The organism is Methylocapsa sp. S129, assembly GCF_009765995.1.
In the GTDB taxonomy this organism is placed as follows: Bacteria; Pseudomonadota; Alphaproteobacteria; order Rhizobiales; family Beijerinckiaceae; genus Roseiarcus.
The window spans coordinates 123360-181030 of record NZ_LMUI01000023.1; the positions used below are offsets into that span (position 1 = coordinate 123360).

Below are 57671 nucleotides of genomic sequence, written 5' to 3' on the forward strand. Positions count from 1 at the left end.
TGATCGACTTCTGGTTGAGAATCGCATCGAGCGCCAAAGCCGTCTTGCCGGTCTGACGATCGCCGATGATCAGTTCGCGCTGGCCGCGGCCGATCGGGATCAAGGCGTCGACGGCCTTGAGGCCTGTCGCCATCGGCTCATGCACGGATTTGCGCGGAATGATGCCGGGCGCCTTGACGTCGACGCGGGCGCGCTTGGCCGAAGTAATCGGGCCCTTGCCGTCGATCGGATTGCCGAGCGCGTCGACGACGCGGCCAAGCAGCTCCTTGCCGATCGGCACGTCGACGATGGCGCCGGTGCGCTTGACCGTCTGGCCTTCCTTGATGTCGCGTTCCGAGCCGAAAATCACGATGCCGACATTGTCGCTCTCGAGATTGAGCGCCATGCCGCGCACGCCGTTTTCGAACTCGACCATTTCGCCGGCCTGGACATTGTCGAGGCCATAGGCTCTGGCGATGCCGTCGCCGACCGACAGCACCTGACCAACTTCGGTCACCTCAGCTTCATTGCCGAAGCTGGCGATTTCGTTCTTGAGAATGGAGGAAATCTCAGCGGCGCGGATATCCATCAGCCGACCTCTTTCATACGGGTGCGAATTGCGTTGAGTTTGGTTTTAAGCGAGCCGTCGACCATGCGCGAGCCAAGCTTGACGATGAGGCCGCCAATGATCGAACGATCGGTTTTCACAGAAATCTCGACATCCTTGCCGCCGGTCACGCCTTTCAGCGCATCCTTCAGCGCCGCGACATGAGCGTCCGAGAGCGGAGCGGCGCTCGTCACTTCGGCGCGGGCGACGCCGCGATAGGAATCGTTGAGCTTGTCATAATCGGCGATCATGTCGCGGATCGCGAACAGCCGCCGTTTGGTTGCGACGAGCTTGATGAAATTGGCGGCGACTCCGGAAATGCCCGCCTTGTCGAGAAGGGCGCCGAGCGCCTTCACCTGATCTTCCGCCGAAAAAATCGGGCTGCGCACGAGGCGCTCAAGATCGGGGCTCTCGGCGATCATTCCGCCGAATGTTTTAAGGGCGGCGGCGACCTGATCGGTCTGCTGCCCTTCTCTCGCCAGCGAGAACAAAGCCGAGGCGTAGCGCCCCGCCATTCCCGAAACGATGTTTTCCTCTTGCGCCAATGTGTTCGGTCTCTCGATGGCTCTGCCGCAGGGCTCGCGCCGCCGTAAAGCGGCCGCCAAACCCTGGGATCGAAGTTGGGAAGCCTCGCGGCGAGGCCCGCGCCCCCCGGACCCCAAGGCGCGGGTTGCCTAACATAGGACTTTTGACCGCGCAACCCGACTGAGGGGCCGCGGGCGCCGGGCGTCATAAATGGACGATTTGCCGCGTGGGCGGGGTATCCGCCGACGCGGCGCCGTTCCCGCCTAATCCTCGTCCCGCCGGTTGGCGAGACGAGCCTCGCGCAGATCGAGCTCCCGCTCGATGCGGCGGCGCGGTTCGTCCTTCAATTTGCCGTCGCGGAAAAGATCGTTGACGAGCTGACGCTCGGCGATAATCAGTTGAAGTTCGATCTCGTCGTGAAGACCCGCGAACGCGCTAGGCGGATCGCCGCCGCCGCCCTTCAGTTCGATATGCTGCAGTCGCGCGCGCTGAACGGCCCGGAGCGGATCGGCGATATCCTCCGACAGGGTCTTTTCCACCGCCAGTTGATCGAAACGCGCGATCGCCATCTCGACCGCCTGCCGCCGCGCCTGGCGCTCCTCGATTCGATCGGCTTGAAGTTCCCGCCGTCCCGCATTGGCCAGGCCAAGCACGCGGATGATCCAGGGCAGCAACAGGCCCTGGCCGACCAGCGTCACCAAAATGACGGAGAATGTCAGGAAAAGAATGAGATCGCGCTCGGGGAACGCCTGACCGCCCTCCGTCACCAGGGGGATCGCCAGCGCCGCCGCGAGCGAGACGACGCCGCGCACCCCCGCGGACGCTAACGCGAACGGCCATTGCCAGGGCGGCGAAGGATCGTTGCGCCGGATCGCGGGAACCAGCCAGCGCGGCAGATAAGTCGCGGGATACAGCCAGACGAAGCGGGCGACGATGACCACGGCGCTGACGAGCGCCGCGGAAGTGGCCAGTTCGGACAGCGAATAGCCGCGAATGCCGGCGACCACAGACCGCGCCTGCAGGCCGGTGATCAGGAACACCATGCCCTCGATCAGATAATTGAGGAAATCCCAGAAGAAGATGCCCTGGAGACGCGTCGCCGCGCTGATCAGCCGGAGCCCGTTCCAACTGATATAGAGCCCGGCTGTGACGGTCGCGAGCACGCCGGACCCGCCCATTTGTTCGGGCGGCCAATAGGCGAGAAACGGCGTCAAGATCGAAAGCGTAATCTCGATGCGCGGATCGCCAACCCACCGCCGCAGGCGCAGCATCAGCCAGCCGACCGCGATCCCCCAGAGGATTTCCCCGACGACGATGACGGCGAACGTCCCCACCGCCTGGCTGAACGAAAATACGCCAACGCTGACGGCGGCGACGGCAAAGCGGTAGAGGACGAGCGCCGTGGCGTCATTGGCGAGGCCTTCGCCTTCGAGAATAACGAGGAGGCGCCGGGGAACCTGCAGTCTGCGCGCGATGGAGAGCGGCGCCAGCGCGTCGGGCGGCGAGACGATCGCCCCCAGAAGAAACCCCAACGGCCAGGACAGGCCCAACAGATAATGCGTCGCCGCGGCCGTGGCGGCGGTCGTGAACAGGACGCAGCCCACCGCGAGCAGCGAAATCGGGCGCAGGTTGAAACGGAACTCGCGCCAGCTCATCGCGACGGCGGAGGAATAGATGATCGGCGGCAGCACCACCAGAAGCACGAATTCGGGGGCGATCTCGACCGTCGGCAGGCCTGGAACGAGGGCGAGCGCCACGCCGGTCAGCACCAGCAGAATGGACGGCGGAATCTTCAATCGCGCCGCGATGAAAGCCGCCGCGGCGATCACCGCCAGGAGAAACACCAGAGTCTGGATCGTGGGAATCATCGGCGCCTCGTCAGCGGTCGCGGCTTCAGGCGAGAGACGAGGGTTGAAAGCATGTCAGAAGCTTGTGCTCCAGCCGCTTGCCGCGTCGCCGCCGAGATAGGCGACGCTGTCGACCCTGAGATTGGCGGCATTGACCAGCGTCAGAATCCCGCCCGCATCGTTCAACAGCCCGGCGGCCAGCGCGACGGAGAGCGGCTGGCCCGGCGCCACGCCCTGGGCCTGGGGCAAGGGGATCATCTTTTTCGCGTCGGCGAGGATCGTCCAGCCCGTGAGATCGATCGGCGCATTCGTCATATTGGCGACGATCAGCGCCCCCGTCCCATCGGGCGCGCGATGGAGCGAGGTCAATTCCGCCACGCGCTGCGGCAGCGGCAAAGGCGCGCCAAGGCCATTGGAAAAATCGTAGAGAGGCGCTTCGGAGCCGGTCGCGCCATAAATGACGTCGCCGTTGTCGTTCGTGTGCCAGGCCTGGGTCTGAAATGCGAGGAAAGCGCCGGTCATGCGCTTGCCCTGTTCGTCCCAGATGAAACAGGCGCCGTCATGCCAGGTTCCATTTTCCCGCACATGCTGGTCGATCGCCTTCGGGTCGCCCTGAACCATGTGAATATTGTCGATTCCGAACGGCGTATCGGGCGTCGAGCCGAACACCGCGTCGGTCTGATGCGGATTGTCCTTGTGAAATTGATTGCCATAGAAAAACACGTCGTCGCCCTGATTTTTGGCGATCTGGAAAATGGCGCTGAGGCGATGCACGAGACTGTCGTCGCCCTCGCCCTCGACGGGCAGCACGCGCATCGCGCGCGGGTCGAACAGCGCGCCGCGCTGGAAGTCGAGCGCGCCCGACGCATAGTCGCGATTGACCGGCGACATGCCTTCCGGGCGCGCCAGGATCGAAGGGATAATCGGATGATGGAAATCGGTGTCGATCAGATAATAAAGATAGGATTTGCCGACGGGATCGCCCGGCTGGCCCTTGTCGGAGCGAACATTGATCGTCGCGAAATATTGCTGGCCGCCCGCTTCGAGGATGACCCAAAGATGCGGGTTCGTCGCCGGCGCCGCGGGCGCGAAAGCGTGGATTTTGCCGCGCAGGCAGATGTAATTGATATGGCCCACAGGCGCCCCCCCGAAGACGCGCAGCCGTGCGCCGACGCGTCCGCTGAGATTAGGCCGGGGCGAAGGAAGCTGGCAAATCGGGTGGCCTACCGACCGAATTTTTGGACGAGAACGTTTAATCGAGCCTCGGCGCCTGTCGCTGGGATACGTCCAGATTGCGCGAGGACGACCAATCCATGCAACGCGCTCCACAGCACTTCGGCCAAAAATTCCGGCTCTTGCCGATCTGGCCCCAGTGCGGCGACCAACTCGGCGAAGGCGGCGCGGAGCGCCGTCGGCGTTTCCTCGCTGGCGAATTTGATCTTTGTCGGCAAGACGAACATCGCCTCATAGATAACCGGCCGCGAACGGGCAAAACCAAGATAGGCGTCGCAGACGTTGCGCAAAACGTCCCGAGCGCCAGTGACGTTCGCCGTTTCCATTCTCAATCGCGCCGCAAGTTCCTCGAAGCCTCTGGTGGCCACTGCGGCCATGATGTCGGCCTTGCCCTTGAAGTGGCTGTAGAGAACCGGCTGGCTATAGTCGATTAGCCCCGCGAGACGGCGCGTGGTGACGGCGTCCCAGCCCTCGGCTTCGGCCAGTTCACGCGCTGCAGCCAGGATGAGATCATAGCGCTCCGCCCGCTGGCGCTCTCTGCGTTCGGCGATCGACATTCAGAGACCCTATCGACGCGCGTATTTGTGTCAATGCTAGATTTTGGTTGACACTGATTCTAGCGTTGCTAGTATCTCTGCAACTGACAGGAGTTCACTATGATCCTCACCGGATATTGGCTCTCCGGCCTGATCGCGGTCGGAATTCTATTCATCGGGTCGCGCTTTCTGTGGGACCCCGCCGCCGCATCACGCGACTTCGGCATCCCCCATTCTCCATCGCCGTCGCCCGGCTTTACCGGATGGCTGGCTGTGAAGGGGACGCGAGACATCGTGTCCGGCCTTTTTGTCTTCCTGCTCATGGCTAACGGATCGCCGCGCTTGCTTGGCGAATTCTTGCTCGTGGCGAGCCTCATCGCATGGGGCGATGCGGCGACAGTCCTTCGATGGGGGGGAAGCAGAACAGCCGCCTTCGGTATTCATGGCCTGACGGCGCTGGTCATCATCGCAGTTGGCGCAAGCCTCATCGGCGCCAATCGATAGGAGCGAGCCATGACGATCCTTCAGATACCCGTAGCAAGCGCGATGGCGTGGCTACTGGCCTTTGCATTTGTCGGCGCCGGTCTATTCAACGCCATCGGCGGCGCGGCCGTGCAGGCGGGGTTTATACGCTGGGGTTATCCGGCGTGGTGGAACTTCGTCACCGCCGCGCTCGAAGTGCTTGGCGCCGCTCTCGTCGTTCTTCCCGCAACGCGGATTTGGGGATTGGCGCTCGTGGCGATGGTGATGATCGCCGCGATTGCCACCGTCATTTGGCGTCGGGAATACAAGCATTTGCCGCCGGGTGTGGCGCTGGCCGCGCTGATCGGCATCGAATTGGCGCTTGTGGTCGCGCATTGAGACATTCGCTATTAAGGCGACGCTGTAATTCACTTTCGTCATGGGCGTCGAAGGAGCCTTTGTGGCCGCCTTCGCTATCGATGACGCTCAGAGATCGCCGCGCGTCCGCAAGTCGTGGCCTCACGCCTCTTCGATCCTCGCCGGCTGCTTCGTCAGTTTCGCGTCCCCATCCGATGGCGTGAGGATGGAGGCGAACAGCACCCGCTTGAACTGCTCGATCGGTAGGGGGGAACGATCGACCTTCATCCGCATCATCGCGCCCTCCCAGGCCGCGAGGAGGAAGGTCGCGACATCGTCGGCGCCAAGATCGCTGCTAATCTCGCCCGCCGCCTGGCCAGCGCGCACGACCTCGGCAAAGGAATGCGTAAGCTTGCCGCAGATCTCGACCAAGTGGTTGCGAAGCAGCTCGCTGTGCTCGGGCGCCTCGAGGCTCATGTTGCCGACAAGGCAACCATAGCGCCAGCCGGCGGCTTCGAGCCATTCGGTGATGGCGTCGAAATAGGCGCGCAAACGCTCGACGGCAGGGCGGGTTTCGTCGCGCAGCGTCCGGTCCATGACGGCCTGGGTGCGCTCGTGGTAGCGATCGAGGATCGCCGCCGCGAAGGCTTCCTTCGACCGGAAATGGTTGGTGAAGCAGCCTTGGGGAACGCCGGCGTCTGCGGTGATCTCGCGGACGCCGGCCCCGGCGAAGCCGCGCTCGTGCAGCGTCTGCACGCCGGACTCGATGATTTTCTCACGGAGGGAAGGTCTGGCCATTGCATATAAATACAGTTGGACGTATTTATATGCAAGAGCAAGCCCGCAATCGTCTCTCCGACCCGTTCCGAGCGCTCGCATGACGAGGGCTGAGAGGCGGCGATCCAAGGAGATAGCTGAAATGACATCCATTGAATGCGCCCGCTCAGCCCTGGAGGCGGCGGGCAGGACGCTTGCCGAAGCAGGTCCGGTCTTCATGGTCAATATGGTGCGCTATCGTGACCAGGCGGCCTATGAGCCAGGAACCCGCCTGCCGCCATGCTCGGGCCGCGAAGCCTATCTCCAGCGCTACGCGCCCGCCTTCAATCAGGTCGCCGAGGGCGAGAACCATGCGGTCTTCTGGGTCGGCAATGTCCGCGGCGTGCTGGTCGGCTTGGACGGCGAGCAGTGGGATGACATTGTCATCGTCCGTTATACGAGCTTTCCCTCGCTGCGCCGGATCCTGGAGAGCCCCTCCTATGAAGAGCAGGCGGCGCCGCATCGGCGCGCGGCGCTGGCCAACTGGAAATTCATCGTCACGACACAACCCGAGATACCGCGATGATCTCGGCCATCCGATCCTGGGGCTAAGGCTGGTCGCATGCACGCAAGCGGTCTGTCTCGTCGAGGGTCGTTCGGCGCATGAGATTTTCGGCAGTCCCGACGATCTGAAATTTCGATCCTCGATGACGCTGTTCGCGGCGGCGGCCGGCGACAATGGGATTTTTGAAGAGGCTTTGCGAAAATATTTCGACGGGCGGGCGGACGATTCGCTGAACGCGCTGCGTTGACGGTTTTGTTCGGGCGGGTGTGCGAGGGCGCCGACGTCCAATCAATTGACGCAATCCATCAATAATATATCATTATTGCATGACAGAGGTTGAGCATTGCATCGTCCGATGACGGAGCCGGATAGGCTGGCGAGCGCAGGCAGGCTTCGCATTGCGGTGGTCGGCGGCGGCTTCACCGGCGTCGCCTTCGTCATCCATGCGACACGCCTGATCCCGGGCCCGCTCGATATCGACATCATCGAGCCTTCGGCGGCCCTTGGCCTCGGCCACGCCTATAGCGCAAGCGACCCGCTTCATCGCATCAATGTGCCGAGCGAGCGCATGAGCCTGTTTGCAGGCGACCTCTCGCATGCCACGGACTGGTTGTTCCAAAAACAGATTCTGCCAGGCGACGGGGCGAGCACGGACGCCATCGGCCATCATTATGTCGCCCGGTCGCATTACGGCGCCTATGTCGCCGATACGCTGGCGAAAACCCTGACCGCCGCCGCCCCACGCGTATCCTTACGCCATCGCCGGGCCCTTGCGACGGCCATCCGTCCGGCGGACGGCGGTTGGTCGATCGCTTTGTCGACCGGCGACGCCGTCGAAGCCGACCGCGTCGCGCTCTGCTTTGGCCATGCGGTCGCGGGTTCGCCCTGCCCCATCAGCGCCGCGGCCGCCGCCGATCCGCGCTTGATCGCTAATCCCTGGCGGGCGGATGGTCTTTCGTCGATCGACAAAGAGGCATCGGTGCTCCTTGTCGGGACGGGCCTCACGATGGCCGATATGGCGGCGAGCCTGTTGGGCCGCGGCCATAAGGGCAAGCTCATTGCGGTATCGCGGCGCGGCCTGATGGCGCAGCCGCATGGGCTGTTCGCCGACGACGTCAATTTTCTGGGCGATTGCGCGCCTCCGCTGACCGCCCTTGGCCTGCTCGACCTCGTGCGCCGTCGCGTTCGCGCGTCAACGGATCAGGGTCGCGGCTGGCATCCGGCCATCGACGCGCTGCGCTACAACCTGCCGCGCGTCTGGGGCGCCCTGCCGCCAGGCGAACGACGAGCGGTGAAACGCCGGCTGCTGGCGTTCTGGGATGTGCATCGTTTCCGTGTCGCGCCCCAGGTGCATGCGGCCCTCGCGGCGGCGATCGGCGATGGACGGCTGGTTGTGGAAAAGGCGGGCGTCGCCGCCATAGATGCGAATCAGGATTCGCTCGTCGCCACGCTGCGCCGGCCCGGCGGCGCACTGCAGGAGCGGCGCTTCGGCGGGATCATCCTATGCGTCGGCCCCGATCGCGACCTCACGCATAATCCGCTGATTAGGGAGATGTTCGCCGTCGGCCTCGCGCGCGCCGACGCGGTGGGTCTGGGGCTTGATGTCGACGCCGGCTCGCATCTGATCGCCCGCGACGGGACGGTCCAACCTAATCTGCTGGCTTTCGGTCCGATGACGCGCGGCACATTCGGCGAGATGACGGGCGCGCCCGATATCGCCCGCCATATCGAGCGTGTGGCTGGTCTGATGGCGGCGGGAGCCGCCTAAAGCTCTTGTCGCGCGCTTCGCCGAAGGCGATGATGGCCTTACATCGCGCCGTTTGGTCGCAACAAGGCTCGCCGAGAGCCGTTCGTCGAGAGCCCATTGGCATGACCAAGTCCTATGAAGGCCTGAACGGCGGACTGACCAATTACGGCGATCCCGATTTTGCGCGCTATCTGCGCCGCTCATTCGCCAAGTCGATGGGCTATTCCGACGCGGCGCTCGACCGGCCGATCGTCGGCATTTGCACTACCGCCAGCGGGTTCAACAATTGCCACCGGCATTTCCCCGAACTGCTGGAGGCGGTCAAGCGCGGCGTGCTCGCGGAAGGCGCGCTGCCTGTCCCCTTCCCCGTCATCTCGCTGGGCGAGGTGTTCCTCAGCCCCACCAGCATGATGTTCCGTAATCTGATGGCGATGGACGTCGAGGAAATGATCCGCGCGCAGCCGATGGATTCGGTCGTGCTGATGGGCGGATGCGACAAGACCGTTCCCGCGCTGCTGATGGGCGCGGCCTCCGCCAATAAGCCCGCCGCGCTTCTGGTCGGCGGCCCGATGATGACCGGTCGCCATAAGGGCGAGCGCCTCGGCGCCTGCACCGACTGCCGCCGCTTCTGGGCGCGCTACCGGGGCGGCGACGTCGACGCCGAGGAGATCGCGCTCGTCGAAGGCCGCCTGGCGGTCACCGCGGGCACCTGCGCCGTCATGGGCACGGCCAGCACGATGGCGCTGCTCGGCGAGGCCCTGGGCATGATGGCGCCCCATAGCGCCGCGATTCCCGCCGTCCACGCCGACCGCCTGCGCGCGGCCGAAGCGACGGGCGCCCTGGCGGCGCGGATGATCGGCGGCGACCGCACGCCGCAAAACATCATGACGCCGTCCGCCTTCGAGAACGCGCTACGCGTTCTGCTGGCGATTTCCGGCTCGACCAACGCCCTCATCCACCTCACCGCCATAGCGGGGCGTCTTGGGATCAAGATCGGCCTCCAGGAATTTAACCGCCTCTCCGACGAAACGCCGGTGCTGGTCAATCTCAAGCCTGTCGGCGACGGCTATATGGAAGATTTTCATTATGCGGGCGGCCTTGAAGGCGTGTTGCGCGCACTGCAACCCAGGCTGAACCTCGAGACAACAGACATTTCCGGGCAGAGCCTCGCCGAGCGTCTCGCCAGGCCTCTGAGCGACGCGATCGACCGGACCTTCATCCGCGCGGTGGACAATCCGATCGAGCCGCAGGGCGGCTTGATCGCGCTACACGGGACGCTGGCGCCCGAAGGCGCGTTGCTCAAGCGCGCCGCGGCGACGCCCGCGCTGCTGGAGCACGAGGGGCGCGCGATCGTATTCTCGTCGCTCGACGATCTCGCCGCGCGCATCGACGATCCCGATCTCGACGTCGCGGCCGACGACATTCTGGTCTTGCAGAACGCGGGCCCCAGGAGCGCATCGGGAATGCCCGAGGCCGGTTACCTGCCGATCCCTAGGAAACTCGCCCGGCAGGGCGTCAAGGACATGGTCCGCATCTCCGACGCTCGTATGAGCGGAACGGCGTTCGGCGCCGTCGTTCTGCATGTCACGCCCGAAGCGGCGGCGGGCGGGCCGCTGGCTCTGGTGCGCAACGGCGACCGCATCCGCCTTTCGGCGCGCGAAAAGCGCCTCGATCTTCTCGTGGACGCCGCGGAAATGGAAAGACGGCGAAGCGCCCATATCGGCGCAGGCGAGGCCCCGAAGCGCGGTTATGCGCGGCTCTATCGCCAAACGGTTCTGACGGCCACGCAAGGATGCGACTTCGATTTCCTGCGCGCCGAAGGCGGCGCGCAAACGTAAGATCGCTCCATTTCGTTTGCGGGCGGAAATTGCCTGGCGCGGCGGCGTTCATGCCGTCGCTGCCTTTTACGCAACCCCGCGCCATTCGAGCCATCGGCCGTGAAAATCAGCGACGGCGAGCAACTCGTCGACAGGCCCCTGCGGCCATAGCGACAAACGCACCCGCGCGCCGCGGCGCTCGTCGGCTTCCGCCTCCATCCGCAGCCAGGCGAACGGGCTCGCTTTTGTCGCGCGGTCAGCCGCTTGCGCGATGGCGGCGCGGATCGCCGCCTTTGTCGCGTCGGGAAGATATTGCCAGAAAATGCTATGCGCGAGGACCAGCGCGCGACCGGGCGCGCCGGCGCTCAGCTCCCGCGCCGCGAACAATGCGGCGTCGATCTGTTCGACTCGAATGTTTTCGTTTGAGGCTAAATCCAAAGCGGCCTGCGCGCGTTCTACGCGCGCCGTTTGATCGGGCCAGATATAGGCGAGCATCCGCGCTCGAGCGGCGGCGTCCCTGGCGTCGATCGGATTGAGATCGCAGCCTTGCCTGTCGGCGATTTCAATCGCGCCAGCGACGGCGGAACGTTCGCCGCGCCATTCGCAAGGGATTGTCACTTTCGCATCAGGCGTCCCCCAGGAGAACGATCCATATCGATAGAAATAACGATCGAACGAAAGGTTCAATCCCGCGCTGGCGCCGATTTCACGAACGGCCAGCGGCAGGCCGGTAAGCCGCGCAATCGTGAGATATCCGGGCAGCAATGCCGCCGATCGCGCAACCTCATTGGTCTGCGGCGCGCTGTCGAGAAAGCGCGTCAGCCTTGCGTCGTCGCTGGCGAACGCGCTTTGCGCGGCGCGCCAGAAAGCCACATCCGAAGGAAGCCGGTTCGGTGGATAAAACGGCGCGAGGGCGGGGTGGCCCTCGCGTGCTAGAGCATTCAACGCGCCGCAGGCGCGCAGAGCGATTGCATCTGCCTCCGGTCGGTCCGGCCAATTCAGCAGCCTGCGGCCGAACGCCGTTTCCTCCGTCAGATAGGCATGCAAGGCACCGCAAACGAGCGCAGTAAAAGGCGAGCCCATCTGCTCGCACCACTCCGCTTGCTGACGAAAATTATTGAGCGCGTCGGGATTCATGCGTGCCGCCGGCTCTCATCTTCGCCACAGCACCTCTCACGCCGCCAATTGCCGCAGCACATATTGCAGGATCCCGCCGTTGCGGAAATATTCCAGCTCGTCGAGCGTATCGATGCGGCAGATCAGCGGGACTTTTGTGCTGGCGCCGTCGGCCGAGACGATTTCGGCCTCCATCTTCTGGCGCGGCTTCAGATCATGCGTCAGCCCGTGGATGGTGACCTTCTCGTCGCCCTTCAGGCCCAGCGTCTGCCAGGAGGTCCCGTCCTCGAACAGGAGGGGCAGCACGCCCATGCCGACGAGATTCGAGCGATGGATGCGCTCAAAGCTCTGGGCGATCACGGCGCGCACGCCGAGCAGCTTGGTGCCCTTCGCCGCCCAGTCGCGCGACGAGCCCGTGCCATATTCGCGCCCGGCGAACACGACCAGCGGCACGCCCTCCTTCTGATAACGCATCGCGGCGTCATAGATCGCCATGCGCTCGCCCGAGGGATGATGGATGGTGTAGCCGCCCTCGACGACATTGCCGGACGAATCTTTGACCATCTGGTTCTTGATGCGGATATTGGCGAACGTGCCGCGCATCATCACTTCATGATTGCCGCGCCGCGTGCCGTATTGGTTGAAATCGACCGGGCGCACCTGATGCTCGATCAGATATTGGCCGGCCGGGCTCTGCTCTCGGATGGAGCCGGCCGGCGAGATGTGGTCGGTGGTGATGGAATCGAGGAATTCGCCAAGAATCCGCGCCCCGACAATGTCGGTCACCGGCGTCGGCTCCATCGTAATGCCCTCGAAATAGGGCGGGTTCTGCACATAGGTCGAGCCCATGTCCCAGGCATAGGTGAGGCCGGCGGGGATCTTGACCTTGCGCCAATTGGCGTCGCCGTCGAAGACGCTCGCATATTTGGTCTTGAACATTTTGGCGGTGATCGTGTTCTCGACGAGATCGGCGATCTCCTGGCTGGTCGGCCAGATGTCGGCGAGATAGATCGGCGCGCCCGATTTGTCGTAGCCGAGCGCATCTTTCGTCAGATCGACCTGCATCGAACCGGCCAGCGCATAAGCGACGACGAGCGGCGGCGAAGCCAGATAATTGGCGCGCGTATCGGGATTGACGCGGCCCTCGAAATTGCGATTGCCCGAGAGAACGGCGGCCGCGACAAGATTGTGTTTGGCGATGACGGACGAAATGGCTTCGGGCAGCGGACCCGAATTGCCGATGCAGGTCGTACAGCCGAAGCCGACGACATTGAAGCCGAGTTTGTCGAGCGACTTTTGCAGCTCGGCGTCCCGCAGATATTCCTCGACGACCTGGCTGCCCGGCGCCAGCGACGTCTTGACCCACGGCTTGACCGTCAGCCCCTTGGCGACGGCATTGCGCGCCAGCAGCCCCGCCGCCATCATCACGCTCGGATTGGACGTGTTGGTGCAGGAGGTGATCGCGGCGATCACGACATCGCCATGACCGAGGTCGAAATTCGTGCCCTCGACCTTGTAGCGGTGGGCGATATCGGCGCCCTGCTTGAATTCCGTCTCCATCGCGCCGGCAAAGCCGGCCTTCGCCGTGGCCAGCAAGACCTTGTCTTGCGGGCGCTTGGGCCCCGCGATGGAGGGCGCGACTTCGCCAAGGTCCAGCGCCAGCGTATCGGTAAAGACCGGGTCGGGCGTCAGGCGCGTGCGATAGAACCCCTGCGCCTTCGCATAGGCCTCGACCAGCGCGATGCGCGGCCCTTTGCGGCCGGACGTCTCGAGATAGCGGATCGCCTGCACGTCGACCGGGAACAGACCGCAGGTCGCGCCATATTCGGGCGCCATATTGGCGATGGTCGCGCGGTCGGCGACCGACATGGCGTTGAGGCCCGGACCGAAGAACTCGACGAATTTGCCGACCACGCCCTTCTTGCGCAGCATTTGCGTCACTGTCAGCACGAGATCGGTGGCGGTGACGCCCTCGCGCAGGTCGCCGGTCAGTTTGAAGCCGATGACTTCGGGCAACAGCATCGACAAGGGCTGGCCAAGCATCGCCGCTTCCGCCTCGATGCCGCCGACGCCCCAGCCGAGCACAGCCAGGCCATTGACCATGGTGGTGTGGCTGTCGGTGCCCACCAGCGTGTCGGGATAGGCGATCTCCGTCGTGACGCGGCCGACCTTCTCTTTGCGCGTCCACACCGTCTGCGCGAGATATTCGAGATTGACCTGATGGCAGATGCCGGTGCCGGGCGGCACGACGGCGAAATTGGAAAAGGCCTGCTGGCCCCATTTCAGGAAGCGGTAGCGCTCCTGGTTTTGCTCGTATTCGCGCTTGACGTTTTGCCCAAGCGCCTTGTTGTTGCCGAAGAAGTCAACCACCACCGAATGGTCGATGACGAGATCGACGGGCACCAGCGGATTGATCTTGTCGGGGTCGCCGCCAAGCGTCACCATCGCGTCGCGCATGGCGGCGAGGTCGACGACCGCCGGCACGCCGGTGAAATCCTGCATCAGCACGCGAGCGGGGCGGAACGCGATCTCATGCTCCACCTTGCCGCGATTGGCGAGCCAGGCCGCGACCGCTTCGATATCGCCCTTCTTGACCGTGCGCCCGTCCTCGTTGCGCAGCAGGTTCTCCAGCACGATTTTCATCGAATAGGGCAGTTGCGAAATGCCGGTCAGGCCGTTTTTTTCAGCGCTTTTGAGCGAAAAATACTCGTAGGTCTTGGCGCCGACGGTGAGCTTTTTGCGACATTTGAAACTGTCGAGACTGGCCATCGGCTGAACTCCGGAGGGGGATGAAGGGGGATTAGAACTCTTATAGATAAGTTCGTCCTGCCGGGCTACACAACAATGTCGCGAAATCGCCCAAAAAGGCGTCGCCGGAGAAGTCTCGATGCGCTTGGTTGGCGCCAACATTGCGATCGAGCGGGGCGGACGGCGGCTATTTTCCGATCTGTCGTTTGCAGCGGCGGCGGGCGAGGCGCTGATCGTCACCGGCCCCAATGGCGCGGGCAAATCGAGCCTGCTGCGCGCCATCGCCGGCCTGCTGCGCGTCGCGGCGGGCGCGGTGGTTCTCGAAGGCGGCGACGATGAGCTGCGCTTGGGCGAACAAGCCCATTATCTCGGTCATGCCGATGCGCTGAAAGGGGCGCTGACGGCGCGCGAGAATCTCGAATTCTGGGCGGCGATGCTGGGCGCCGAAAAAACGCCCGCTGACGCCCGGACTGGCCCAATGCCCATCGGCGCCGCGCTCGATCGTCTGGGCCTCGCCCATGTCGTCGATTTTCCCGTCAATTTTCTCTCGGCGGGTCAGAGGCGGCGGGTCGCCCTGGCGCGGCTTCTTGTCGCATATCGTCCGCTCTGGCTGCTGGACGAGCCGACGAGCGCGCTCGACGCCGCCGCGCAGGCGCGCCTTGGCGAAATCATGCGCGCGCATCTGGCCGGCGGCGGCATGATTGTCGCGGCGACGCACGCGCCGCTCGGTCTAGACGGGCGCGAATTGAAGCTGGGCGCACAGGAGCTCATCGGCTCATGAAAAGCGCTGCGACCGCCCTGTTCATGCGCGAATGGCGGATCGCCCGCCGCATCGGCGGCGGCGCTTCCACCGGCGCGGTGTTTTTCCTGATTCTTGTCGCGCTGATGCCGTTTGCGATCGGCCCGGACCTTAATCTTTTGGCGCGCATCGGCCCGGCGATCCTGTGGATCGCCGCCCTGCTGTCGACGCTGCTCGGCCTCGACCGCCTGTTTCAGGGCGACGAGGAGGATGGCTCGCTCGATCTGCTGGCGCAGGCGCGCCTGCCGCTCGAAGTCGTCGTCCTCGTGAAATGCGCCGCGCATTGGACGGCGGGCGTCTTGCCGCTGATTGTCGTCAGCCCGCTGTTCGGCCTGATGCTGGCGCTGGACGCCCAAGCGCTCGGCCTCGTCGCCGCCAGCCTTCTCGTCGGCACGCCGGCGCTGACGATGATCGGCGCGATCGGCGCCGCGCTGACGGTGTCGCTGCGGCGCGGCGGGCTGCTGATGGCGGTGCTGGTGCTGCCGCTGACGATCCCCGTCCTGATCTTTGGCGTATCGGCCGCTTCGGCGGCCAGCGGCGGCGCGGCGCCGCTCCTGGCGCCCTTCCTCGCTCTCGCCGCGCTCTCGCTCGCCGCTCTCGCAGGCGCGCCATTCGCCGCGGCGGCGGCTTTGCGGCTGGCGGGGGAATAGGCGCCGGCGATTCGTCCCGCTAAGAAGCGACGATGAAGCGGGAAGACAGCGAACAATTCGATTATATCGTCGTCGGCGCCGGCTCGGCCGGATGCGTGCTCGCCGACCGCCTGACCGAAGACGGGCGATCGAGCGTCCTCGTCGTCGAATTTGGCGGCTCCGACCGCTCCGTCTTCATCCAGATGCCCGGCGCACTGTCGATCCCGATGAACACCAGGAAATACAACTGGCGCTATGAGAGCGAGCCGGAGCCGCATATGGACGGCCGCCGCTTTCACATCCCGCGCGGCAAGGTTTTGGGCGGGTCGTCGTCGATCAACGGCCTCGTCTATGTCAGAGGCAATCCGCACGATTTCGATCGCTGGGAGGAAGAAGGCGCATCAGGCTGGGGCTATCGCAACGTGCTGCCCTATTTTAGGCGCGCGGAAGGACGGCGCGACGGCGCCGACGCCTATCGCGGCGGCGAGGGACCGCTCGCGACCCGCTACGGGCCGACCACCAATCCGCTCTATGACGTCTTTGTCGAAGCAGGCCGCCAGGCCGGCTATGGCGTGACGCCCGACATTAACGGCGAGCGGCAGGAAGGTTTCGGCCGGTTCGACATGACGGTGAAGGACGGCGTGCGCTGGTCGGCCGCCAACGCCTATCTCAGGCCCGCCATGAAGCGCGCCAATCTCAAGGTCGTCGCCCATGCGCTGGCGACGCAGGTTCTCTTCGACGGGCGCCGCGCGATCGGCGTGCGCTATGCGCGAGGCGGCCGCGACCATCTGGCGCTGGCGCGGCGCGAAGTGATCCTCAGCGGCGGCCCGATCAATTCGCCGCAGCTTCTCAAATTATCAGGGATCGGGCCGGCGCAGGAACTGCGGGCGCTCGACATTCCTGTCGTGCATGATCTGCCCGGCGTCGGCGAAAATCTGCAGGACCATCTCGAATTCTATTTTCAGGTCGCCTCCAAACAGCCGATCACGCTCTATGGCCAGACTGGCCTGTTCTCGCGCGGCCTGATCGGCCTGCAATGGCTGTTGCGCGGGCGCGGCCATGGTGCGACCAACCATTTCGAGACGGGCGGCTTCATCCGCTCGCGGGCGGGCGTGCGCTACGCCGACATCCAGTATCATTTCCTGCCGCTCGCGGTGAGCTATGACGGCGTCGGCATGGCGAGCGAGCATGGCTTTCAGGCCCATGTCGGCCCGCTGCGCTCCAAGAGCCGGGGCTGGGTGCGCCTGAAATCGCCCAACCCGCGCGATTATCCCCGCATCCAGTTCAACTATATGAGCCATGCCGACGACTGGACCGAGATGCGCGCCTGCGTGCGCCTGACGCGCGAGATTTTCGCGCAAAGCGCCTTCGATCCCTATCGCGGCCGCGAGATCAGGCCGGGCGCCGAAGTCGTCAGCGACGAGGCGATCGACGCCTTCGTGCGCGCCCATGTCGAGAGCGCCTATCATCCCTCGGGCACATGCAAGATGGGCGCGAAAGACGATTCCATGGCGGTGGTCGATTCCGAAGCGCGCGTGTTCGGCATCGACGGCCTGCGCGTCGTCGATAGCGCGATCATGCCGTCGGTCACCTCGGGCAATCTCAACGCGCCGACCATCATGATCGGCGAAAAAACCGCCGACGCCATTCTCGGCCGCCCCCCGCTGGCCGCCTCCAACGCGCCCTATTACCAGGCGCCGGACTGGGAGACGGCGCAAAGGTGAGGCGCGCGGCCGGCAGACTTGCAAAAGCCTTGCAGCACGCGACGACACCAGCTTTCGCGCAAAATGCCTTTCGGCAGACTATAACGATATCAATAGCTTACGTTTCCTCCCCGCAAGCTTTTTTCAGACCACATCGTGGAATTTCAAAGGGTTGCAAGCGAAAAAATTAAAAAAAATGCGTCTCCCGAGATTTCTCCAATGCCGATCCGATCGCCAGCCGGCATGGCGACGGCGCGAAGCAGCCAAGCCCTCCAGACGCGGGCTCCCGTCGCCATCGCCTCAATCGCTTCGCCGCCGCGCGCGATGACCGCGATGCGCTCAGCGAGGATGCGACGGAAATGCTAAAATGTCCAGAAAATTTTTCTTAAAAACAGAAAGAGAGCCCCGGCAGGCTTTGGCGCCCAAGGTCGGCTGACAGCAAGCACCCGCAAAGCGGCGAAAATCTCACACTTTTGCGATCCGAGCGAGCTTAAACGCAGGTTCTGCCCTGCCGGATATACAATGGATATCCATTTTTCCTAAAGCCGCGCGGCCGCAAGATTTGGCGCCCTCTTCCCCTTGGTGGGAAGATGCCCGGCGAAGCCGGGCAGATGAGGGGAGTCGCGCGCAGCGCGACGGCTTTGAGCCTATCCGCGCGGAAACCGAAGGCGGACCGCGGCCCAAAGCTGGCCGCCCCGCGCCCCAGCGCTCATTGACATTTTCCACACGACCGCCTTGGTTGACTGAGGCCATTCGCGCGCGAAAACTGCGAGCCCGCTTTCATGTCGACCGGCAAGCCGATCATCTTCATCAGCTATGCGCATGCGGATGAGCCGGATAAGCTAGGCGAGGGCGAAGTTAAATGGCTTTCTTTCGTGCAAAGCTTCCTGCAGCCGGCCGTAAAGCATGGCGTTTTCGACACTTGGGTCGACCGCCAGATGAACGGCGGCGCCAAGTGGGACACGAAGATCGAAGAATATCTTCGCGGCTGCGATATCTTCGTTTTGCTCGTGTCCCGCCATTCGATGGCGTCCAACTATATCATCGACAAAGAAATCGCGATCATTCGTGAAAGGTTGGCGAATGACGAAAACGTCTACTTCTATCCGCTGCTGCTGACCCCGACTCCCAAGGCGGGACTGGATAAAGTCACGGATATGAATCTTCGGCCGCGCGACGCCAAGCCGTTCTCTAGCTTCCCGTATAATGATCGCCTCCAGCATATGAGCGAGGCGGCTAACGAGATCGCAGAGATCGCGCAGCAGATCATCGAGCGCAAAAGCCCATCACGATCGACTCCCCCTTCCGTCCAACCGGCCTATGTCCATACCGCCCATCTCCCCGAAACCGCCTACGAGCGCCTCGTCGGTCGTGACGCAGAGTTGGGACGCCTCGACGACGCCTGGGCCGATTCGAGAACCAACATCCTCTCGCTCATCGCCGAAGGCGGCGCGGGCAAGTCGGCGCTCGTGAACGAATGGCTCGGGCGATTGCAGGCGGAGAACTATCGCGGCGCCGAGGCGGTGCTCGGGTGGTCGTTTTACAGCCAGGGCACGAAGGAGCGCGCAACGTCGGCGGACGCATTCCTTGATTGGGCGCTCGACAAGCTCGGCGTCAAGCCTGCGACAACCAGCGCGACAGCCAAGGGTGACGCGGTCGCGGAAGCGATGATGCGTCGCCGCGTGCTACTCGTGCTCGATGGCGTCGAGCCGTTGCAGCATGGTCCCGGCCCGCAGCTTGGCCAGTTGAAGGACCAGGGCCTGCGCGCCCTGCTACGGCGCTTCGCTGCGACGCCGCTGGCGCAGGCGCATGGATTGATCGTGCTGACCAGCCGGTTGGCGGTAACCGACATCGCGCGCTGGCGGGATAGCGCCGCGCCGGTCGTCGATGTCGAGAAACTGTCGAACGAAGCCGGCGCAGCGCTGCTGCGCGACAATAGCGTGTGGGGGACCGACAGGGAGTTGAAAGCCGCGGCGCACGACTTCGGCGGCCATCCGCTCGCGCTCGGCCTGCTCGCAAGCTTCCTCAAGGAAACGCAAACCGGCGACCTGCGCCGGCGCGACCACATCCGCGCGCTTATAGCCGATTCCGACAATCCGCGACACGACCACGCCAAGCGCGTGATGGAATCCTATGAGAAGGAGTGGCTCGCCGGACAGCCCGTGCTGCTCGCGATCATGCAGTTGATCGGCCTGTTCGAACGGCCGGCGAGCGGCGATTGTCTCGCGGCGCTGCGCGCCGAGCCCGTGATCGAGGGGCTCAACGAACCGATCGTCGGCATTGATGACGACAAATGGCGCCGCGCCGTCGCACGCTTGCGCGAAGTGCGGCTGCTCGCGCCGCCGGACCCCGCTGCGCCCAACGCGCTCGACGCCCATCCGCTAGTGCGCGAATGGTTCGGCGAGCGGCTGCGAGGGACGAACGAGGCAGCATGGAAAGCCGCCCACGGGCGCCTTTACGAGCACTTGCGCGACACGACGAGGGAAGGCGACGAGCCGACGCTGACCGATCTCGCGCCGCTCTACCAAGCGATCGCCCACGGATGCAGCGCGGGACGGCATCAAGAGGCGCTGAATTACGTATATAAGCAAAGAATTTGTCGATGGATTTACATTGTCGGTTCCCTTGACTCAGTGCTTGAATTCTATTCAAGGCATCGACTAGGGGCATCGGGTAGCGATCTGGCCGCGATCTCCTTTTTTCTTGAGTCGCTCTATACCAAGGCTGTGAAAACTCTCGATGCAATTGATCAGTGGTTTGTCATTGGGGAAGCGGCCTATTGTCTGGAGGCTCAGGGCAGATTGAGCGAGTCCCTGGAGGCCCGACGCGCGTCGGGCAGCGGCATATTGGAATTTCCGGTGGATGCGGTTACCGACGAGATTCTTCTCGGTGAAATCGAGCTGCTCACCGGCGACATTCCGGCAGCCATCGCGAGCGCAAATCGTGCGGTCGCCGCGAGCGGGTATCGGGCGATTAATCACGCGGGCATTTCTGACCGGTACCGCATGATCGGCGCCAGCACGACCCTTGCTGACGCCTTGCTTGCCGCCGGTGATTTCCGGGAGGCGTCGAGTCTGTTTGCCGACGCGGAGAAGCGCCAGCGTCAGATACAAAGCGAAGACCGCAGGATTTATCATCAAGGAGTATCTCATCGCTGCGCGCTATTGCTTGACAAACGCCAATGGGTCTCCGCCTGCGAACGCGCCCATGCCGCCTTCGACGTTTCCGCTTATGATAAATTCCCGCATCATATCGCGGAAGACGTTCTAAACTTGGCCCGCGCCGAGTTGGGGGCGGCGCTCGCGGGCGCCGAGGCCCAACGCCGGGCGTTGTGTTTCCTGTCGTTCGGCGATCAGACTTGGCGCGGGACGAATGGAAGCGTGCAGCGCTGCTTCGACGAGTCCGTGGCGGCTCTGCGCGCCTCGGCGATCAATGCAAACCTCGTCGGTGCGCTCCTCGCCCGCGCCGCCCTCCTTCGCTGCATCGGCGATTGGCCCGGCGCGGCACGCGATCTCGACGAGGTCGAGGAGATCGCCGAGCCGGGGCCGATGCGGCTGTTTCTTTGCGACATGGCGCTTGAACGCGCGCGGCTCGCCTTCGCGCGCATCGAGGCCTTCGCGCCGCTCAACGGGCTCATCGACGATGGGCCGCCGAAGCCCGTTCTTCCGGACGCCGCTGAAGCGGAACGCCTCAAAGAGGAGGCGCGGACGAACCTCGGCATAGCGCGCAAGCTCATCACCGAATGCGGCTACCACCGACGCGATGAGGAATTGGCCGAGCTGGAGGCCGTGCTCGCCGGCCAACGCCGCTTCGCCGAGTTGCCGCCGAGGGTGTGAGGCGCGGCCCGCGAGCCCTTCTCCCGCTGCGCGGGAGAAGGTGACCCGACGAAGTCGGGTCGGATGAGGGCCTGTCGGCGTGATAGCGCGAAAAAGGATGCGGCGGTTTAGGTCGCGACCAGGGCGACCGCCCTCATCCGTCATGCTCCGCATGACACCTTCTCCCGCCAAGCGGGAGAAGGGAGCGCCTGTCCCCGCCTGCCCGCCCCTCCGCTAACCCGATATTCAGCTTTTTGGCCGACAAGCGACGTTTTACGCCTTAAGGAGCGGCCCGTGCCCCCTACCCAATTCCGTTTGGTGACCCGCAGCGATTTCGACGGCCTGGTGTGCGGCGTTCTTCTCAAAGAATTGAACCTGATCGACGAGATCACCTTCGTTCATCCCAAAGACATGCAGGACGGCAAAGTCGCCATTTCGGGGCGCGACATCATCACCAACCTGCCCTATGTCGACGGCTGCCATCTGGCCTTCGACCATCATTCGAGCGAACTCGACCGCGGCGGCGGCGAAATGCCGCCCAATCACATCATCGACCCCGACGCTCTGTCGGCAGCCCGCGTCGTCTACCGCTATTTCGGCGGCCAGCCGCATTTCCCGGGCGTTCGCGAGGATATTATGCGCGCGGTCGACAAGGCCGATTCGGCGCAATTCACAGGCGATGAAATTCTCCGCCCGCAAGGCTGGGCCTTCCTCAGCTTCCTGATGGATTCGCGCACGGGGCTCGGCCGCTTCCGGCAGTTTCGCATCTCCAATTACGAACTGATGATGCAATTGATCGACCGCTGCCGCACCCATACGGTCGAGGAGATTCTCGAATCGCCCGACGTCAAGGAGCGCGTCGATCTCTATCGCCAGCACGACGCGCCTTTTCGCGAGCAGGTGCTGCGTTGCGCGCGCGTTTACCGAGACCTCGTCGTCCTCGATCTTCGCCAGGAGGAGACGATCTACGCCGGCAATCGCTTCATGATCTACGCTTTGTTTCCGCAGTGCCGCGTCTCGATGCATGTGCTGTGGGGCGTCAAGCAGCAAAACACCGTCTTCGCCATCGGCAAGTCGATCATCGACCGCGGCTCGCCCATCGATGTCGGCTCGGTTTGCCTGAGCTATGGCGGGGGCGGCCATGAGGCGGCCGGAACCTGCCAGGTCGACAATGCCCGCGCCGCCGATGTGATGGCGGAACTGATCGGCAAGCTCGCGGTGCGTGCGCACTGACGCGTTCCGAGGCCGCGCCGCCCCTTCTGAAGATTTGTATCGCCGACACGAGACGCAGTCACGCCGAAGGCGCCGTAACGAAGTGAAGGACCGGCGAAGTCGGTTGACGGCGGCTCGGCGGCGTGGCCCTTCTCTCCGCGCGACCCGCGCCCAACCGATCCTAGGCCATCTCCAACATATCCGAAAAAATCGCGACAAGGTCCGTCCCGCCTTCCTCGTCGACGAGCGTCAGCGCCGCCTCGATATGGTCGAGATGGGCCATGGCGAGCGTGGTCGCGCGTTCGGAATCGCCGACCGCCAGGGCTTCGACGATCGGGTCATGCTCGCGCAACGAGCAATCGAGTTGCGTCGTCGTCGCATAGGCGGCCAAGGCGAGCGACATTTGCGCGATGAGGTCGCGCAGCATCGAGACGAAAACGCCGTTTCCCGCCAGTTCCGCGAGCTTCAGGTGGAAATTTCCCGACAGGCGGATTTCCGCGCTGCGGTCCTTGGCGGCGACGGCGTGGTGCTCGGCGATCAGATGCGCCCTGAGCGACGCGGCCGCTTCATGGCGTTCGCCTTCGGGGAGCGCCGCGACGAGACGCACGACCTCCCTTTCGAGCAGCCGGCGCGCCTGGAAGACGTCGCGCGTTTCCTTGGCCGAGGGCCGCGCGACAAAAGCGCCGCGATTGGGTTCGAGTTGCACGATCCGCCGCTGCGACAGGATCAGCAGCACTTTGCGGATGCGCGCGCGGTTGAGCTTAAAGATTTCCGCGAGCTGTTCCTCCACCAGCTTGACGCCAGGCGCCAGCCGGCGCTCGGCGACCGCCTGAATCACGGCGTTGAACATCCGCTCCTCGGCCGCCGACAGGCCGACGATCCGCTGGTCCGTTTCCCTCGCCGGCGCGTTATTAGCGGCGAGCGAAGACTTGCGTCGTGTCATGAATCTTACCGGTTCTCGAAAACGCTCTCGGGCTCAACGCCGAAACGATTCCCTTCATTGTGTCAGTTCGGCCATGCTCCTCGCAAGAACGCCGTCGCCAGCGGCGAGCGTTTCGAGGATCGAAAAATGGTCCGCGCCTTCGACCGGTAGGATACCCGGTCGCCAACCCTGGGCCCTCAAAACCTCGCCGAAATCGCGCGACTGGCGCTGGATTTCGGGACGCTCTTTGTCGCCAAAAGCGAGCACGAGAGGTTTTGGCGCCCCCACCGGCCGGTGCAGCGGAGAAAACTGGCGGGCGTCCTCCGCCGACATGCCGATCGCATCGTTGAGACTCGACAGGCGGATCGGCTCGAGATCGTAGATTCCGCTGATCAGCAAGCCGCCCCTCACCTGCGGCAGGTCCAAGGCATAGGCCATGAGATGGGCCCCTGTCGAGATTCCGCACAGCCATACCTCAGACTTGCCGCTCACGATTGTTAACAATTTCTCGGCGAGCCATTGCGTCATCGCGATCGCTTCCGCGCATATGTCGGCCATGCCTGCGGCCGGCGCCAGCGTATATTCGCCGATCGCGACGTTCAGGCCATGCGCGAGCAGACCTGCCGCGATGAAAGCCTGCCCCTCCTTGTCGTTCCATTGCCAATAGCCGCCGTGCAGGAACAGAATTGTCGGCCGCGAGGGCTGGCCGCAGGGAAAGATGTCGAGGCGCTGGCGAACGCCCTCGCCATAGCGCAGATCGCGCAGGCAAGGCCTGGCGGCGTAAAGAGCGCCGCTTCGGTCCGCCCAGCGCGCGAGATAGCCCTCCCAGCCGGGCACGACAGCGCGATTGTTGTATGCGGCGTCGAGGCCGGCGCGGTCCATTCCCCGATAGAAATTCATGCGTTCTGTCCAAAAAAGCGCCATGGCGTTGCTGATTATTTAATCTTGTATTGTTTACACTATTGTTTACAAAAATTCAACATCGAAAGACGCAGCGAAGGAGGCGCATATGGCCGCGCTCGAACAAGTCCCGATCGTCGATCTCCAGCCATTCCTGGCCGGAACGCCCGAAGAAAAAAAGCGCGTCGCCGGGTTGGTCGACAGGACGAACCGCGAAATCGGCTTTCTCGTCATTACCGGCCATGGCTTCGATCCCGATCTTTTGTCGGGCTGGTTCGACGCGTCGCGCCGGTTCTTCGAGCAATCCGCCGAGGCCAAGCTGAAATATGTCCCGGCGACGCCGGAATCGCATCAAGGCTATCATCGCCTCGCCGCCTCGGGGCTGGCCGCCAAGGAGGGGCGGGAGGCGCCGCCGGATCTGCGCGAATATTTCATGATCGGCCGAATGGATGTCGCCGATCCCTATTTCCACACGGAGGCGGCGCGCCGCTTTTATCGGGAGAATGGCTGGCCGGCCTTCCCGCCCGATTTCCGTCTGTTGGGCGAGAATTATTACCGCGCCGTCGAAAATCTCGGCCGCCAGCTCATGGCCTTGTTCGCGGCGGCGCTGGGCCTCGACGAAGCCTATTTCAAGCCTGCGATCGACAAGCACTTTTCCGTCGTCAGTTCGATCTATTATCCCGCCCAGCGCGAGGCGCCCGCGCCCGGTCAATTGCGCGCGGGCGCGCATACCGATTACGGCGCCCTGACGATCCTCGCCCCGAGCGATTCGCCGGGCGGCCTGCAGGTGCGCATGCCGTCCGGCGAATGGGCCGACGTGCCGTTCGTCCCGGGCGCTTTCGTCATCAACATCGGCGATATGATGCAGCGCTGGACCAACGACCGCTGGCTCTCGAACATGCATCGCGTCGTCAATCCGCCCGCGCAAAGCGCCGCGCCGCCGCGTCCGCGCCAGTCGATCGCTTTCTTCCTGCATCCCAATTACGACGCGGTCGTCGAATGCCTGCCCACCTGCCAGAGCGCGGATCATCCGGCCCAATACGAGCCGATCCGCGCGGGCGATTACATGATGACGAAGGAAGCCGCGATCGCCGCCGCCAAGCCGTCAAAATCGGCGGCCTGAGCGGGACGCGGCGATGCCTGAGCGAGGGTCAGCCCACCGTCTCGATGATGCGCTTCAGATCGACGTCGCGGCGCGGCGGCGGGTAGAAATCGAGTTCCGCCTCCAGCACGAACAGGCACCGCTCGATCTGGCGAGCGGCGAGCAGGCTCTGGCCCGATTCGATCAGCTCCATCAGCAGGCGATATTGCTCCGGCATCGTTGCGAATGCGCGGGGCGTGCCATAGACGCCGAGAATCAGCGAGGTCCGCAGGATCAGTTGTTCGAGCGCGGCGGTCAGCGCCTCGTTATGCGCCAAAGCGGCGAGCGACAGATGGAAGCCGCTGATCCCGCTGATCGCGAGTTTACGGTTGCCGCGATTCCAGTTGAGCTCCTGATCCCTCACTTGGCGCCAGAGGACGCCGATCTGATAGGTCAGGATGGTGCGGGTGACGATTTCCGTCGTGACGCGCTCGATCGCGCGCCGCGCTTCGAACACGTCGCGCGCTTCCTTGACGCCGGGCCAGGCGACGAAGGCGCCGCGATTCTTCTGCAGGTCGACCAGGTTTTCGAAGGCGAGCCGCTGAAAGGCGGCGCGGACGAAGAAGCGCTTGGTGGCGAAGGATTCGGCGATCGTCTCCTCAGGCAGCTTGGTTCCCGGCGGCAGATCGCCGGCCGAGACCGCGGCTCTGATGCGTTCGCAAATCGCGCTCTCGACATCGTCGGATTTGATTCGAGGCCGCAAGCTGCGCTTCGGTTCGACGATTTTCTCGGCCGTTTTGCCCAATGTCTGACCTTCAGCTTGCCAATTTTATCATCGCAGATTGTTAACAATCATGGAAATTTTGTCAATGATTCTCGTCAGCAAGGCCTAATTTCCAACTAAGTAATTGATTTCTATGGGATGGTACGGCGGTTGCTCCGAAACGCGCAGAATTCAAACACGAGAGCCTCCCATGAAGAAAATGACATCCATCCCCGTCATCGACCTTGCCCCCTATCTCGAAGGGACGCCGGAAGGCCGCAAGAAAGTCGCCGCCGAAGTCAACAAGGCTTGCGAGGAGATCGGCTTCTTCCTGATCAAAGGCCATGGCGTCGCCCAGGATATCGTCGATCGCACGTATAATACGGCCGAATCTTTCTTCCGCTTGCCCATCGACGACAAGCTGCCGATCAAAACCCCCTCCGTCGATATCGCCCGGGGCTACACGCCGTTCAAAGGCGAGACGCTGTCGGCGGGCCTCGGCAAGGCGGCCCCGGCCGATCTCAAGGAAATCATCGATATGGGGCCGGTCGACGTGCCCGGCGGCGAATATTACGAGCGCCCGGACGCGAAGAATTTCTTTCACCCCAATCTGTGGCCGGCCAAGCCCGACAATTTCCAGCCGGCGATGGAGACCTATTACCGGCGGATGAACCGCCTCGCCAACGATCTCATGGGCATTTTCGCCCTCGCGCTCGACCTGCCCGACGACTTCTTCTTCGACAAGCTCGACAAGAACATGAGCGCGTTGCGGATCATCTGCTATCCCGAGCAAAAAGAAGCGCCCGAGCCCGGGCAATTGCGCGGCGGCGCCCATACCGATTACGGCACGCTGACGATCCTGATGTCGGACAAGGCGGCCGGCGGCCTCCAGGCGCAGCATCGCGACGGCTATTGGGTCGATGTCGTGACCGAGCCGGGCACTTACGTCATCAATATCGGCGACATCATGCAGATATGGACGAACGACCGCTGGGTTTCGACCATGCATCGGGTCGTCAATCCGCCGGCGGAACTGGCCGACAAATCGCGGCGCCATTCCATCGTGTTCTTCCACCAGCCCAATTACGACGCGCTGATCGATACGCTGCCCTCATGCTTCAGCGCGCAGCGGCCCAAGAAATACGAGCCGCTCACCTACAAAGACCATTGGCTCGGCAAGTGGAACGCGACGCGCAAATGACCCGGCCAACCGCCCGTCACTCCTGAACCATAGGTTGGCCATGCAGCCCATGATCCTGGCTCTCAGCGGCGACATCCTTCCCACGCGCCGTCTCACGGCGCCCGCCCGCGCCGTCGAGGATGTCTATGATCTCATTCGCACGGCCGATCTCGCGATCGGCAATTTCGAGATGCCGCTGACGGATGGCGGCGCGCCCGTCCAGAAGCTCCTGAATATCCGCGCGGCGCCGGAGATCGCCGCCGATGTCCCCGCGCTCGGCTTCGGCGTCCTGACGCTGGCGAATAACCATGCTGTCGATTATGGCTGGACCGGCCTTGAGGACACGCTCTGGCTTCTGCGCGAGCAGAAAATAACAGTCGTCGGCGCGGGGTGGAACGAGGCCGAGGCGGCGGCGCCCGCCACGCTCGATGTGCAAGGGCGACGGATCGCCATCATCGCCTTTTCCTGCCTGACGCCAACGGGCATGAGCGCCGCGCCAGACCGCCCTGGCATAGCCGCCCTGCATGTCGAGACCGCTTACGAGATCGATCCTTGGTATCAGATGGAGGAGCCCGGCGATCCCTCCGTCGTCAAGATCAAGACGCGGATCCGGGATCTCGATCTGGCCAAAGCGACGCGGCTGGTCGCCGAAGCGCGCGCCGCCTGCGACTTCCTCGTCGTCACCATCCATTGGGGTTTCGGCTCCGGCGAAGAGCTCGCCGAATACCAGCTTCCGCTCGGCCAGGCGCTGATCGACGCGGGGGCCGATGTCGTTCACGGCCATCACCCGCATGCGGTGCACGCCATCGGATTTCATCGCGGCAAGCCGATCTTCTTCGGGCCCGGCACTTTCATCGGCCAGCAAGTGTTCCTGGACGCGCCGCCCAACGTGAAGGCCTTGTGGGCGGGCATGTCGCCGGACGGCTACGTCGCGCGCTTAAGTCTCGCGAGCGGCGCCGACCCGACCATTGCACTTCATCCCACCACGCTCGATGCGGATCGGCTGCCGCGACTGGCGCACGGGGATGATTTCGACCGAATCGCGGAGCGGCTGAAACGCCTTTCCGCCCCCTATGGCGCCGTCATCTCTTCGGACGGCGGCGTCCTTCATGCCGCGCCGATTCCCGGCTGCCCGCGGCAATCACACGGCCCATGCATCGGCTCATGCCGGCGCTCATCAACTTAAGGGGGACGACGCATATGCTTAACAGGATGAATATCCCTGCGCCCACGAAACGGAGCCGCACACGACGCGTGGCCGCGATGGCTCTCTCGACTGCCGCTTTGGCGGTCGTCGCTCTCGGCCCATCGTCAGCCGCGCGCGCCGACGAGAAGATCATCGCCATCAGTTTCCCGAACGCGTCGATCATCGGCGCCGTCGTGACCGAGATCGAAGCGGCCAAAGCCAAGGGCGCGGCGATGGGCTACAAAGTCGTGGTCGACGATCCCGGCACCGATCTCAACAAGCAGATCAACACGATCAAGACCTGGACCGAACAGAAAGTCTCGGTGATCGTCTGCAACACGCTACAGCCCGCCGCCTTCGAATCGGTCGCCAAGCAGGCGCGCGCCGCCGGCGTGAAATGGATCACCTACGGACAGAAGATCGACAACCAGGACGCGACCGTCGGCTATGCGCAATATCACGACGGGCGTGCGCTCGGCGAATATGCCGGAAGCTGGATTACCGAGAAACAAGGCGGCAAGGCCAAGGTCGTCATCCTCGGCTATGAAAAGGGCGTCTGGGGCCAGCAGCGCGGCAGCGGCATCAAGGATGGCGTCAAGGCCAAGGCGCCGAACGCCGAGATCGTGGCGGAGCAAGACGCGATCAGCCCGACCGAAGGCTTGAACGTCACGCGCTCGATTCTGGAGGCCCATCCCGACGCCAACGTCATTCTCGGCGTCGAAGATCCGGCGACCGAAGGCGCTTACAAGGCCTGGATCGCGGCCGGCAAGGACAAAGCCGATCCGAACGCGTTCATCGGCGGCATGGACGGCACCGCTCAGGCTCTCAAGCTTCTGAGGGAGGGCGGCACGGTTTATCGCGCATCGATGGCGATCCCGCTCGTCGCGGTCGGCGAGGCGATGGTGACCACCGGCGACGCCCTCCTCAAGGGAACCAACAAGGGCGACGACATAGTTCCCCTGGAGCTCGTGGTCGAAAAATCGCCCAAGGCGGAGGAATATTTGAAGCAGCAGGGCGAGAAATAGGCGGCGGCCGAACGCGTCGACCGCATGCGGCCGGGCGTCTTCCGCCCGGCCGGTTCCTTGCATGCCGCTTCTCGTCGAAAGGAACCCGTCCGCATGGCCTTCGCGGTTTATGGCTTGAAGAAATCCTACGGCGGCGTCGAGGTTCTCAAAGGCGTGGACCTGCAGGTCGCCGACGGCGAGATCCACGCTCTGCTCGGCGCCAACGGCGCCGGCAAGTCGACCCTGATCAAGTGCCTGTCGGGCGCGATCCAGCCCGACGACGGCGTGATTATCGTCGGCGCCGACAAGTTCAACGCCCTGACGCCGCGCGAGGCCCGTCAGGCCGGGATCGCCGTCGTCTACCAGGACCTGTCGCTCGCCGCGACGCTCGACGTCGCCGATAACATGTTCCTCGGTCAGGAATTGCGGTTCGGCCCTTTTGTGCGCAAGCGCGCGCAGCGCAGGGAGGCCGCCCGCTGGCTCGACGAGATGGGGACCGGCATTGCGCCGACGGCGGCGCTGTCCAGCCTCGGCAATGCCGGCCTGCAGGCGGTCGAGATCGCCAAGGCTTTGCGCACGCGGCCCAAGGTCCTCATCCTCGACGAGCCGACCGCCGCTCTGTCCGAACGTGAAGCGGCGACGCTCGGCGCGCATCTTCTCGAATTGAAGAAGCAGAATCTGCCCTTGCTTTATGTGACGCACAGGCTGGGCGAAATCTTCGCCCTCGCCGATCGCGTCACGGTGTTGCGCGGCGGCCGCGTCGCGCTGACCGGCAAAGTGTCGCAATTCGATCGCGACGCTCTGGTCGACGCGATCGTCGGCGAGCGCATCGATCGGGGCCGGCCGGCGCCGTTTGAAGAACAGCCGGACGCAGAGCCCATCCTGCGCGTCGACGGGCTTCTGGCTGCTGGCGTCGGCCCGGTCAGCTTCGCCATCAGGCCTGGCGAAATCGTCGGCGTTTTCGGCCTCGTTGGATCCGGCCGCACCGAACTCCTCGAAACGCTGTTCGGAAGCCGCGTGCGCTACGGCGGGACTGTCGCCGTGGCCGGCAAGCCGCTGAGGGCTGGAGGGCCTGGGGACGCTGTGGCGGCGGGCCTCGCCCTCGTCCCTGCGGACCGATTGCGCAAGAGCATTCTGGGCGCGCTTTCGGCGGGCGAGAACATGCTGCTGTCGTCGTTCGGCCGGCTGGGGCGGATCGGCATGCGCAATCGGCGCGCCGAACGGCGGACATTCGCGCAGGCCGCCGGGCGGCTCGATCTGCGCCCGCCCCGGATGGACCTGGAGGCGCGGCGATTCTCCGGCGGCAATCAGCAAAAGCTTGTCATCGCCCGCTGGCTCAACGACACCCAGAATTGCCGGGTGCTGATGCTTGACGAGCCGACCCAGGGCGTCGATGTCGGCGCGCGCCGCGACATTTATGCGGCGTTGCGCGCGACTGCGGAATCGGGCGCCAGCGTCCTCGTCACTTCGTCGGAGCCGGAGGAGCTGGTGCAGATCGCCCACCGCGTCATCGTTCTCTCAGGCGGCCGCATCGCGGCGATCGTCAGCGCGGCCGACATCGAGGAAAGCCTGCTTCTCTCGCTCGCGCATAAAATCGAGCATCAAGGACATGCCGCATGAGCACGCAATCCATCGCGCCGGCGTCATCGCTGAAACGAAGCCGCGGCGTTCCCGTCGAAATGGTCGTCAACAACATCCTGTTGCTCGCGCTATTCGTGCTGGTCGTCTATTTCGCCACCCATAGCGGCGCCTTCCTGACGATCTCCAACATCAAGGTTCTGCTGACCAATTATGCCGCGATCGGCGTCGTCGCAGCGACCCTCGCGCTGTTGGTCATCGCGGGGCACGTCGATCTGTCGATAGGATCGAACATCGCTTTTTCCGGCATGATCACCGCGATCGCCATGACCTCATGGCAGGCGCCCCCGGCCGCGGGCGTTCTGATCGGCATCGCGTCAGGCGCGGCGATCGGGCTCGTCAACGGCGTGCTCTGCGCCTTTCTCAACTTCAGTCCGATCATCGTGACGCTCGGCATGCTGAGCGTGCTGCGCGGCGCGACATTGCTGATCAATCCCATTGAAATCAGCGGCCTCGGCGACGCCTTCTTCATGATCGGCAACGGCAGCGTGTTCGGCATGCCAATCCTGCTGATCGTCGTGCTCGGCTTCTTTCTGCTGTCGGCCGGTTTCCTGTCGCTGACCGTGTGGGGCCGCTATGTCTTCGCCATTGGCGTGAACCCGCAGGCGGCGTTTTTGGCCGCGCTTCCGGTGCGCTCCGTGCTGCTTGCGCTTTACATCGCGACGGGGGCGGCCGCGGGCGCGTCCGGCGTATTGCTGGTCAGCAGGCTCGACGGCGCCTCGCCAGGTTCTCTCGGGCTGCAGATGGAGCTGCAGGCGCTCACCATCGTCCTGCTCGGCGGCGTCGCCTTCGCTGGCGGACGCGGCCGGATGTTCGGCGTCTTTACGGCCTGGGTGTTCCTGGGCGTTCTCGACAACGGCCTGACGTTGCTCAACGTGCCGCCCTTCGTGCAATTGGTAGCGAGCGGCCTGGCGCTTGTCTTCGCCGCAAGCCTCGACGCGCTCGGCACCTTCCTGGGCCCGCGCCTGGAACAACGGCGCCGGGTCGCCGAACAAATGGCCCAGGAATAAAGCCGGTAAGGTTTGGCAGGGCCGTCATGGCCGCCTCCGGTTATCCCCGGAACGGCCATGACGATCGACAGATCATGAACGGCAAGTCGAGATCATCGGGTCATGGCCTCAATCGCTCTTAGCCGCGACCTTGTCGTCCTTTTGCGCGCCGACGACCACCGGAGGTTTCGCCTCCGCCGTGGCGATCTGCACGACATCGCCCGTTTGCGTCGATTCCGTGGGATTGTCGATCAGCCGGTCGGACAAGGACAGGCCCGATTCGATCTCGACATTATTGCCAAGATTGCGGCCAAGGGTCACCGGCCGCAAAGCCACTTTGTCGTTCGCATCCACCGCGGCCACGCGCATGCCATGGGCGCCGAACACCAAAGCGGTGGTGGGAATGCGCAAAGTGTTCGCATCGGAGGGAATGTGAAAATCGACATCGGCGAAGGCGCCGGGCCAGAGTTTTCCGTCCGGATTATCGGCCTGCAGCTCGATCAGGGCGGTGCGCGAATTTTCCACGAGCGCATTCGATGTCGACACAAGCTCCGCCTCGAACGCCTCCTGCTGGCCAGGCAGACGCAGCGTCGCCTTGATCCCGGGCTTGAGTTCGCCGAGGAAGGCTTGCGGAACATTCACATAGACGCGCATGCGATGGATGTCGGCGACCTGGAACAAGGCGCGCCCCGTCGTGCCGCCCGCATTGACGAGATCGCCGATATCGACATTGCGCGCCGTCACGACGCCGTCGAAGGGCGCCCTGATCTCTTCGAACCGGGCCAGTTCCTGCAATCGGCTCACCGCGGCCTGCTGGGCCGTGACATTGGCCCTGGCGACCGCCAGCGCCGCATTGCGCGAACTCGACGTCAGGCGATCCGTATCGCCCTGTTCCGCGCTCGACCACCCCTGCGCGACAAGCCGCGACGTTCGCTGGTCGGTCACCTTGCCAAGATCGGCGTTCGCCTGCGCCTGTTCGACCGCCGCCTGCAATTGCACGAGTTGGGCCTTGGCCTCTTCGAGCTGTTGATCGAGATCGGGCGCCGAGATCGAAGCGAGCACGTCGCCCTTGGCCACATGCGCGCCGATATCCTTGTTCCAAGCCGTCACATAGCCGCTCGCGCGGGCGAACAGCGAACCGGAATTGAACGCGCTCACATTGCCCGGCAGGACCAATTGCGCTTCGGCGGGTCCGCGTTCGGGCTGCACAAGCCGCACGGTGGGAACCGCCTGTTCATTGGTCCAGGCGCCGATCTCCTGCCGGCTCTTGGCGCGATCCACGACGCCGAAAATGGCGATGCCGATCGCGCCGACAGCGGCGGCGCAGAGAAGGAGCGTAACGCGGCGCGACTTGCGCGGTCGAATGGAGGTTTCAGAGGACATGAGGGCTCCGGGTCAGGCGGGGGATGGCAAACTGGAAAGCGGCTCGGCGGCGCTGGCTTGGCTGGCCTTGCGTCCATGCGCGATGGCGAACATCGTGGGCACGAACAACAGCGTCGCAAACGTAGCAAAAAGCAGGCCGCCGATGACGGCGCGGCCGAGCGGCGAATTCTGTCCCGGCTCGATCGCCATCGGCGCCATGCCGATGATCATCGCGAGCGCGGTCATCAGCACCGGCCTGAAGCGCGTGGCGCCCGCCTCCAGCGCGGCGGCGATCGCGTCCTTGCCTTCGGCGAGCTGTTCGCGCGCGAAACTGACGACGAGAATGCTGTTGGCCGTGGCGACGCCCATGCACATGATGGCCCCGGTCAAAGCGGGCACCGACAGGGTGGTGTAGGTGATGAACAGCATCCACACGATGCCGGCCAAAGCGGCCGGAAGCGCCATGATGATGACGAAAGGATCGAGCCAGGACTGGAAATTGACGACGATCAGCAGGTAGATCAGCACGACCGAAAAGGCGAGGCCGACGATCAATTGCTGATAGGCGCCGGTCATTGTCGCCGCCTGGCCGCGAATGGCGACTGTCGATCCCTTGGGAAGATCGGCGCGCGCATCGTCGACGATCTTCTGGATGTCGGCGGCGACGCCGCCCAGATCGCGCCCCTGCGTCGTTGCGTAGATATTGACAGTGTTGCGGATATTGTAATGCGAGACGATCGCGTCGAGCGGCTCAGGCGAGAGGGTCGCCAGGCCGCCCAGCAATTGCGTCGACTGGGCCGCGGTCAGCGGCAGGTTCTTGAGCTCGCCGAGCGTATCGATGCCATATTGCGGCGTCTGCACGGAAACGGGATAGGACACGCCATTGGCCGGGTTCAACCAATAGGTCGGCGCCGTCTGGGTGCTGCCCGACAGCGTCGCCTGAATGCTTGCGGCGGCGTCGCTTTCCGTTAGTCCGACAACGCCGGCGAGCTCCCGATTGAAATCCACTTTCAGCCCAGGGTCCTGGAATTGTTCCTGGATGCGCGGATCGGCGACGCCTGGGACGCGGCGGATCTTGGCGAGCAGCTTGTTGGCGAAGGCCCGGCTCTCCTCAAGATTGGCGCCGGCGATCTGGACGTCGAGCGGCGCCGGCGAGCCGAAATTGAGGATCTGGCTGACGATATCGGCGGGCAGGAAGGAGAAGGTCGAGCCGGGAAACGCCTTTGGCAATTGCTCGCGCAACGTCTTCACATAGGCGTCCGTCGCGGTCGGCCCTTCGTTCAATGTCACCAATATGTCGGCGTCGAACACGCCGATCGTGCCGGAATTTCCATATGCAATATTGATGCCGCTGTTGGGCAGGCCGATGTTGTCGACGATGCTCGCCACTTGCGCGGGCGGAATCAGCGCGCGAATCTTCTGTTCGACCTGATCGGCTAGGCGCGTCGTTTCCTCGATGCGGGTTCCGGTCGGCGCGCGCATATGCATCCGGATCGCGCCGCTGTCGACCGAAGGGAAGAAATCCTGTCCGAGAAATGGCGCGAGCCCGAGCGACAGCAGGGCGACGGCGAGGAAGCCGCCGGCGAACCAGAAGCGGCGCCCCAGCGCCAATCGCAACAGGCCGAGATAGCCCTGCCGCAGCCGTTCGAAATGATGTTCGAAGCCGCGTTGGAAGCGCGCGAAAAAGCCCGCGGGCGCGGGTTCGTCCGTTTCGACGCGCGTCGAATGATGATGCTGGCCGCGCAGCAGGAAATGCGCCATCGTCGGCACCAGCGTATAGGTCAAGCCATAGGAGGCGATCATCGCGAAGACGACCGCCATCGCCAGCGGCCGGAACAAATAGCCGGCGACGCCGCCGAGCGACAGCAGCGGCACGAAGGCGATGCAGATGCAGAACAAAGCGATCGTCGCCGGCGGCATGATTTCCTGCGCGCCGCGGGTGATCGCGGTCAAAATATCTTCGCCAAACTCCTCCATATGGCGATTGATGTTTTCGATGGTCACTGTCGCGTCGTCGACGAGGATGCCGACCGCCAGCGCCAGACCGCCGAGCGTCATCACATTGATCGTCTGGCCGAGCAGCGAAAGCGCGACCAGCGAGCTGAGCACCGCCAGAGGGATCGAAACGGTGATGATCAGGGTCGAACGCCAGCTTCCCAGAAACACCAGGATCATGAAACCCGTCAGCGCCGCCGCGATCAGGCCCTCGCGCACGACGGCGGCGACGGAGGATTTGACGAAGCCTGATTGATCGCCGACGAATTTCAGGTCGACCCCGGGCGGCAGGGTGGCCTGAACGGCCGGCAGCCGCGCCTTGATGCCGTCGATAATGTCGAGCGTCGACGCCGAGCCGATTTTCAGCACCGACATCAGCACGCCCTTGCGGCCGTCCAGTTGCACCACATTGGTCACCGGCGGCGAGCCATCATGGACGAAGGCGACATCGCGCATGAAGATGACGACGCCGTCGACCACTTTGACCGGCAGATTGTTGAAATCCTCGAGGATTTTTGGCGAGTCGTTGAGATCGATGGTGTATTCGTAGGAGCCGATCTTCTCGGTGCCGACCGGATTGATCAGGTTCTGCCGGGCGAGCGCATTGCCGACGTCGGCCGCCGAAATATTATGGGCGCGCAAAGCCTTCTGATCGAGGTCGATCTGCACTTGCCTGCCGGCGCCGCCATAGGCGTAGGGAATCTGGGCGCCGGGAACCGTCGTGAGCGCCGGCCGGATGAAATTCTGCGCGAGGTCGTTGAGTTGGGTTTGCGAGAGCGTGTCGCTCGACAGCGCGAGCTGGATGATCGGCACGCTCGAGGCATTATAGACCAGGATGATCGGCGGGGTGACCCCCGGAGGAAGCTGCTTCAAAATCGTCTGGGAAATCGAAGCGACCTGCGCCTGCGCGGCGCTGATGTCGACGGTCGGCTGGAAATAGATTTTGACGACGCCGGTGCCGGGCAGCGACTGCGATTCGATATGTTCGATGTCGTTGACCGTCGTCGACAGAATGCGTTCGTAGATCGAGACGATGCGGCCCGACATGTCGTCCGGCGGCAGGCCGGTATAGGTCCAAACGGCTGAGATGACCGGGATGCCGATATTGGGAAAAATATCGGTCGGCGTGCGGATCGCCGAAAGCCCGCCGTAGATAAGGATCAAGATCGCCATGACGACGAACGTGTAGGGACGCGCAAGAGCTAACCGAACGATGGCAGTCATGAATCCGAGCCTGGGATTGAAACGCCGCGCCCTTTTGATTCTTCAGGCCCGGCGTCGAAACACTGTCGCCTGGCAGAGGGTGTCAGCACGCAAACAATATACCCCAAGTATGGTGCGGTGCGTCATAACATTATCTTGATCAATTCCCCCATGAATCGGCCCCCATGTCAGGGCGAGGGGATGGTTACTCTTTAGGCGGAGCAATAACGGCGACAAAGCATGGGCAATGTGGCGGGAAACAGGCGCCGAAAATACTAGCAGAAAGCGGAAATTCAAATTGAGAGGCGCAGGCCTGCGCTTTGTGGCGGCGGTTCGAGAAAAGCCCCGGCGGGCTCTCGCATCTCGCATGAAATGTCCGTGCAGGCAGGATATAGCTGTTGGCGTCGCGTGCCGCGCGGCCAGGCGCAATCTCAAGAACGACGGATGAATCTCATGCGAACGCAGGCTCGGGTGGTGGTGATCGGCGGCGGGGTTGTCGGCGTTTCGACGCTCTATCATCTCGTCAAGAAGGGCCTGACCGACAGCGTTCTGGTCGAGCGCAAGGAATTGACCTCCGGCTCGACATGGCATGCCGCGGGGCTGCTGCCTCTCTTCAACGTCAGCTATTCCGTGGGGCAGATCCACAAATATTCGGTCGCCCTCTACAAGAAGCTCAGCGCCGAGACCGGGCTCGACGCCGGCCTCGCGCAGGTCTCGAACATCCGCCTCGCGCGCACGCAGGACCGCCTCGACGAATATAAATATTACGCCGGCGTCGCGGCGACGATCGGCGGCATCGAGGTGAACTTCCTCACGCCCCAGCAATTGAAGGAAATCTGGCCGCTCTGCGAGACCGACGGCATTCTGGGCGCGATCCAGCACCCGCAGGACGGCTATATTCAACCCGCCGATCTCACCCAGGCTTTGGCGCGCGGCGCGCGCAATGGCGGGGGCGAGATCAACCGCAATACGACCGTCAGCGCGATCGAGCGCACCGCGAGCGGCGAATGGAAGGTCGTCACCGACAAGGGCGACATCATTTGCGAACATGTCGTCTCGGCGACCGGCAATTTCGCGCGGCAGACGGGACGGATGGTTGGCCTCAACGTGCCGGTCATTCCCGTCCAGCACCAATATATCGTCACCGAGCAACATCCCGCGATCATGGCGCGCAAGGCGAAGGGCCTGCCCGAAATGGGCGTTCTGCGCGAATCCGACAGCTCCTGGTATATGCGCGAGGAAGCCGGCGGCCTGCTGCTCGGCCCTTATGAAGTCGGCGCGCCCGCCTGTTATGTCGACGGGCCGTCGGCGCAGAGCGAATATGAATTGTTCCAGGAGGACCTCGATCGCCTGGCGCCTCATATCGAGACGGCGATCGCCCGCGTGCCCGCCTTTGGCGAAGTCGGCATCAAGAAAGTCTATAATGGCGCCATCGCCTATACGCCTGATGGTTCGCCGATCGTCGGTCCGGCGCCGGGGCTGAAGAATTTCTGGCTCAATGAAGGCCATTCCTTCGGCATCACCGCCGCCGGCGGCGCCGGCTGGCAGCTCGCCGAATGGATCGCCGAGGGCGAGCCGACCATCGACATGCTCGGCGTCGATCCCCGTCGCTTCGGCCCCTATGCCCAGACCGGCTTTCTCATCGAGAAGAACGAAGAGGCCTACGCCAAGGTCTTTTCCACCCATTATCCCGACGAGGAGCGCGGCGGGGCGCGCCCATTGCGGCAGACGCCCTGCTATGGCCGCATGCGCGATCTCGGCGCGGTGTTTGGCGCGATCTATGGCTGGGAGCGGCCGAACTGGTTCGCGCCATCAGGCTATGCCTTGAGCGAGGCCGATCTCGCCAAGCCTGACGTCCTCATGAACGAGAACCATCCTCCGGTCGTCGGTGGCGCGAAGCCGCGCGAGAAATGGAGTTTCCGCCGCTCCAATTATTTCGACCATGTCGGCGCCGAATGCCGCAATGTGCATGAGAATGTCGGCCTGCAGGACATGTCGGCCTTCGCCAAATTCGAAGTCTCCGGCCCCGGCGCCGAGGCTTGGCTGGATTCGATCCTGACCAACAAGATTCCCAAAGCGCTCAACCGCGTGACGCTGACCTACCTCCTGACCAGGCGCGGCGGCGTGCGCGCCGAATTCACGCTGACCCGCGTCGGGCCGCAGCGCTTCTATCTCGTCTCCGCCGGCGCGCTTGAGACACATGATTTCGACACGCTGCAAAAACTTCTGCCCGCCGATCATAGCGTGCGCCTCGACAAGGTGACGACGCAATATGGCGTGCTGGTTCTGGCCGGCCCGCGCTCGCGCGAAGTGCTCGCCAAAGTCGCCGACATCGACGTTTCGGCAAAAGCGTTTCCCTGGCTGACGGCGCGGCCTTTGTCGATCGGCGCGGCGGGGCTGCTGGCTTTGCGCGTCAATTTCGTCGGCGAGCTCGGCTTTGAATTCCATCATCCGATCGAGATGCAGAATTACATTTTCGATCGTCTGATGGACGCGGGCGCGGAATTCGGCGTCAAGCCGTTCGGCATTCGCGCGATGGATTCGCTGCGGCTGGAAAAATCCTACAAACTGGTCGGGCGCGAATTGTCGATCGAATATGCCGGGCTCGAATCGGGCCTGGAGCGTTTCATCGATCTCAACAAGGGCGATTTCATCGGCCGCGACGCCCTGACGGCCTGGCGCGGCAAGGGCTTCGCCAATCGTCTCGTCACGATGGAAGTGCATGGCGTGACCGACGCCGACGCGCGCGGCTCCGAACCTGTGCTGCGCAACGGGGCGTCGGTGGGGCGGACGACGTCGGGCGGCTATGGCTGGCGAACGGGCAAATCGCTGGCGCTGGCGATGGTGCTGCCCGAACATGCGCAAGCTGGAACCGAACTCGACATTCAGGTGCTCGGCGAGACGCGGCGCGCCGTTATTGTCGACGACAGTCCGTTCGATCCGGATAATGCGCGGCTAAGGGGATGAAGCGGCGTTGATGCTCGGGGCTCCACCTTAGGTCGGTTGAATGGGGTCGGCAGCGGCTGGCCCTAAGAAAGGGCAACAATCCAAAATACCTCCGGCAATCGCCTCCTTCGTTTGTTCCATGACAGCCGCGCGCCGCTTCACCCGTTCCGCCCATTCCCGCGACGCCGCGCGATATGTGGAACGGTGTTGGCTCTTCCACCCGCGCGACTTCGGATCTCCCTCTGCCATCATCTGTGTTAGATAGACCTTCTTGATCTGGATGTCGTCGAATCGAGCGCGGTGATGCACACCGTTCCGTTCTCTAATTTCGGAACCGTAGGTCTTATCGAAGGACTTCATGAAGCGCCCAACGTCGATCTTGCGATCGGACGCTGTTTTGTTCACCGCGTTCAGCAGGTTCCTCGCGCGCTCCCGGAATTCGTAAAAGCGACTGAAATACATCTCACACACGTTGGTAAGATGCTACTCTTTCGAAACGGGAAGGTCGCTGAAGGGATATCGCCGGAAGTAGAACTCTAGGTTTTTTAATGTGTTTACCGTCGCTGTCAGGCTCAGATAGCCATACGCTACCGCGTGCTGCCCTTCGACCTCGTTCGAAAAGATGAAGTCCCCCAATTCGGCGGTTGGCGATCCAAATTCAGGTTCGCCGAAAAGGATCGTCTTTCCGATCTTTTCGCGGTTCCACTCCCTCCAGCCTGGATAGTTCTCCAGGTCGGTCATCCACTTGGTGATGCCTTTCATTAGACGGTCGTGGAGAGTGGGTTCCGGCATGCTGCAATTCTAAGGTGGGCGCGGCCCTATGGCCAAATATCACGCGTGGCAAAAGCTTCGCCAAGTTCCCGCACCAGCGGCTTCATAAAGTAGGTTTCATTGGCCGGCATCACATCGGCGCGCACGCCGAAGGCGGCAAGCTCGCCCGCAACGACAGGTCCGATCGCGGCGACAAGGATGCGCTCGAGCCCTTCCCGCGCGGCGTCGACGCGCCCGTCTTTGGCGGCGACCTGAAAAAACCGCCGCACCTGCGGCGAGCTGGTGAAGGCGATGGCGTCGATCTCGCCCGCTGCGATCTGCGCGATGATTCCAAGCACGCGCTCGTCATCGGCTTCGGACGCATAGACGTAGGGCAGAACCGCGTCCGCTTGCGCCCCCGCCCCGCTGAGAAAGCCAAGCAGCGGCTGGTGATCGCCGTCGGGATAGAGCTGCACGCCGACGCGGCGGCCGGTCAGATCGAAGGCGGCAAGGGCTTCGACCACCCCGGCGCTGGTGGGAGTCGGCGCGGTGAGATCGGCGTCGAGGCCGATCTCGCGCAAGGCGCGCACGGGCTTGGGGCCTCGCGTGATTTTTCGCGGGGGCCGAAGCGCGGCGACAAAGGAATCTCTGATCCCGGCGCGCTCCGCGACGCCTGCCAATCGGCGCAGCCCCTCGCCGGTCAGCAGGATAAGATCGTCGCCGGGCCGCGCGATGAAACGTCGCAGCCATTCCTCGACAGGCGCCGGATCGGGAGCGTCCCGGATCGCAACAAGCGGACAGGGAATGGGAATCGCGCCGCGCTCACGCAGCATGGTCGTGAACAGATCCAGCTCCCGGGTCTCGGGCACGACAATCCGCCGACCGGTCAATGGTGCGCCCATGGCTGAACCTGAACCCTCAGCTAGACCCCGTAGAATGAAAAGACGCGGCGCGCCTCATCGGCATGAAACGCGCCGGCGTCCGGCCCCCCCGGATCGCCCAAAAAAACGCCCAACGCCTGCGCCTTCAGGAAGAAACCGGGGCCGGGCAGGCCCGGCCGCGTCTTACTCACGCAAAGCGCCGCCAGCATCGGGCGGCCGGCGGCCGCATCCTCTTCCATCAGGCGTTCAAGCGCTTGCGTGAGGCGATGGATCGTCTGCGGCGGCTTCAGGCCAAGGCGCTGCGCCAGGTCCCCGTAGCTGATGGTCTTCCCGGCCTGCGCCTGATCCGTCAAAGCCTTACGAAGATGCTCGTTCAAGCCGGTCAGGCCTTCCGGCGCGACCCGCTTTCATCCTTGTCGTCGCGCTTGCGAAACCGCAACACGGAAGCGGAATGATTGGGACGCGCGGCGATGCGGCGGCGGCCCGTGAGAGTCAGAACATAATGGCCCCGATCGCTGTCCCAACGCATCAGATCGTCCTGAACGGCGATCTGCCGGATAATCATCGTGGTGGGGTCCTGAACATGGGCCGGCGCTATATCGCCAAACGTATCCAGCTTTTTCAGAGCCTCGATGAGTTTATCCCCAAACGAATCTGTCATTTGCACTCTCCAGACCCAAGATGATGCGCCCGCGGACGAACTGCAAGGCCGAAAACCCGGAATCGCCTCCATGATGCAGCCGCGATTGACCGGCCGTCCCAATTTCGGAATCGCAGACTACCCCGTCCTGCCTAGCAAAAAGGGCGCCTCACCGCGGCGATAGCGTCGAAGTCTACTCCCCCTTTCAACGGCCATTGCGAATTTTTTTGGAACTATCCGCGACTGTGTGGATTACCTCGCCAGATACTCGAACATATCGCTCAAGTATCAGGAGCCAATAAGAGGAGATCATTATGGGACTCGGTCGCGGAGCGTTACTCTGGTTGATTGGCGTGCCACTGCCCGTAATCATTCTGATTGCGCTCTTTTGGCACCACTAATCTACATGTTAACTATATAAATAATTAACTATTTGGAGAATTCTCATGAGCGGTACGACAGACAAAATTAAGGGCTTGGGCAATGAGGCTCTCGGCGGCGCCAAGCGCAACCTTGGCGAAGCGGTCGGCTCCGACAAACTCCAGGCGGAGGGCATCGCGCAGGAAATCAAGGGTAAGGCGCAAAAGGCGGTCGGCGACGCGAAGGACGCGGCGAAGGACGCAGCCAAGAAGATCGATGACGCGGCCAATCGCAATTTGTAACCCTCATCATCCCACCGAATATCGCGCCGGCCCCTTCCAAGGGCCGGCGTTTTGTTGCGAGGTCCCCGCAAAACGCCGACCACGAAACTAACGGATCGAGGTGACGACCATGGCGACAATGGTCAGCGCCATGACGATGGTGGCGAGCCAGCCGACCGTCAGAAGCGGGCGCGGCAACGTGAAGCTCCCCATGATGTCGCGGCGCATCGTCAGGATCATCATCATCGTCATGACCGGCGCCGCCACGACGCCATTGACGACCGCGCTCCAGAACAAAGCCTTGATCGGATCGATCGGCGTGAAATTCATGATCGCGCCGATGATCGTCGCCACGGCGATTGCGCCATAGAAGGCCTTGGCCTGCTGCGGCTTGCGGGCGAGCCCGACGGGCCAGCCGCGCGCCTCGCCCAGGGCGTAGGCCGCCGATCCCGCCAGAACCGGCAGCGTCAGGAGCCCCGTCCCGATAATGCCGGCGGCGAATATGGCGAAAGCAAAATTACCCGCGATCGGCCGCAAAGCCTCGGCGGCCTGACTCGACGTTTGAATGTCGGTCATGCCATGCGCGTTGAGCGTCGCCGCCGTCGTGATGATGATGAAGAGGGCGATCAGATTGGACAGAGCCATGCCGAGATAAGTGTCGACGCGGATGCGCGAAAGCTCCGACGGCCCCTGTTCCGGCGCCCGCTTGAGCGGGCTGGCCTCCGGCCGCTCCTGCTCATCCTCGACTTCCTCGCCCGCTTGCCAGAAGAACAGATAGGGGCTGATCGTCGTGCCCAGCACCGCGACAACGGCGACGACGTAATCGGTCTTCCATGACAAGGACGGGACGACGAGCGCATAGCCGACATCGGCCCACGGCACCTGGACCACGAAGACCGTGCCGACATAGGCGAACAACGACAGCGTCAGCCATTTGAGAACCGACACATAGCGCGCATAGCGCACGAATATTTCGAGCAACGCCGACACGATGGCGAAGAGAGCGACGTAAAGCAATTGCGGGCCACCGATCAGCAAGCGCAGCGCCGCCCCCATCGCGCCCAGATCGGCGCCGATATTGATCGTATTGGCCAGCAGAAGCAGCCCGACGACGCCGTTGAGCAGCCAGGCCGGATAATATTTGCGCAAATTTCCCGCAATCCCGGCGCCGGTGACGCGGCCGATGCGCGCGCTGATTTCCTGGATCGCGCACATCAGCGGATAGGTCAGAACGAGCGTCCAGGCGAGGCCATAGCCAAACTGGGCGCCGACCTGCGAATAAGTCGCGATGCCGCTGGGATCGTCGTCGGACGCGCCGGTGATCAGGCCGGGGCCCAGAATTTGGAGAAGCTTCGGGCGTTCGGGTTGTTTCACAACGGCGGGCGCGGCGGTTTGCATCGTTAGATCCTTCGCGGAAATCCTGAACGACGCGCTCAGTCGCAATTTTTATCGAAGACAAGCCGGCTCGCCGGCGGCCGCGCTCAGTGACCCGTGCTGTCGGCGCCTCTGGTCGCCTCAAACAAGAACCATGTTCTGCGCTCCGCATCGTCGATGTAATTCTCCAGCAGGCTCGCCGTCGCGACATCGTTATGATCGTCGCAAAGCGCATGCGCCTTGCGCATGCTCGCCGCCACCGCCTTGTTGTCGGCCATCAGCTCCGCGAGCATATCGAAGGGCGACACGAAGGTCGCGTCATTGTCCTTGATCCGCTGGAGTTTTGAGATATGGCCGATGGAATGGACGGTTCTGCCGCCAAGCTTGCGAACCCGTTCGGCGAGGGGATCGGTGGTCGCGAAAATCTGGTCCGATTGTTCGTCGAGCATGAGATGATAGTCACGAAAATGCGGACCGCTCATGTGCCAGTGAAAGTTCTTGGTTTTGAGGTACAGCGCGAAACTGTCGGCCAGAATGTGATTGAGCTCCGCGACGACGGGATGGGCCTTGGCCGAGATATCGCTTGGCGTGTTCAAGGCGGAAGGCCTGGTGTCCTCAGCGCCTCTCGATTTCGTAATCGTCGACATCGATCAAAACTCCCTGTCCGAAACAGCCGTAAGGCGCATGATATTCGGGGCTAAACGTCGGAGCGCCCGTTTCGTTCCCGCCAGGCGGCGGCGAGGCCGCGCCGATTCCAGCCGCTCAGCGATCGACGGGCCTCATCGCGCCGATCAATTCTCTCAGGAATTCCTCGCAGACCGGCGGCAACGTGCGCTTGCGTCGTTTGACGAGGCTGATGGTTCGTGAAAAGCGCGCATCGTCGATCGGGCGCGCGCGTAAGTCCGGCGCCGCGTCGATTTCTTTCGAGGAAGCCGGCAGGATGGTGATGCCAAGGCCCGCCCGCACGAGGCCGACGGCGGTCATCATATAGGTCGCCTCCGCGGCGGGGCGGATGATGCGCCCCGAAGAGACGAAGGCGGCGTCGACGATCGCGCGAACGCTCGTCTCGGGATCCATCAGCACCAGAGGAAAGTCGGCGAGGTCGGGAAGCGTGATTTTTCGTCGCGAGGCGAGCGGATGACGGCGTGGAAAGACGACGCAAAGCCGATCCTTCGCCTCATGCAGAATCTCGACGTCCGGCGTCAGTTCGACGCCGGCGGTGACGCCCAGATCGACCGCTTCGCTTTGCACGAGCGCGACGACCTTGCTCGCAATAGCGTCGCGAATGACGAAGGCGATCGCCGGATTGGCGGTGCGGAAGCGCGCGACCACATCGGGCAGGCCGGCCGCCGAAAAAGAGGGCAGCGCCGCGATCCTGATCGTGCCGCGCCGTCCCTTGGCGATGTCGCGCGCCTCGCTCATCGCGCCGTCGAGATCGGAAAGCAGTCGGCGCAGCCGCGGCGCCAGTTCGCCGCCGACGCTCGTCAAGGCGACGCCGCGCGGATCGCGATCGAACAATTTCATGCCGAACGAGGATTCAAGATTGCGAATTTGCACCGTCAGCGCGGGCTGCGACAGATGCAGCCTCTTGGCGGCACGCGTAAAGCTGCGCTCGTCCGCCAGCGTGACGAAGGCGCGCAATTGCGGCAGCGAATAGGTCATAATCAAATACTATAATTGTGATCAGAAACATTCAATTGTCTAATGGCGCCTCGCCATCTTATCTGCCCCTTCGGCGCTGAAACTGCGGCGCGGGAGGAAATATGAGGCGAATCAGGTTGGGCGCGGGCGCGGGCTTCTCGGGCGACCGGATCGAGCCGGCCGTCGAACTCGCCGAGCGCGGCGCCCTCGACTATCTCATCTTCGAATGCCTCGCCGAGCGCACGATCGCGCTCGCGCAGCAGGCGCGCCGCGCCGATCCTTCGCTCGGCTACGATCCGCTGCTGGAGGCGCGCATGCGCGCGATCCTGCCGATCTGCGCGGCGAAGGGCGTCAAGATCATCTCCAACATGGGCGCCGCCAATCCGCTCGGCGCCGCGCGGCGCATCGCCGAGATCGCGGCCGAGTGCGGCTGTCGCGGTCTGAGGATCGCCGCCGTCACGGGCGACGACGTGCTCGAACTGATGCGCGCCCGCAATGCGGAAATGGAAGAGACGGGCGGCCGCATCGCCGATCTCGGCGACAGAATCATCTCGGCCAACGCCTATCTCGGCGCCGAGCCGATCGTCTCGGCCCTCGCGCAAGGCGCTGACGTGGTCGTCACCGGACGCTCTTCCGATCCAGCGTTGTTTCTCGCGCCTCTACTGCATGAGTTCGGCTGGCGGCGCGACGATTGGCGCCTGCTCGGCCAAGGCGCGCTCGCGGGTCATTTGCTCGAATGCGCGGGCCAGGTCAGCGGCGGCTATTTCGCCGATCCTGGCTTCAAGGAGACCCCCGATCTCGCACGCCTCGGTTTCCCCATCGGCGAAATAAGCGCCGACGGCGACCTCGTCCTCAGCAAAATCGAAGGCTCGGGCGGCCGCATTACCGAGGCGACGTGCAAGGAGCAATTGCTCTACGAAATCCACGATCCCGCGCGCTACATCCAGCCCGATGTCGTCGCCGATTTCTCGCAAGCGACGGTGCGCGAGATCGGCCCCGATCGCGTGCGGGTCGCGGGCGGGCGCGGCAGTCCGAGGCCGGACGCGCTCAAGGTTTCGATCGGCTATCTCGACGGCTATATCGGCGAAGGGCAAATCTCCTATGCCGGCGCTGGCGCGCTGGCGCGCGGCCGCCTCGCCATCGACATCGTGCGCGAGCGGCTGGCGCAAACGCAGGTCGCCGCCACGGAGCTGCGCTTTGAAATCATCGGCCTGAACGCCTTGCATGGCGACCGGCTTTCGCGCGACGCGCACGAACCTTACGAAGTGCGCGTGCGAGTCGCCGGGCACGCGCTTTCCAGACAGGAAGCCGCGCGCATCGGCGCCGAAGTCGAAACGCTTTACACCAACGGGCCAGCCGCCGGCGGCGGCGTCGTCAAATCGACGCGCGAAGTGATCGCCGTCGCCTCGGCCTACGCGCCGCGCGAGGCGGTTCGGCCCAGCGTCTCGTTCGAGGTCGCCCGATGAAATCGCGCGAGCTCGACCCCGCCGATCAATCGCAGCAACTGGAGACAGGAGACGGATCCATGAGCAAGCAGAGGCGGGACCGATCGGCGCAGAGAAAAAAGGCGCATGGGCTGAGCTTTTTTCATGGCCTGGCCATCGTCTCGGCCGCAGCTTTTTCCTGCCATGCCGCAACGGCCGTCGCGGCCGATTGCCAAAGTCTGGCGGCGCTGTCTTTGCCCAACGCCAAGATCGACGCGGCCCAGGAGATCGACGCCGGCTCCTATACGCCGGCGGGCGCGAAGGCCATTGCCGGCCTGCCGGCGTTTTGCCGCATCCATGGAATCATCGCGCCAGCGCCAGGCTCCCAGATCGGTTTCGAATTGTGGTTGCCGCGCACGAGCTGGAACCACAAATTGGAAATGTTCGGCAATGGCGGGTACAGTTCCGACATCAGCTATGCCGACATGGCCGACCGCTTGCAAACGGGATATGCGAGCGTGGCCACCGACACCGGGCACATCGGATCGGATCCGGCTTTCGCGGCGGGACATCCAGAAAGCATCGTCGATTGGGGCCACCGCGCGGTTCATGAGACGGCGCAAAAGGCCAAATTGCTGGTCGCGGCCTATTACGGCGCGGCGCCCGTCCACGCCTATTTCAAGGGCTGCTCGACCGGCGGACATCAGGCGCTGATGGAGGCGCAGCGTTTCCCTGGCGATTTTGACGGCATCATCGCCGGCGACCCGGGCAACAACCGCACCCATCTCAACGCCGGCTTTCTCTGGCAATATATCGCCAACCACCCGCATGGCGACGACGCGCATCCGATCATCCCGGCCTCCAAGCTTTCGATGATCACCCAAGCCGTCGTGAAAGCCTGCCAGGGGTTGAACGGCTCACAAGATGGCGGTCTGCCGACCGACAATTTCCTCACCGACCCGGGTAGCTGCCATTTCGATCCCGCGACCATCGCATGCAAGGGTGCGGACGCGGCCGATTGCCTGACCGCGCCGCAAGCGCAGGCGCTCAAGGCGATGTATGACGGCGCCCGCGACCCGCAGACGGGCGAGCGCATCTTTTTCGGCTGGCCGCCCGGCAGCGAAGGCTCGAGCGCGGTCGTCGAGCGTCTGCCGGGTTGGAGCCTGTACTGGGCCGATCCTGCGAAAGCCGATCAGCCGGCGCGCCTGACCTATTGGCGCGACTGGGCCTTCGACGATAAGTGGAATTGGTGGAATTTCGATTGGAGCCGCGACATGCGCGCCGCCGACGCCAAGCTCGCCCCCATCATCAACGCCAACAGCCCGGATCTGGAGACTTTCCGCAAGCTCGGCGGCAAATTGCTCGAATACCACGGACTGGCCGACCCGGTCGCGCCGCCACTTGATTCCATCAGCTATTACGAACATGTGGTCGCGGACCAAAAGGAGAAGCACGCGGACCTGTCCGCCGGCGCATTCTATCGCCTGTTCCTCGTGCCCGGCATGGCCCATTGCTCGGGCGGCCCGGGCGCCGATCGGTTCGATGCGCAATCGGCTCTGGAGAATTGGGTGGAGCGCGGCGCGCCGCCCGATTCGATGATCGCCTCGCACGCCGACGGCGAGGGAGCGGCGACGCATGTCGCCTTCTCACGGCCGCTCTGCCCCTATCCGCGGCAGGCGCGTTATGACGGCAAGGGCGATCCGACGCTCGCCGGCAGCTTTGTCTGTCGAGACGATGGGCGTTCTCGCGAGCCCCCCTCCGTCGGGCCGGATTATTCGAAATGAAGCTGCGCGAGATCGCCCATTCGCGCACCGGCGACAAAGGCGACACTTCGAACATCTCGCTGATCGCCTTCGAAGCGAAGAACTATCCGCTCATCGTCGCACAGGTAAGCGCCGCGCGCGTGCGCGAGCATTTCTCGGAGCTCGTCCATGGCGAAGTCGCCCGCTATGAGCTGCCCGCGATCGGCGCGCTCAATTTCGTTTTGCGCAACGCGCTGGGCGGCGGCGTGACGCGCTCGCTCGCACTCGACGCCCATGGCAAGAGTTTGAGTTCGGCGCTGCTCGATCTCGACATCGATCCGGACGTGGCTGAATCCAACGAATCAAAAGAAGGGGAGAAAACGCTATGATCCGATTGGCGAAGGCGGTAAGCGCCGCGGCGCTTCTGGGCAGTCTCAGCCTTCCTACTATGGCCGCCGATCTGCGCATTGCGACGCCGCAATTGCCGGCGGCGCTCGATCCGGTCGTCTCGACGCTGGGCACGAACTGGCTGGTCGCCGCCAATGCCTGCGAAGGCCTCTATGCGCTCGACGACAATTGGCAGCCGCAATTGATGCTCGCCCAATCGGCGGCCTATGACGAAGCGGCGCTCACGCTCACCATCAAGCTGCGGCAGGGAATAAAATTCCACTCCGGCGCTCCGCTCGCCGCCGACGACGTGGTCGCCTCGCTGTCGCGCTATCGCGAGAGCGCGGGCACCGGCGCGGTTCTCAAAGCGCTCGTCGCTTCGATTGTCGCAACCGCGCCCGACACAGTGGTCCTCAAACTGAACGCGCCGACCGGGGTCATTCCCGGCCTGCTCACGCTGACCCCCGCCTCGATCATGTCCAAAGCGTCGGTCGAGGGAAAATCGCCATCGCAGCCTGTCGCCAATCTCGATTGCACCGGGCCGTTCAAAGTGACGGAATTTCAGCCGGACCGGCAGGCGGTCCTCGCGCGCTTCGCCGATTACCAGCCGCGCGGCGAGCCAAGCTCGGGAGCGGCGGGCGAAAAGAAGGCTCTGGCCGATCGGGTCATCTTCCTGCCGCAGCCCGAGCCCTCAGTGCGCCGCGACAGCGTGCTGACCGGCGCGGCCGATATCGCCACGACGCTGCCCTTCGATTTCTACGATGCGGTCAAATCGAGCCCCGCCGCTGTTCCCCTGATCGTCAAGGACAACCAGTCGCTGACCATGGTCTTCAACACCAGGAAGGGGCCGACCGCCAATCCCAAGCTGCGCCAGGCGATCTACGCCGCGCTCGACATGGACCCGATCATGCTCGCGGCGGAAGGCAATCCCGATTTCTATACGCTCGATCCGAGCTGGGCGCCCGATCGCAACAGCGTCTGGCACACCGGGGCCGGCGCCGAGAAGTTCGGAACGGCCAATCCTGAACGCGCCAAGAAGCTGCTCGCCGAGTCCGGCTACAAGGGTGAGACGCTGCGCTGGCTCACCTCCAAGGATTTCTACCAGCAGCATTATCTGCCCGCGCTCACGGCGCAGCAGCAGCTCGAAGACTACGGCATAAAGATCGATCTTCAGGTCATGCCGGCGGCGGCCTTCGTGCAGACTCGCACCGACCCCGACAAGTTCGACATCTTCTCGAGCTTCCTGCCGACCTATGTCGATCCCGTCGTCATCCCCTATCTCAACGCCAGCTATCCCGGCTTCTGGAACGATCCGCGCAAGGAGGAACTGGTCAAGAAATTGGCGACTTCGACCGATCGGAAGGCGCGCATTGACATCTGGAAGCAGATCCAAACCCTCATCTACGAGGAGACGCCCTATATCAAATTTGGCACCGAGGCGTCGTTTGAAGCGCTCCGCAAGGGCGTGACCGGCGTGACCGATAGTCCGGCGATCGGCCAGGCGTTCTTCAATGTCGCCCCGCCTACCAAATGACATGAGCGCTACGACGGCGACGATCGCGCCGGCGGCCAGGCGAGCGGGCCTCGCCCGCCGCCTCGCCGCCAAGCCGACGGCCGCTTTGGCGATTCTGGTCCTCGCCGGACTGATCGCCGCGATCCTCGCCGCGCCGCTTCTGACCCATGCCTCGCCGCTCAAGATCGATCCTGCCCATCGTCTGCTGTCGCCGCGCACCGGCCATCTCATGGGCACCGACCATCTCGGGCGCGACATGTTGGCGATCGTTCTCTACGGCGGGCGCACGTCCCTGATCGTCGGCTTTTTCGTCACCGCCATTGCGATGAGCGTGGCGATCGCCCTCGGGCTTCTCTCAGGATTCTACCGTCGCATCGACGCCGTGCTGATGCGAATCGTTGACGGCCTGATGGCTTTTCCTGGCATCGTGCTCGCCACCGCCGCGGCGGGCTATATCGGGCCGAGCGTGACGACCGTCGTGCTCGCCCTTTCGCTCGTCCTCATTGCGCCCGCGCTGCGGGTCGTGCGCGGCCAGACGCTGATCGTGCGTGAATTGCCGATGATCGAGGCGGCGCGCGCGGTCGGATTGCGCGAAACGCATATTCTGACGCGCTATATCCTGCCGGCCGTTCTCTCGCCGATCCTGATCCAGGCGTCTTTCGTGTTTTCCGCCGCCGTGCTCGGCGAAGCGGCGCTCAGTTTCATTGGTCTTGGCGTCGGCGCCAAGGACGTGAGTTGGGGCGGCGCGCTCGCGGAAGCGCGCGATTATATCCAGAACGGCTGGTGGATCGTCGTCTTCCCCGGCGCGGCGCTGGTGCTGACGATCCTTTCGCTCAATCTTCTGGGCGACAGCCTGCGCGACGCGCTCGATCCGAAACTGGCGGGGCGGCGGGCATGATCCGCTATATCGGTCGGCGCCTCCTCCTCATCCTGCCCACGATCTTCGTGCCGCTGATTCTCGTCTTCCTGATGCTGCGTCTGGCGCCCGGCGATCCCGCCGCGCAGATCCTCGGCGATCAGGCGACGCCCGATCAGGTCGCCGCGTTGCGCCATGACATGGGTCTGGACCAGCCGCTCGTCGTGCAATTCGTCTTCTGGCTGAAAGGCGTGCTCACGCTGCATCTGGGCGCCTCGTTCTTCTTCAGGCAGCCCGTCATCGATATCCTGCCTTCCTATGCCTTCGTCACAATCCAGGTCGCGCTGCTCGCCTTGTTCATCGCGCTGGTCGTCGGCGCCTGCGCGGGGGTCGCCGCCGCGCTCAAACGCGATACGCCGATTGATCGCGGCCTTGTTGCGTTGGCGGTGCTCGGGCTCTCGCTGCCCGAATTCTGGTTCGCGCTTCTGCTGATCTTCCTGTTCGCGGTGACCTGGCGTATTTTCCCCGTCGCCGGCTATGTCGCGCCGAGCGAAGGCCTTGTCGCGAGCTTCATGACCATCGCGCTGCCCGCGATCGCCCTCGGCCTGCGCCAATCGGCGCTGATGACGCGCATGATGCGCTCGTCGATGCTCGACGTCATGAGCGAGCCCTATATCGCGACCGCGCGGGCGCAAGGGCTGCCCGAACGCCGCGTCGTCCTGCGCTATGCGCTGCGCGTCGCGGCGGCGCCCTTCGTCACCGTCGCCGGCCTTTCGGCGAGCCATCTGCTCAGCGGCGCGGTGGCGATCGAACTCATCTTCTCCCTGCCGGGCCTCGGCAAGCTCCTCATCGATGCAGTCGGCCGCCGCGACTACCCCGTTGTCGAAGGCGCGGTCCTGGCCATCGCGATCATGCTGGCGATCCTCAATCTTGCAATCGACCTCCTCTATGCGCTGCTCGATCCGCGCGTGCGCCTCTCATGAACGCTCTCGCGACGATCCTCGAGGTGCGCGGCCTCAGCGTCAGCTTGCCGATCGGCGGCAAGCTCACGCCCGTCGTCACCGACATGAATCTTTCGATCGCGCGGGGGGAAGCGGTCGCGCTGGTCGGCGAATCGGGCTGCGGCAAATCGATGACCGCGCGCGCGATCATCGGCCTGCCGCCGCCCGGCGCCGAAATCGCCGGCTCGATCGTTCTCAAGGGACAGGAGCTTACGCAGCTCACGCCCTCCGAGCGGCGCCGGATCGGCGGACGCGAGATCGGCTTCATCTTCCAGGAGCCGATGACCTCGCTGCACCCGACGCTCTCGATCGGCGCGCAAATGACCGACGGTCTGCGCTATCACCTCGGCCTCAGCCGGACGGCGGCGCTGGAGCGGGCGCGCGAATTGCTCGACCGCGTCGGCATTCCGCGCGGCCGGGACATCCTCGCCGGTCACGCCCATCAGCTCTCGGGCGGCATGCGCCAACGCGTCGTCATTGCGATGGCGATCGCCTGCGGTCCCAGCCTCGTGATCGCCGATGAGCCGACGACCGCGCTCGATGTCACCATCCAGGCGCAAGTGCTCGACCTTCTCGCGCGCATGCGCGAGGAATTGGGCCTGGCCATGCTCTACATCACCCACGATCTGGAAGTCGTCGCCGATTTCTGCGACCGCGCGATCGTGATGTATGCCGGCGATCGGGTGGAGGACGGCCAGCCGGAGCAATGCCTGACGCGCCCGCGCCATCCCTATACGAGCGGGCTGGTGGCGGCGATCCCGCGCATGGGCGGAACGTCAGCGCGCCTTTCGCCGATTCCCGGCCAGGTGCCGCCGGTCGGCGCATGGCCCGCGGGATGCCGCTTCGCGCCGCGCTGCGCGATCGCCGATGAGATTTGCGCCACGCGTCCCGTTTTCGATGCGGGCGTTCGCTGCTGGCGCCCGCTTGCGAGCCCCGCGCCATGAGCCCGCCTGAGAAGCTCCTAGAGGCGAGGGATCTCGCCAAGACCTTTGGCAAGGTCGCCGCCGTGCGCGGCGTCAGTTTTGCGCTGCGGCGCGGCGAGACCTTCGGCATCGTCGGCGAAAGCGGCAGCGGCAAATCGACTTTGGCGCGCCTCCTGCTGCGGCTCATCGAACCGAGCGGCGGCGGCGTCCATTTTCGCGGCCGCGATCTTACGAGTCTCGGCAGAGAAGAGATGCGGCGCGAGCGGCGCCACATCCAGATGATTTTCCAAGACCCGTTCGGCTCGCTCAATCCGCGCATGACGGTCGGCGAACTCGTCGCCGAACCGATGCACGCGCATGACATCGGCGAGCGGGGCGATCGCGGCGCGCGCGCGCTCAAACTGCTCGACGAAGTCGGCCTGCCCGCCGCCGCCGGGGCGCGTTATCCTCACGAGTTTTCCGGAGGACAACGCCAGCGCATCGCGATCGCGCGCGCGCTGGCGAGCGAGCCCGCGCTGATCGTCGCCGACGAACCCGTCAGCGCGCTCGACGTCTCTGTCCAGGCGCAGGTGCTCAACCTCCTGCTCGATCTCAAGGAGCGCCACGGCATGACGTTGCTGTTCATCTCGCATGACCTGCGCGTCGTCGAATTCATTTGCGACAGGATCGCGGTGATGTATCTGGGCGAAATCGTCGAACTGGGCGACAAGGCTGCGATCTGCGGGGAGCCGCGCCATCCTTATACGCAGGCTCTCTTCGCCTCCGCGCCGGGCCGGCCGAAGACGGCGCGGCTCGCGGGCGAGATTCCGAACGCGGCCGATGTCCCCTCCGGCTGCGCGTTCCGCACCCGCTGCCCGCGCGCTTTCGATCGCTGCGCGATCGACCATCCGCCGCTGCGCGCGCTTGGCGGAGAGCGGTTCGCCGCCTGTCATCTCGTGGAGCCCGCGGCGGAGGCCGTCTCATGAACGATGTGATTGTCCGCGCGCCCTATGGCGCCTTGCGCGGTTGCGCGACCGCGACCGGCCTCGCATTCCTGGGCCTGCGCTATGGCGAGCCGCCGGTCGGCGAACGCCGCTGGGCGCCGCCGTCGCGCTACAAGCCGCCGGATGGAATGGTCGACGCCACCCACTTCGGCCCCTCGCCGCCGCAGATCGCTTCGCCCGCGACGCCATGGCGCGCCGCTTTCGCGCCGCGCGAGATGAGCGAGGATTGCCTCAACCTCAATGTCTGGACGCCCGCCGCCGATGGCGCACGTCGCCCGGTGCTCGTTCACGTCTTCGGCGGCGGCTTCGAGACGGGAAGCGCCAGCGAGGGATTGCAGGACGCCGCCGCGCTGTCGGCGCAGGCCGGCGCCGTCGTCGTGCGGATCAATTTCCGTATCGGCGCGCTCGGCTTCCTCTCTCTCGGCGATTCCTTTGGCCGGGAATTCGCGGCCGGCAATGTCGCCCTGCTTGATCTGCGCCTCGCGCTCGAATGGGTGCGCGATAATGTGGGCGCGCTGGGCGGCGATCCGGATAATGTCACCATCTTCGGTCTCTCGTCCGGCGCTTTCATGATCGCGGCGCTCTTCGCCCTTCCCGAAACACACGGCCTCTTCGCCAGAGCCTGGATGCAGAGCGGCTCCGCGTCGCGGGTGCTGACGCGCGCCCAGGCGAGCGCGACGACCGAGACGTTCCTGCGCGAGGTCAGCGTCGCCGCGGGAGATCGCGACGGCCTCGCGAAGCTTGGCGTCGAGGCCATTCTGGCCGCGCAGCGCAAAGTCGCCGCGCTTGATCTGGGCGATCGCAACGCGCCAGGCGGGCGCACGCTAGGCATCGTCGAGGATGGCGTCACGCTGACGCGCCACCCGATGTCCGCCTTCACCGCCGGCGAACGGCGCGACGCGCCGATCGTGCTTGGCTGCACGCGCGACGAGGCGCGCTTGTGGTTCGCCGCCCGCATGATGCGGCTGCCGCAGGCGATGGACGATGTGCTCGCCGAAATGATCCGCTTCAGCGACGCTGAAAGCGGCGCCCGACTGTTCGCCTTTTATCGCGCGCGCTATGGCGACCTCGAGCCTGTCGGCTTGCGCGAAAAATTTCTCTCCGACGCCGTCTACGGCGTGCCCGCCCTGCGCACGGCGCTTGCCCATGGAGACGCCGGCGGCGCCGCGTTCCTCTATCGCTTCGACTGGAGCGCGCCCGGCGCCGCGGCCGCACTCGGCGCTTCGCATGGCTTCGACGAGGCTTTCGTCTGGAACGCCGCCGATGCGCGGCGCTTTCCGCTCGCAGCGGGCGATGACGACGCGGCGAAATTGGGCGAGGCGATGTCGAGCGCGCTCATCGCTTTTGCGACAAACGGTTCGCCCGGCTGGCCGTCCCTCTCGGAAAGCGGCGCGATACGATTGTTCGGCGGCGGGAGCTCGGCGTTCGCCGAGATCGATAGGCCATTGCTGGACGCCTGGGAGGGCGTAGCGCGGCGATAGGCGCGGCTGACGAAACGCTTCTCAAGAAGCCGCTGCCCGCCGCGGCGCTTTCAACTCGCGCGCAGCGGCCATGCTTGCCGCGAGCAGGCGCGCGACATGAACCGCCTCTCGCTCGGCGCCATCCCTGATCTGATGCCGGCAGGAGGTTCCGTCCGCCACGACAACGACCTCCGGCGCGGCCTTGCGTACCGTCGGCAGCAGGGACAGTTCGGCCATCGCCAGCGAGACGTCGACGGTCTCCGCCTGATAACCGAAGGCGCCGGCCATGCCGCAGCAACTCGACTCGATCGTCTCCACCGCGAGGCCGGGGATGAGCCGCAACACGCCCTCGACGGCCCCCATCGCGCCGAACGCCTTCTGGTGGCAATGTCCATGCAGGAGGACTTTATTGCAGACCGGCGCGAGGTCAGGGGCGAAGCGCCCCGCCTTGGCCTCGCGCATGATGAATTCCTCGAAAAGAAGCGCATGCGTCGATGCCCGTCTTGCCTCCTCGCCTGGCAGCAGAGCGAGCGCCTCGTCGCGGAACGATAGGAGACAACTCGGCTCAAGCCCGACGACCGGCACGCCGCGCTCAAGAAAGGGACGAAGCGCGGCGAGCGTGCGCGACATTTCCGCGCGCGCAGCCTCGACATTGCCAACCGACAGGAAGGTGCGCCCGCAGCAGAGCGGGCGACGCGAGCCATCCGCGCCGCGGGCGAAATGAACGCGATAGCCGGCGCCCGTTAGCGTCGCTGCGGCGGCGGCGAGATTCTCTGGCTCGAAGGCCGCGTTGAAACTGTCGATCCAGAGCACCATTTCTGGACCGCCCTCGGGGCCGAGCGCCTCCGCAGGTACAACGAACCTGTCGCGGCGCCAGACCGGCAACGCGCGGTGTGCGCTGAAGCCGACCACCCTTTCCATCAGCCATCGGAGCGGCGGGACGCGATTGCGCAGATTGAGCAGCGGCGCAAGAGGCGCCGCGAAGCGCGCGTAACGCGGCAAGAAAGCCACCAGTCTGTCGCGAAGGGAAAAGCCGTGTTTCGCCGCGCGCACCGCCAGCACCTCGATCTTCATGCGCGCCATGTCGACGCCAGTCGGGCATTCGCGCTTGCAGGCTTTGCACGAGACGCAGAGCTTCATCGTCTCCGCCATCGCGTCCGAGGCGAAAGCATCCGGGCCGAGTTGGCCGGATAGAGCGAGGCGAAGACTGTTGGCGCGTCCGCGCGTTACATGCTTTTCGTCGCGCGTGGCGCGATAGGACGGGCACATCGCGCCGCCTTCGATCTTGCGGCAGGCGCCGTTGTTGTTGCACATCTCGACCGCGCCCTGCAGGCCGCCGACGGTGCCCGGATAGGCCGACCAGTCGAGCGCCGGCGCGAAATCGCGCATCTGGTAGCCGGGGGGATAGCGCAGCAGGCTGCGGTCGTCGAAACGCGGCGCCCTGACGATCTTGCCCGGATTGAGCGCGCCTTTCGGATCGAATATGTCTTTGACCTCCTCGAAGGCGCTGACGAGCTTGGCGCCGAACATCGCCTCGTGGAACTCGCTGCGCACGATGCCGTCGCCATGCTCGCCCGAATGCGAACCCTTATAGGCGCGCACGAACGCGAAGGCCTCTTCGGCGATCGCGCGCATCGCCTTGACGTCCTTTTCCAGCCGCAGATTGAGGATGGGCCTGACGTGCAGGCACCCTTCCGACGCATGGGCATACCAGGTGCCCCGGGTCCCATGCTTTTCGAAGACGTGGGTCAGCTTCGCCGTATATTCGGCAAGATGCTCCAACGGCACGGCGCAATCTTCGACGAAAGAGACAGGCTTGGCCGCGTCTTTCAT

The 57671-nt window shown here is 64.1% G+C and carries 50 protein-coding genes (2 of these 50 cut by a window edge); 28 read left to right on the plus strand and 22 right to left on the minus strand.

Annotated elements, in window-relative coordinates; translation table 11 throughout:
* From atpA to GSQ90_RS15210, 5 genes are all read right to left on the minus strand, one after another.
* Positions 1-568: the beginning of a F0F1 ATP synthase subunit alpha gene (atpA, locus tag GSQ90_RS15190; protein ID WP_158815687.1), read on the minus strand. 962 nt of this gene lie to the left of the window's left edge; the window shows 568 of its 1530 coding nt (coding positions 1-568); its start codon is at positions 566-568; the stop codon falls past the left edge of the window.
* Positions 568-1131, minus strand: coding sequence for a F0F1 ATP synthase subunit delta (locus GSQ90_RS15195; protein ID WP_158815688.1), 564 nt, complete (start codon positions 1129-1131; stop codon positions 568-570). Before GSQ90_RS15195 ends, atpA begins: the two co-directional genes overlap by 1 nt.
* Before the next feature lie 243 nt (positions 1132-1374).
* Entirely contained in the window at positions 1375-2979 is a 1605-nt protein-coding gene (locus GSQ90_RS15200; RefSeq protein WP_158815689.1) for a Na+/H+ antiporter, read from the minus strand.
* Between the two features lie 54 nt (positions 2980-3033).
* Positions 3034-4095 carry a DUF2278 family protein gene (locus GSQ90_RS15205; RefSeq protein WP_158815690.1) on the minus strand — a complete coding sequence of 354 codons (1062 nt, stop codon included), beginning with the start codon at positions 4093-4095 and terminating at the stop codon, positions 3034-3036.
* Between the two features lie 86 nt (positions 4096-4181).
* Positions 4182-4748: a TetR/AcrR family transcriptional regulator gene (locus tag GSQ90_RS15210; protein WP_158815691.1), complete on the minus strand. Its 567-nt coding sequence runs from the start codon at positions 4746-4748 to the stop codon at positions 4182-4184.
* A 99-nt stretch (positions 4749-4847) separates the two neighbouring features.
* Here GSQ90_RS15210 and GSQ90_RS15215 point away from each other — a divergent pair, with 99 nt between their 5' ends.
* Positions 4848-5231 carry a DUF4267 domain-containing protein gene (locus tag GSQ90_RS15215; RefSeq protein WP_158815692.1) on the plus strand — a complete coding sequence of 128 codons (384 nt, stop codon included), beginning with the start codon at positions 4848-4850 and terminating at the stop codon, positions 5229-5231.
* Between the two features lie 9 nt (positions 5232-5240).
* On the plus strand, positions 5241-5588 hold the full coding sequence (locus tag GSQ90_RS15220) for a DoxX family protein (RefSeq protein WP_246731621.1): 348 nt from the start codon (positions 5241-5243) through the stop codon (positions 5586-5588).
* Positions 5589-5708: 120 nt separating this feature from the next.
* Here the strand turns inward: GSQ90_RS15220 and GSQ90_RS15225 are convergent, their stop codons facing one another.
* On the minus strand, positions 5709-6344 hold the full coding sequence (locus GSQ90_RS15225) for a TetR/AcrR family transcriptional regulator (RefSeq protein WP_158815693.1): 636 nt from the start codon (positions 6342-6344) through the stop codon (positions 5709-5711).
* 121 nt (positions 6345-6465) lie between these two features.
* Between GSQ90_RS15225 and GSQ90_RS15230 the strand changes: the two genes are divergently transcribed.
* The 4 genes from GSQ90_RS15230 to GSQ90_RS15245 all read left to right on the plus strand — a co-directional run bounded on the left by GSQ90_RS15230 (position 6466) and on the right by GSQ90_RS15245 (position 10452).
* Entirely contained in the window at positions 6466-6888 is a 423-nt protein-coding gene (locus GSQ90_RS15230) for a hypothetical protein (RefSeq protein ID WP_158815694.1), read from the plus strand.
* Positions 6803-7114 carry a DUF1810 family protein gene (locus tag GSQ90_RS32120; RefSeq protein WP_158815695.1) on the plus strand — a complete coding sequence of 104 codons (312 nt, stop codon included), beginning with the start codon at positions 6803-6805 and terminating at the stop codon, positions 7112-7114. The genes GSQ90_RS15230 and GSQ90_RS32120 overlap by 86 nt, the downstream gene beginning before the upstream one ends.
* A gap of 108 nt (positions 7115-7222) precedes the next feature.
* Positions 7223-8635 carry an FAD/NAD(P)-binding protein gene (locus GSQ90_RS15240; protein WP_158815696.1) on the plus strand — a complete coding sequence of 471 codons (1413 nt, stop codon included), beginning with the start codon at positions 7223-7225 and terminating at the stop codon, positions 8633-8635.
* 101 nt (positions 8636-8736) lie between these two features.
* Positions 8737-10452, plus strand: coding sequence for a dihydroxy-acid dehydratase (locus tag GSQ90_RS15245; protein WP_158815697.1), 1716 nt, complete (start codon positions 8737-8739; stop codon positions 10450-10452).
* A gap of 66 nt (positions 10453-10518) precedes the next feature.
* Here GSQ90_RS15245 and GSQ90_RS15250 read toward each other — a convergent pair whose 3' ends face one another.
* Complete coding sequence (locus GSQ90_RS15250) at positions 10519-11568, minus strand: DUF2332 domain-containing protein (protein WP_158815698.1); 1050 nt, start codon at positions 11566-11568, stop codon at positions 10519-10521.
* A gap of 36 nt (positions 11569-11604) precedes the next feature.
* Complete coding sequence (gene acnA / locus GSQ90_RS15255; protein ID WP_158815699.1) at positions 11605-14316, minus strand: aconitate hydratase AcnA; 2712 nt, start codon at positions 14314-14316, stop codon at positions 11605-11607.
* 118 nt (positions 14317-14434) lie between these two features.
* Here acnA and ccmA point away from each other — a divergent pair, with 118 nt between their 5' ends.
* The 5 genes from ccmA (at position 14435) to GSQ90_RS15280 (ending at position 22474) form a co-directional block, all read left to right on the plus strand.
* On the plus strand, positions 14435-15076 hold the full coding sequence (ccmA, locus tag GSQ90_RS15260) for a heme ABC exporter ATP-binding protein CcmA (RefSeq protein ID WP_158815700.1): 642 nt from the start codon (positions 14435-14437) through the stop codon (positions 15074-15076).
* Positions 15073-15744, plus strand: a complete 672-nt coding sequence (ccmB, locus tag GSQ90_RS15265) for a heme exporter protein CcmB (protein WP_158815701.1) — start codon at positions 15073-15075, stop codon at positions 15742-15744. The genes ccmA and ccmB overlap by 4 nt, the downstream gene beginning before the upstream one ends.
* A gap of 32 nt (positions 15745-15776) precedes the next feature.
* On the plus strand, positions 15777-17447 hold the full coding sequence (gene betA, locus GSQ90_RS15270; RefSeq protein WP_158815702.1) for a choline dehydrogenase: 1671 nt from the start codon (positions 15777-15779) through the stop codon (positions 17445-17447).
* 761 nt (positions 17448-18208) lie between these two features.
* Positions 18209-21262, plus strand: a complete 3054-nt coding sequence (locus GSQ90_RS15275) for a toll/interleukin-1 receptor domain-containing protein (protein ID WP_158815703.1) — start codon at positions 18209-18211, stop codon at positions 21260-21262.
* A gap of 273 nt (positions 21263-21535) precedes the next feature.
* Positions 21536-22474, plus strand: a complete 939-nt coding sequence (locus tag GSQ90_RS15280) for an exopolyphosphatase (RefSeq protein ID WP_158815704.1) — start codon at positions 21536-21538, stop codon at positions 22472-22474.
* A gap of 160 nt (positions 22475-22634) precedes the next feature.
* Here GSQ90_RS15280 and GSQ90_RS15285 read toward each other — a convergent pair whose 3' ends face one another.
* Positions 22635-23396 (minus strand): GntR family transcriptional regulator, encoded by a 762-nt coding sequence (locus GSQ90_RS15285; protein ID WP_158815705.1) that lies wholly within the window; start codon positions 23394-23396, stop codon positions 22635-22637.
* 54 nt (positions 23397-23450) lie between these two features.
* Positions 23451-24275: an alpha/beta hydrolase gene (locus GSQ90_RS15290; protein WP_158815706.1), complete on the minus strand. Its 825-nt coding sequence runs from the start codon at positions 24273-24275 to the stop codon at positions 23451-23453.
* Positions 24276-24384: 109 nt separating this feature from the next.
* Here GSQ90_RS15290 and GSQ90_RS15295 point away from each other — a divergent pair, with 109 nt between their 5' ends.
* The gene (locus GSQ90_RS15295) at positions 24385-25398 is read left to right on the plus strand and encodes an isopenicillin N synthase family oxygenase (RefSeq protein WP_158815707.1); all 1014 of its coding nucleotides are present in this window, start codon (positions 24385-24387) and stop codon (positions 25396-25398) included.
* Positions 25399-25426: 28 nt separating this feature from the next.
* Here GSQ90_RS15295 and GSQ90_RS15300 read toward each other — a convergent pair whose 3' ends face one another.
* On the minus strand, positions 25427-26119 hold the full coding sequence (locus tag GSQ90_RS15300) for a GntR family transcriptional regulator (protein ID WP_210254903.1): 693 nt from the start codon (positions 26117-26119) through the stop codon (positions 25427-25429).
* 211 nt (positions 26120-26330) lie between these two features.
* Here GSQ90_RS15300 and GSQ90_RS15305 point away from each other — a divergent pair, with 211 nt between their 5' ends.
* The 5 genes from GSQ90_RS15305 to GSQ90_RS15325 all read left to right on the plus strand — a co-directional run bounded on the left by GSQ90_RS15305 (position 26331) and on the right by GSQ90_RS15325 (position 32137).
* Complete coding sequence (locus GSQ90_RS15305; protein ID WP_210254904.1) at positions 26331-27320, plus strand: isopenicillin N synthase family oxygenase; 990 nt, start codon at positions 26331-26333, stop codon at positions 27318-27320.
* Positions 27321-27360: 40 nt separating this feature from the next.
* Positions 27361-28485: a CapA family protein gene (locus GSQ90_RS15310; protein WP_158815709.1), complete on the plus strand. Its 1125-nt coding sequence runs from the start codon at positions 27361-27363 to the stop codon at positions 28483-28485.
* A 77-nt stretch (positions 28486-28562) separates the two neighbouring features.
* On the plus strand, positions 28563-29510 hold the full coding sequence (locus GSQ90_RS15315) for a sugar ABC transporter substrate-binding protein (protein WP_158815710.1): 948 nt from the start codon (positions 28563-28565) through the stop codon (positions 29508-29510).
* Between the two features lie 93 nt (positions 29511-29603).
* Positions 29604-31109 carry a sugar ABC transporter ATP-binding protein gene (locus GSQ90_RS15320; protein ID WP_158815711.1) on the plus strand — a complete coding sequence of 502 codons (1506 nt, stop codon included), beginning with the start codon at positions 29604-29606 and terminating at the stop codon, positions 31107-31109.
* A complete protein-coding gene (locus tag GSQ90_RS15325; protein ID WP_158815712.1) occupies positions 31106-32137 on the plus strand; it encodes an ABC transporter permease in 1032 nt (343 codons plus the stop codon). The genes GSQ90_RS15320 and GSQ90_RS15325 overlap by 4 nt, the downstream gene beginning before the upstream one ends.
* 108 nt (positions 32138-32245) lie before the next feature.
* Here GSQ90_RS15325 and GSQ90_RS15330 read toward each other — a convergent pair whose 3' ends face one another.
* Both GSQ90_RS15330 and GSQ90_RS15335 read right to left on the minus strand, forming a co-directional pair.
* The gene (locus GSQ90_RS15330) at positions 32246-33499 is read right to left on the minus strand and encodes an efflux RND transporter periplasmic adaptor subunit (protein ID WP_158815713.1); all 1254 of its coding nucleotides are present in this window, start codon (positions 33497-33499) and stop codon (positions 32246-32248) included.
* 12 nt (positions 33500-33511) lie between these two features.
* The gene (locus tag GSQ90_RS15335; protein WP_158815714.1) at positions 33512-36697 is read right to left on the minus strand and encodes an efflux RND transporter permease subunit; all 3186 of its coding nucleotides are present in this window, start codon (positions 36695-36697) and stop codon (positions 33512-33514) included.
* 432 nt (positions 36698-37129) lie between these two features.
* On the opposite strand from GSQ90_RS15335, the gene GSQ90_RS15340 reads away from it, so the two are divergent.
* Positions 37130-39643 carry an FAD-dependent oxidoreductase gene (locus GSQ90_RS15340; RefSeq protein ID WP_158815715.1) on the plus strand — a complete coding sequence of 838 codons (2514 nt, stop codon included), beginning with the start codon at positions 37130-37132 and terminating at the stop codon, positions 39641-39643.
* Positions 39644-39670: 27 nt separating this feature from the next.
* Here the strand turns inward: GSQ90_RS15340 and GSQ90_RS15345 are convergent, their stop codons facing one another.
* The 5 genes from GSQ90_RS15345 to GSQ90_RS15365 are packed head-to-tail and all read right to left on the minus strand — an operon-like array spanning position 39671 to position 41914.
* Positions 39671-40084: a hypothetical protein gene (locus GSQ90_RS15345; RefSeq protein WP_158815716.1), complete on the minus strand. Its 414-nt coding sequence runs from the start codon at positions 40082-40084 to the stop codon at positions 39671-39673.
* Between the two features lie 21 nt (positions 40085-40105).
* Positions 40106-40414 (minus strand): hypothetical protein, encoded by a 309-nt coding sequence (locus GSQ90_RS15350; RefSeq protein WP_158815717.1) that lies wholly within the window; start codon positions 40412-40414, stop codon positions 40106-40108.
* 26 nt (positions 40415-40440) lie between these two features.
* Positions 40441-41241, minus strand: coding sequence for a uroporphyrinogen-III synthase (locus GSQ90_RS15355; RefSeq protein ID WP_371418385.1), 801 nt, complete (start codon positions 41239-41241; stop codon positions 40441-40443).
* 53 nt (positions 41242-41294) lie between these two features.
* Positions 41295-41630: a hypothetical protein gene (locus GSQ90_RS15360; RefSeq protein WP_158815719.1), complete on the minus strand. Its 336-nt coding sequence runs from the start codon at positions 41628-41630 to the stop codon at positions 41295-41297.
* A 5-nt stretch (positions 41631-41635) separates the two neighbouring features.
* Complete coding sequence (locus GSQ90_RS15365) at positions 41636-41914, minus strand: hypothetical protein (protein ID WP_158815720.1); 279 nt, start codon at positions 41912-41914, stop codon at positions 41636-41638.
* A 425-nt stretch (positions 41915-42339) separates the two neighbouring features.
* Between GSQ90_RS15365 and GSQ90_RS15370 the strand changes: the two genes are divergently transcribed.
* Entirely contained in the window at positions 42340-42555 is a 216-nt protein-coding gene (locus GSQ90_RS15370; protein WP_158815721.1) for a CsbD family protein, read from the plus strand.
* 87 nt (positions 42556-42642) lie between these two features.
* Here the strand turns inward: GSQ90_RS15370 and GSQ90_RS15375 are convergent, their stop codons facing one another.
* The 3 genes from GSQ90_RS15375 to GSQ90_RS15385 all read right to left on the minus strand — a co-directional run bounded on the left by GSQ90_RS15375 (position 42643) and on the right by GSQ90_RS15385 (position 45570).
* On the minus strand, positions 42643-43932 hold the full coding sequence (locus GSQ90_RS15375; protein WP_158815722.1) for an NRAMP family divalent metal transporter: 1290 nt from the start codon (positions 43930-43932) through the stop codon (positions 42643-42645).
* An 83-nt stretch (positions 43933-44015) separates the two neighbouring features.
* Positions 44016-44555 carry a Dps family protein gene (locus tag GSQ90_RS15380; RefSeq protein WP_158815723.1) on the minus strand — a complete coding sequence of 180 codons (540 nt, stop codon included), beginning with the start codon at positions 44553-44555 and terminating at the stop codon, positions 44016-44018.
* A 115-nt stretch (positions 44556-44670) separates the two neighbouring features.
* A complete protein-coding gene (locus GSQ90_RS15385) occupies positions 44671-45570 on the minus strand; it encodes a LysR family transcriptional regulator (RefSeq protein WP_158815724.1) in 900 nt (299 codons plus the stop codon).
* A gap of 101 nt (positions 45571-45671) precedes the next feature.
* Between GSQ90_RS15385 and GSQ90_RS15390 the strand changes: the two genes are divergently transcribed.
* The 9 genes from GSQ90_RS15390 to GSQ90_RS15430 are packed head-to-tail and all read left to right on the plus strand — an operon-like array spanning position 45672 to position 55859.
* Positions 45672-47015: an acyclic terpene utilization AtuA family protein gene (locus GSQ90_RS15390; protein WP_158815725.1), complete on the plus strand. Its 1344-nt coding sequence runs from the start codon at positions 45672-45674 to the stop codon at positions 47013-47015.
* A 59-nt stretch (positions 47016-47074) separates the two neighbouring features.
* Positions 47075-48757, plus strand: a complete 1683-nt coding sequence (locus GSQ90_RS15395) for a tannase/feruloyl esterase family alpha/beta hydrolase (protein WP_158815726.1) — start codon at positions 47075-47077, stop codon at positions 48755-48757.
* Positions 48754-49104: a hypothetical protein gene (locus tag GSQ90_RS15400; RefSeq protein ID WP_158815727.1), complete on the plus strand. Its 351-nt coding sequence runs from the start codon at positions 48754-48756 to the stop codon at positions 49102-49104. The genes GSQ90_RS15395 and GSQ90_RS15400 overlap by 4 nt, the downstream gene beginning before the upstream one ends.
* On the plus strand, positions 49101-50636 hold the full coding sequence (locus GSQ90_RS15405) for an ABC transporter substrate-binding protein (protein ID WP_158815728.1): 1536 nt from the start codon (positions 49101-49103) through the stop codon (positions 50634-50636). The genes GSQ90_RS15400 and GSQ90_RS15405 overlap by 4 nt, the downstream gene beginning before the upstream one ends.
* Position 50637: 1 nt before the next feature.
* Positions 50638-51513 (plus strand): ABC transporter permease, encoded by an 876-nt coding sequence (locus GSQ90_RS15410; protein WP_246731622.1) that lies wholly within the window; start codon positions 50638-50640, stop codon positions 51511-51513.
* Positions 51510-52454 carry an ABC transporter permease gene (locus GSQ90_RS15415; RefSeq protein WP_158815730.1) on the plus strand — a complete coding sequence of 315 codons (945 nt, stop codon included), beginning with the start codon at positions 51510-51512 and terminating at the stop codon, positions 52452-52454. Before GSQ90_RS15410 ends, GSQ90_RS15415 begins: the two co-directional genes overlap by 4 nt.
* A complete protein-coding gene (locus tag GSQ90_RS15420) occupies positions 52451-53416 on the plus strand; it encodes an ABC transporter ATP-binding protein (RefSeq protein WP_158815731.1) in 966 nt (321 codons plus the stop codon). Before GSQ90_RS15415 ends, GSQ90_RS15420 begins: the two co-directional genes overlap by 4 nt.
* Entirely contained in the window at positions 53413-54360 is a 948-nt protein-coding gene (locus tag GSQ90_RS15425) for an ABC transporter ATP-binding protein (protein WP_158815732.1), read from the plus strand. The genes GSQ90_RS15420 and GSQ90_RS15425 overlap by 4 nt, the downstream gene beginning before the upstream one ends.
* Positions 54357-55859: a carboxylesterase/lipase family protein gene (locus GSQ90_RS15430; RefSeq protein WP_158815733.1), complete on the plus strand. Its 1503-nt coding sequence runs from the start codon at positions 54357-54359 to the stop codon at positions 55857-55859. Before GSQ90_RS15425 ends, GSQ90_RS15430 begins: the two co-directional genes overlap by 4 nt.
* Before the next feature lie 21 nt (positions 55860-55880).
* Here GSQ90_RS15430 and GSQ90_RS15435 read toward each other — a convergent pair whose 3' ends face one another.
* Positions 55881-57671, minus strand: the 3' portion of a protein-coding gene (locus GSQ90_RS15435; protein WP_158815734.1) for an FAD-binding and (Fe-S)-binding domain-containing protein. It continues 1179 nt past the right edge of the window; the window shows 1791 of its 2970 coding nt (coding positions 1180-2970); its start codon lies off the right edge, out of view; its stop codon occupies positions 55881-55883.

Coding starts and splice junctions, on each gene's coding strand:
- GSQ90_RS15290 (WP_158815706.1), bottom strand. CDS start 24,275: ATGAATTTCTATCGGGGAATGGACCGCGCCGGCCTCGACGCCGCATAC.
- GSQ90_RS15200 (WP_158815689.1), bottom strand. CDS start 2,979: ATGATTCCCACGATCCAGACTCTGGTGTTTCTCCTGGCGGTGATCGCC.
- GSQ90_RS15325 (WP_158815712.1), top strand. CDS start 31,106: ATGAGCACGCAATCCATCGCGCCGGCGTCATCGCTGAAACGAAGCCGC.
- GSQ90_RS15330 (WP_158815713.1), bottom strand. CDS start 33,499: ATGTCCTCTGAAACCTCCATTCGACCGCGCAAGTCGCGCCGCGTTACG.
- GSQ90_RS15320 (WP_158815711.1), top strand. CDS start 29,604: ATGGCCTTCGCGGTTTATGGCTTGAAGAAATCCTACGGCGGCGTCGAG.
- GSQ90_RS15425 (WP_158815732.1), top strand. CDS start 53,413: ATGAGCCCGCCTGAGAAGCTCCTAGAGGCGAGGGATCTCGCCAAGACC.
- GSQ90_RS15340 (WP_158815715.1), top strand. CDS start 37,130: ATGCGAACGCAGGCTCGGGTGGTGGTGATCGGCGGCGGGGTTGTCGGC.
- GSQ90_RS15215 (WP_158815692.1), top strand. CDS start 4,848: ATGATCCTCACCGGATATTGGCTCTCCGGCCTGATCGCGGTCGGAATT.
- GSQ90_RS15245 (WP_158815697.1), top strand. CDS start 8,737: ATGACCAAGTCCTATGAAGGCCTGAACGGCGGACTGACCAATTACGGC.
- GSQ90_RS15230 (WP_158815694.1), top strand. CDS start 6,466: ATGACATCCATTGAATGCGCCCGCTCAGCCCTGGAGGCGGCGGGCAGG.
- GSQ90_RS15400 (WP_158815727.1), top strand. CDS start 48,754: ATGAAGCTGCGCGAGATCGCCCATTCGCGCACCGGCGACAAAGGCGAC.
- GSQ90_RS15405 (WP_158815728.1), top strand. CDS start 49,101: ATGATCCGATTGGCGAAGGCGGTAAGCGCCGCGGCGCTTCTGGGCAGT.
- GSQ90_RS15220 (WP_246731621.1), top strand. CDS start 5,241: ATGACGATCCTTCAGATACCCGTAGCAAGCGCGATGGCGTGGCTACTG.
- GSQ90_RS15240 (WP_158815696.1), top strand. CDS start 7,223: ATGACGGAGCCGGATAGGCTGGCGAGCGCAGGCAGGCTTCGCATTGCG.
- betA (WP_158815702.1), top strand. CDS start 15,777: ATGAAGCGGGAAGACAGCGAACAATTCGATTATATCGTCGTCGGCGCC.
- GSQ90_RS15375 (WP_158815722.1), bottom strand. CDS start 43,932: ATGCAAACCGCCGCGCCCGCCGTTGTGAAACAACCCGAACGCCCGAAG.
- GSQ90_RS15370 (WP_158815721.1), top strand. CDS start 42,340: ATGAGCGGTACGACAGACAAAATTAAGGGCTTGGGCAATGAGGCTCTC.
- GSQ90_RS15430 (WP_158815733.1), top strand. CDS start 54,357: ATGAACGATGTGATTGTCCGCGCGCCCTATGGCGCCTTGCGCGGTTGC.
- acnA (WP_158815699.1), bottom strand. CDS start 14,316: ATGGCCAGTCTCGACAGTTTCAAATGTCGCAAAAAGCTCACCGTCGGC.
- ccmA (WP_158815700.1), top strand. CDS start 14,435: ATGCGCTTGGTTGGCGCCAACATTGCGATCGAGCGGGGCGGACGGCGG.
- GSQ90_RS15385 (WP_158815724.1), bottom strand. CDS start 45,570: ATGACCTATTCGCTGCCGCAATTGCGCGCCTTCGTCACGCTGGCGGAC.
- GSQ90_RS15335 (WP_158815714.1), bottom strand. CDS start 36,697: ATGACTGCCATCGTTCGGTTAGCTCTTGCGCGTCCCTACACGTTCGTC.
- GSQ90_RS15250 (WP_158815698.1), bottom strand. CDS start 11,568: ATGAATCCCGACGCGCTCAATAATTTTCGTCAGCAAGCGGAGTGGTGC.
- GSQ90_RS15210 (WP_158815691.1), bottom strand. CDS start 4,748: ATGTCGATCGCCGAACGCAGAGAGCGCCAGCGGGCGGAGCGCTATGAT.
- GSQ90_RS15350 (WP_158815717.1), bottom strand. CDS start 40,414: ATGCCGGAACCCACTCTCCACGACCGTCTAATGAAAGGCATCACCAAG.
- GSQ90_RS15225 (WP_158815693.1), bottom strand. CDS start 6,344: ATGGCCAGACCTTCCCTCCGTGAGAAAATCATCGAGTCCGGCGTGCAG.
- GSQ90_RS15345 (WP_158815716.1), bottom strand. CDS start 40,084: ATGTATTTCAGTCGCTTTTACGAATTCCGGGAGCGCGCGAGGAACCTG.
- GSQ90_RS15380 (WP_158815723.1), bottom strand. CDS start 44,555: ATGTCGACGATTACGAAATCGAGAGGCGCTGAGGACACCAGGCCTTCC.
- GSQ90_RS15415 (WP_158815730.1), top strand. CDS start 51,510: ATGATCCGCTATATCGGTCGGCGCCTCCTCCTCATCCTGCCCACGATC.
- GSQ90_RS15310 (WP_158815709.1), top strand. CDS start 27,361: ATGCAGCCCATGATCCTGGCTCTCAGCGGCGACATCCTTCCCACGCGC.
- GSQ90_RS15420 (WP_158815731.1), top strand. CDS start 52,451: ATGAACGCTCTCGCGACGATCCTCGAGGTGCGCGGCCTCAGCGTCAGC.
- GSQ90_RS15295 (WP_158815707.1), top strand. CDS start 24,385: ATGGCCGCGCTCGAACAAGTCCCGATCGTCGATCTCCAGCCATTCCTG.
- GSQ90_RS15410 (WP_246731622.1), top strand. CDS start 50,638: ATGAGCGCTACGACGGCGACGATCGCGCCGGCGGCCAGGCGAGCGGGC.
- GSQ90_RS15315 (WP_158815710.1), top strand. CDS start 28,563: ATGGCTCTCTCGACTGCCGCTTTGGCGGTCGTCGCTCTCGGCCCATCG.
- GSQ90_RS15390 (WP_158815725.1), top strand. CDS start 45,672: ATGAGGCGAATCAGGTTGGGCGCGGGCGCGGGCTTCTCGGGCGACCGG.
- ccmB (WP_158815701.1), top strand. CDS start 15,073: ATGAAAAGCGCTGCGACCGCCCTGTTCATGCGCGAATGGCGGATCGCC.
- GSQ90_RS15365 (WP_158815720.1), bottom strand. CDS start 41,914: ATGACAGATTCGTTTGGGGATAAACTCATCGAGGCTCTGAAAAAGCTG.
- GSQ90_RS15305 (WP_210254904.1), top strand. CDS start 26,331: ATGAAGAAAATGACATCCATCCCCGTCATCGACCTTGCCCCCTATCTC.
- GSQ90_RS15275 (WP_158815703.1), top strand. CDS start 18,209: ATGTCGACCGGCAAGCCGATCATCTTCATCAGCTATGCGCATGCGGAT.
- GSQ90_RS32120 (WP_158815695.1), top strand. CDS start 6,803: ATGAAGAGCAGGCGGCGCCGCATCGGCGCGCGGCGCTGGCCAACTGGA.
- GSQ90_RS15285 (WP_158815705.1), bottom strand. CDS start 23,396: ATGACACGACGCAAGTCTTCGCTCGCCGCTAATAACGCGCCGGCGAGG.
- GSQ90_RS15395 (WP_158815726.1), top strand. CDS start 47,075: ATGAGCAAGCAGAGGCGGGACCGATCGGCGCAGAGAAAAAAGGCGCAT.